51 protein-coding genes, 1 tRNA gene and 1 pseudogene (2 of these 53 cut by a window edge) are annotated in these 57,339 nt (G+C 66.9%); 21 read left to right on the top strand and 32 right to left on the bottom strand.

Annotated elements, in window-relative coordinates; translation table 11 throughout:
* Both E6G92_02105 and E6G92_02100 read right to left on the bottom strand, forming a co-directional pair.
* Positions 1-2,011: the 5' portion of a hypothetical protein gene (locus E6G92_02105; GenBank protein TMJ18657.1), read on the bottom strand. Its footprint begins 1,439 nt before the window's first position; only the first 2,011 of its 3,450 coding nucleotides appear in the window; its start codon is at positions 2,009-2,011; its stop codon lies off the left edge, out of view.
* 128 nt (positions 2,012-2,139) lie between these two features.
* Positions 2,140-2,718 carry a DedA family protein gene (locus E6G92_02100; protein TMJ18656.1) on the bottom strand — a complete coding sequence of 193 codons (579 nt, stop codon included), beginning with the start codon at positions 2,716-2,718 and terminating at the stop codon, positions 2,140-2,142.
* 189 nt (positions 2,719-2,907) lie between these two features.
* Here E6G92_02100 and E6G92_02095 point away from each other — a divergent pair, with 189 nt between their 5' ends.
* The gene (locus E6G92_02095) at positions 2,908-3,975 is read left to right on the top strand and encodes a sensor histidine kinase (protein ID TMJ18655.1); all 1,068 of its coding nucleotides are present in this window, start codon (positions 2,908-2,910) and stop codon (positions 3,973-3,975) included.
* 90 nt (positions 3,976-4,065) lie between these two features.
* Positions 4,066-4,422 carry a glycine zipper 2TM domain-containing protein gene (locus E6G92_02090; GenBank protein TMJ18654.1) on the top strand — a complete coding sequence of 119 codons (357 nt, stop codon included), beginning with the start codon at positions 4,066-4,068 and terminating at the stop codon, positions 4,420-4,422.
* Positions 4,423-4,474: 52 nt separating this feature from the next.
* On the opposite strand, the gene E6G92_02085 is transcribed toward E6G92_02090, so the two are convergent.
* Complete coding sequence (locus E6G92_02085) at positions 4,475-5,011, bottom strand: hypothetical protein (GenBank protein ID TMJ18653.1); 537 nt, start codon at positions 5,009-5,011, stop codon at positions 4,475-4,477.
* Between the two features lie 575 nt (positions 5,012-5,586).
* Here E6G92_02085 and E6G92_02080 point away from each other — a divergent pair.
* From E6G92_02080 to E6G92_02065, 4 genes are read left to right on the top strand one after another with little or no spacing between them, the layout of a single operon-like run.
* A complete protein-coding gene (locus tag E6G92_02080; GenBank protein ID TMJ18652.1) occupies positions 5,587-6,852 on the top strand; it encodes a hypothetical protein in 1,266 nt (421 codons plus the stop codon).
* A gap of 2 nt (positions 6,853-6,854) precedes the next feature.
* The gene (locus E6G92_02075) at positions 6,855-7,868 is read left to right on the top strand and encodes a hypothetical protein (GenBank protein ID TMJ18651.1); all 1,014 of its coding nucleotides are present in this window, start codon (positions 6,855-6,857) and stop codon (positions 7,866-7,868) included.
* Between the two features lie 7 nt (positions 7,869-7,875).
* Positions 7,876-9,885: a hypothetical protein gene (locus tag E6G92_02070; GenBank protein TMJ18650.1), complete on the top strand. Its 2,010-nt coding sequence runs from the start codon at positions 7,876-7,878 to the stop codon at positions 9,883-9,885.
* Positions 9,882-10,820, top strand: coding sequence for a hypothetical protein (locus E6G92_02065; protein ID TMJ18649.1), 939 nt, complete (start codon positions 9,882-9,884; stop codon positions 10,818-10,820). The genes E6G92_02070 and E6G92_02065 overlap by 4 nt, the downstream gene beginning before the upstream one ends.
* Positions 10,821-10,868: 48 nt before the next feature.
* On the opposite strand, the gene E6G92_02060 is transcribed toward E6G92_02065, so the two are convergent.
* Both E6G92_02060 and E6G92_02055 read right to left on the bottom strand, forming a co-directional pair.
* The gene (locus tag E6G92_02060; protein TMJ18648.1) at positions 10,869-11,270 is read right to left on the bottom strand and encodes an aromatic ring-cleaving dioxygenase; all 402 of its coding nucleotides are present in this window, start codon (positions 11,268-11,270) and stop codon (positions 10,869-10,871) included.
* Between the two features lie 175 nt (positions 11,271-11,445).
* Positions 11,446-12,093 (bottom strand): glutathione S-transferase family protein, encoded by a 648-nt coding sequence (locus tag E6G92_02055; protein TMJ18647.1) that lies wholly within the window; start codon positions 12,091-12,093, stop codon positions 11,446-11,448.
* Positions 12,094-12,360: 267 nt separating this feature from the next.
* Here E6G92_02055 and E6G92_02050 point away from each other — a divergent pair, with 267 nt between their 5' ends.
* A complete protein-coding gene (locus tag E6G92_02050; GenBank protein ID TMJ18646.1) occupies positions 12,361-14,499 on the top strand; it encodes a calcium-binding protein in 2,139 nt (712 codons plus the stop codon).
* Positions 14,500-14,644: 145 nt separating this feature from the next.
* Here E6G92_02050 and E6G92_02045 read toward each other — a convergent pair whose 3' ends face one another.
* Positions 14,645-15,121 (bottom strand): hypothetical protein, encoded by a 477-nt coding sequence (locus E6G92_02045; protein TMJ18645.1) that lies wholly within the window; start codon positions 15,119-15,121, stop codon positions 14,645-14,647.
* Positions 15,122-15,221: 100 nt separating this feature from the next.
* Between E6G92_02045 and E6G92_02040 the strand changes: the two genes are divergently transcribed.
* Positions 15,222-15,785 carry a helix-turn-helix transcriptional regulator gene (locus E6G92_02040; GenBank protein ID TMJ18644.1) on the top strand — a complete coding sequence of 188 codons (564 nt, stop codon included), beginning with the start codon at positions 15,222-15,224 and terminating at the stop codon, positions 15,783-15,785.
* Positions 15,786-15,933: 148 nt separating this feature from the next.
* Here E6G92_02040 and E6G92_02035 read toward each other — a convergent pair.
* From E6G92_02035 to E6G92_02000, 8 genes are all read right to left on the bottom strand, one after another.
* Positions 15,934-16,009: transfer RNA gene (locus E6G92_02035), tRNA-Val, on the bottom strand.
* Between the two features lie 41 nt (positions 16,010-16,050).
* Positions 16,051-16,965, bottom strand: a complete 915-nt coding sequence (locus E6G92_02030; protein ID TMJ18643.1) for a MarR family transcriptional regulator — start codon at positions 16,963-16,965, stop codon at positions 16,051-16,053.
* A gap of 275 nt (positions 16,966-17,240) precedes the next feature.
* The gene (locus E6G92_02025) at positions 17,241-18,137 is read right to left on the bottom strand and encodes a hypothetical protein (GenBank protein TMJ18642.1); all 897 of its coding nucleotides are present in this window, start codon (positions 18,135-18,137) and stop codon (positions 17,241-17,243) included.
* Between the two features lie 18 nt (positions 18,138-18,155).
* Entirely contained in the window at positions 18,156-19,616 is a 1,461-nt protein-coding gene (locus E6G92_02020) for an NAD(P)(+) transhydrogenase (Re/Si-specific) subunit beta (GenBank protein ID TMJ18641.1), read from the bottom strand.
* Between the two features lies 1 nt (position 19,617).
* Entirely contained in the window at positions 19,618-19,899 is a 282-nt protein-coding gene (locus tag E6G92_02015; protein TMJ18640.1) for an NAD(P) transhydrogenase subunit alpha, read from the bottom strand.
* A 25-nt stretch (positions 19,900-19,924) separates the two neighbouring features.
* Positions 19,925-20,326: a hypothetical protein gene (locus E6G92_02010; GenBank protein ID TMJ18639.1), complete on the bottom strand. Its 402-nt coding sequence runs from the start codon at positions 20,324-20,326 to the stop codon at positions 19,925-19,927.
* A complete protein-coding gene (locus E6G92_02005) occupies positions 20,323-21,450 on the bottom strand; it encodes a Re/Si-specific NAD(P)(+) transhydrogenase subunit alpha (GenBank protein ID TMJ18638.1) in 1,128 nt (375 codons plus the stop codon). The genes E6G92_02010 and E6G92_02005 overlap by 4 nt, the downstream gene beginning before the upstream one ends.
* 17 nt (positions 21,451-21,467) lie before the next feature.
* Positions 21,468-21,605, bottom strand: coding sequence for an aa3-type cytochrome c oxidase subunit IV (locus E6G92_02000; protein TMJ18637.1), 138 nt, complete (start codon positions 21,603-21,605; stop codon positions 21,468-21,470).
* A 132-nt stretch (positions 21,606-21,737) separates the two neighbouring features.
* On the opposite strand from E6G92_02000, the gene E6G92_01995 reads away from it, so the two are divergent.
* The 4 genes from E6G92_01995 (at position 21,738) to E6G92_01980 (ending at position 26,928) form a co-directional block, all read left to right on the top strand.
* Positions 21,738-23,297, top strand: coding sequence for an amine oxidase (locus E6G92_01995; protein ID TMJ18636.1), 1,560 nt, complete (start codon positions 21,738-21,740; stop codon positions 23,295-23,297).
* A gap of 99 nt (positions 23,298-23,396) precedes the next feature.
* Positions 23,397-24,857 (top strand): sigma-54-dependent Fis family transcriptional regulator, encoded by a 1,461-nt coding sequence (locus E6G92_01990; protein ID TMJ20658.1) that lies wholly within the window; start codon positions 23,397-23,399, stop codon positions 24,855-24,857.
* Positions 24,858-25,054: 197 nt separating this feature from the next.
* Positions 25,055-25,405: a GFA family protein gene (locus E6G92_01985; GenBank protein TMJ18635.1), complete on the top strand. Its 351-nt coding sequence runs from the start codon at positions 25,055-25,057 to the stop codon at positions 25,403-25,405.
* Positions 25,406-25,500: 95 nt separating this feature from the next.
* Entirely contained in the window at positions 25,501-26,928 is a 1,428-nt protein-coding gene (locus E6G92_01980; GenBank protein TMJ18634.1) for a murein L,D-transpeptidase, read from the top strand.
* Here the strand turns inward: E6G92_01980 and folP are convergent.
* The 6 genes from folP to E6G92_01950 form a co-directional block, all read right to left on the bottom strand.
* Positions 26,925-27,986 carry a dihydropteroate synthase gene (gene folP / locus E6G92_01975; GenBank protein TMJ18633.1) on the bottom strand — a complete coding sequence of 354 codons (1,062 nt, stop codon included), beginning with the start codon at positions 27,984-27,986 and terminating at the stop codon, positions 26,925-26,927. The genes E6G92_01980 and folP overlap by 4 nt on opposite strands.
* Positions 27,987-28,089: 103 nt before the next feature.
* On the bottom strand, positions 28,090-29,232 hold the full coding sequence (locus tag E6G92_01970; GenBank protein ID TMJ18632.1) for a site-specific DNA-methyltransferase: 1,143 nt from the start codon (positions 29,230-29,232) through the stop codon (positions 28,090-28,092).
* 330 nt (positions 29,233-29,562) lie between these two features.
* Positions 29,563-30,165 carry a ribonuclease HII gene (locus E6G92_01965; protein TMJ18631.1) on the bottom strand — a complete coding sequence of 201 codons (603 nt, stop codon included), beginning with the start codon at positions 30,163-30,165 and terminating at the stop codon, positions 29,563-29,565.
* 52 nt (positions 30,166-30,217) lie between these two features.
* On the bottom strand, positions 30,218-31,081 hold the full coding sequence (gene thiD / locus E6G92_01960; GenBank protein TMJ18630.1) for a bifunctional hydroxymethylpyrimidine kinase/phosphomethylpyrimidine kinase: 864 nt from the start codon (positions 31,079-31,081) through the stop codon (positions 30,218-30,220).
* A gap of 97 nt (positions 31,082-31,178) precedes the next feature.
* The gene (locus tag E6G92_01955) at positions 31,179-31,403 is read right to left on the bottom strand and encodes a DUF1272 domain-containing protein (protein ID TMJ18629.1); all 225 of its coding nucleotides are present in this window, start codon (positions 31,401-31,403) and stop codon (positions 31,179-31,181) included.
* A 52-nt stretch (positions 31,404-31,455) separates the two neighbouring features.
* Complete coding sequence (locus E6G92_01950) at positions 31,456-32,790, bottom strand: phosphoglucosamine mutase (GenBank protein TMJ18628.1); 1,335 nt, start codon at positions 32,788-32,790, stop codon at positions 31,456-31,458.
* A gap of 91 nt (positions 32,791-32,881) precedes the next feature.
* Here E6G92_01950 and E6G92_01945 point away from each other — a divergent pair, with 91 nt between their 5' ends.
* On the top strand, positions 32,882-34,171 hold the full coding sequence (locus tag E6G92_01945; GenBank protein ID TMJ18627.1) for a dicarboxylate/amino acid:cation symporter: 1,290 nt from the start codon (positions 32,882-32,884) through the stop codon (positions 34,169-34,171).
* On the top strand, positions 34,168-35,151 hold the full coding sequence (locus tag E6G92_01940) for an aldo/keto reductase (protein ID TMJ18626.1): 984 nt from the start codon (positions 34,168-34,170) through the stop codon (positions 35,149-35,151). Before E6G92_01945 ends, E6G92_01940 begins: the two co-directional genes overlap by 4 nt.
* A gap of 117 nt (positions 35,152-35,268) precedes the next feature.
* On the opposite strand, the gene E6G92_01935 is transcribed toward E6G92_01940, so the two are convergent.
* From E6G92_01935 to E6G92_01925, 3 genes are all read right to left on the bottom strand, one after another.
* Positions 35,269-36,627 (bottom strand): amidohydrolase, encoded by a 1,359-nt coding sequence (locus E6G92_01935; GenBank protein ID TMJ18625.1) that lies wholly within the window; start codon positions 36,625-36,627, stop codon positions 35,269-35,271.
* A 131-nt stretch (positions 36,628-36,758) separates the two neighbouring features.
* Complete coding sequence (locus tag E6G92_01930; GenBank protein TMJ18624.1) at positions 36,759-38,177, bottom strand: amidohydrolase; 1,419 nt, start codon at positions 38,175-38,177, stop codon at positions 36,759-36,761.
* Positions 38,164-40,173, bottom strand: coding sequence for a peptide MFS transporter (locus E6G92_01925; protein TMJ18623.1), 2,010 nt, complete (start codon positions 40,171-40,173; stop codon positions 38,164-38,166). Before E6G92_01925 ends, E6G92_01930 begins: the two co-directional genes overlap by 14 nt.
* A gap of 119 nt (positions 40,174-40,292) precedes the next feature.
* On the opposite strand from E6G92_01925, the gene E6G92_01920 reads away from it, so the two are divergent.
* The 3 genes from E6G92_01920 to E6G92_01910 all read left to right on the top strand — a co-directional run bounded on the left by E6G92_01920 (position 40,293) and on the right by E6G92_01910 (position 43,079).
* The gene (locus E6G92_01920) at positions 40,293-40,871 is read left to right on the top strand and encodes a nitroreductase (protein TMJ18622.1); all 579 of its coding nucleotides are present in this window, start codon (positions 40,293-40,295) and stop codon (positions 40,869-40,871) included.
* Between the two features lie 299 nt (positions 40,872-41,170).
* Positions 41,171-41,515 (top strand): GntR family transcriptional regulator, encoded by a 345-nt coding sequence (locus E6G92_01915; protein TMJ18621.1) that lies wholly within the window; start codon positions 41,171-41,173, stop codon positions 41,513-41,515.
* 454 nt (positions 41,516-41,969) lie between these two features.
* A complete protein-coding gene (locus E6G92_01910; GenBank protein ID TMJ18620.1) occupies positions 41,970-43,079 on the top strand; it encodes a hypothetical protein in 1,110 nt (369 codons plus the stop codon).
* Here E6G92_01910 and E6G92_01905 read toward each other — a convergent pair.
* Positions 43,076-44,752, bottom strand: a complete 1,677-nt coding sequence (locus tag E6G92_01905) for an acyl-CoA dehydrogenase (GenBank protein TMJ18619.1) — start codon at positions 44,750-44,752, stop codon at positions 43,076-43,078. The genes E6G92_01910 and E6G92_01905 overlap by 4 nt on opposite strands.
* Positions 44,753-44,804: 52 nt before the next feature.
* On the opposite strand from E6G92_01905, the gene E6G92_01900 reads away from it, so the two are divergent.
* On the top strand, positions 44,805-45,725 hold the full coding sequence (locus E6G92_01900) for a threonylcarbamoyl-AMP synthase (GenBank protein TMJ18618.1): 921 nt from the start codon (positions 44,805-44,807) through the stop codon (positions 45,723-45,725).
* Between the two features lie 234 nt (positions 45,726-45,959).
* Here E6G92_01900 and msrA read toward each other — a convergent pair whose 3' ends face one another.
* The 4 genes and pseudogenes from msrA to E6G92_01880 form a co-directional block, all read right to left on the bottom strand.
* The gene (gene msrA, locus E6G92_01895; GenBank protein TMJ18617.1) at positions 45,960-46,505 is read right to left on the bottom strand and encodes a peptide-methionine (S)-S-oxide reductase MsrA; all 546 of its coding nucleotides are present in this window, start codon (positions 46,503-46,505) and stop codon (positions 45,960-45,962) included.
* 55 nt (positions 46,506-46,560) lie between these two features.
* Entirely contained in the window at positions 46,561-48,495 is a 1,935-nt protein-coding gene (locus E6G92_01890) for a PAS domain S-box protein (GenBank protein TMJ18616.1), read from the bottom strand.
* Positions 48,496-48,507: 12 nt separating this feature from the next.
* Positions 48,508-49,122, bottom strand: a pseudogene (locus tag E6G92_01885) (response regulator transcription factor).
* 98 nt (positions 49,123-49,220) lie between these two features.
* Positions 49,221-50,261: an ATP-dependent DNA ligase gene (locus E6G92_01880; GenBank protein ID TMJ18615.1), complete on the bottom strand. Its 1,041-nt coding sequence runs from the start codon at positions 50,259-50,261 to the stop codon at positions 49,221-49,223.
* 219 nt (positions 50,262-50,480) lie between these two features.
* Between E6G92_01880 and E6G92_01875 the strand changes: the two genes are divergently transcribed.
* Entirely contained in the window at positions 50,481-51,155 is a 675-nt protein-coding gene (locus tag E6G92_01875; GenBank protein ID TMJ18614.1) for a murein L,D-transpeptidase catalytic domain family protein, read from the top strand.
* 176 nt (positions 51,156-51,331) lie between these two features.
* Here E6G92_01875 and E6G92_01870 read toward each other — a convergent pair whose 3' ends face one another.
* The 4 genes from E6G92_01870 to E6G92_01855 all read right to left on the bottom strand — a co-directional run bounded on the left by E6G92_01870 (position 51,332) and on the right by E6G92_01855 (position 56,496).
* The gene (locus E6G92_01870) at positions 51,332-52,843 is read right to left on the bottom strand and encodes an FAD-dependent oxidoreductase (GenBank protein TMJ18613.1); all 1,512 of its coding nucleotides are present in this window, start codon (positions 52,841-52,843) and stop codon (positions 51,332-51,334) included.
* Between the two features lie 290 nt (positions 52,844-53,133).
* The gene (locus tag E6G92_01865) at positions 53,134-54,366 is read right to left on the bottom strand and encodes a L,D-transpeptidase (GenBank protein TMJ18612.1); all 1,233 of its coding nucleotides are present in this window, start codon (positions 54,364-54,366) and stop codon (positions 53,134-53,136) included.
* Between the two features lie 107 nt (positions 54,367-54,473).
* Positions 54,474-54,884, bottom strand: a complete 411-nt coding sequence (locus E6G92_01860; GenBank protein TMJ18611.1) for a DUF4383 domain-containing protein — start codon at positions 54,882-54,884, stop codon at positions 54,474-54,476.
* Between the two features lie 100 nt (positions 54,885-54,984).
* Positions 54,985-56,496, bottom strand: coding sequence for an EAL domain-containing protein (locus E6G92_01855; GenBank protein ID TMJ18610.1), 1,512 nt, complete (start codon positions 56,494-56,496; stop codon positions 54,985-54,987).
* A gap of 340 nt (positions 56,497-56,836) precedes the next feature.
* Between E6G92_01855 and E6G92_01850 the strand changes: the two genes are divergently transcribed.
* Both E6G92_01850 and E6G92_01845 read left to right on the top strand, forming a co-directional pair.
* A complete protein-coding gene (locus E6G92_01850; GenBank protein TMJ18609.1) occupies positions 56,837-57,061 on the top strand; it encodes a hypothetical protein in 225 nt (74 codons plus the stop codon).
* A 41-nt stretch (positions 57,062-57,102) separates the two neighbouring features.
* Positions 57,103-57,339: the start of an RHS repeat-associated core domain-containing protein gene (locus E6G92_01845; protein ID TMJ18608.1), read on the top strand. Its footprint extends 3,729 nt past the window's final position; the window shows 237 of its 3,966 coding nt (coding positions 1-237); its start codon is at positions 57,103-57,105; the stop codon falls past the right edge of the window.

Genomic DNA, 57,339 nt, shown 5'->3' with positions numbered 1-57,339 from the left:
GCCACAGCGCGGCCCACGACCAGATTCTCTCCTCGATCAGCGGGGCCGGCGGCGCCGAGGATTGCGCCGGCCGCGAAGCCCCCCTGCCCTCGGCCCAGACGGCGGCGAAGCAGCCCTTGCGGATCGCCTGGTAGAAGGTCCACCAGGGCGGCGAGCAATGCTCGGCCTGCCAGGCGTTGAACGGCACCACGATCCACGGCCGCCGCGAATCCTCCGGCCATCGGGCGGCGGTGCCGCCTTCCTTGCCGTCGCCCGGCGGGTCGTCGATAAAGATCGTTCCGACGGCCTGCCCCGCCCGCTCATGGAGGAAGTCGGCCGCCCGTTTCGCGCCGCGCGGAAAGGGATTGAGCACCCGATCGAGGAAATTGGCGAAGCTGGTCTTGCCGCCGCCCCATGGCGCGTCGAGGTGAAGCACGAATGACGAACGCTCGTCGCCCCCGGCAACGGCATCCTCGTCGCCCGGCACCTTGATTCCGTTCGACCGGCACCAGATCCGGTGCAATCGCCGCCCGAGCGCGATCGCCAGCGGCCCGCGCCTCAGGTCGTCGCGCTCGACCTCGGGATCGTCGGTGACGAAATGGGTGTTGGGTTCGGCGGCGGACGCACTGATCGAAGCTGCTTTCGGCTTATCGCCCTGGGTCTGTGCGGGAGGCTCGACCCAGCCGCCGTAGCGTTCGAGGAGTTTCGCCGCTTCCGAGCGGCTTCTGACGGCGAGAGTGGCGACAGCGGCCTGAAGATGCCGGTTTACAGTGACCTGCGCGATCCCGAGCCGCGCCGCGATTTCTTGGGTGGAGAGGCCCATTAGGCCGAAGAGGCCCAGGCACTCCCGCTGGCGGGCCGTCAACCAACCGACGCGAGTGGCCATAGGGTCGTGACCGGCCTGGGCGAGCAGTTGGTTCTCAGCCTCGACCCCGGGGCGTGGCTCCCACTCGCCCACTTGCTGGAGATCGGCGTCGGCTCGCTCTTCCGGTTCCGCCGCGTCGGCTCCCGCGTCCGCAGCCGGGCCCCCGTCCAGCATGACCAGCCCGGACTCCGGCGCCTCGGCGGCCGACCTTTCATCCCGAACGACCGCTTCGGGGCCGGCTGTAGTCGAAATCTCCTCGACCGCCTTTCCGGGCGTCGCCTTCGGCTTACGCGCCTTGCGCTGGGGTTTCACCTGCGATGGCGGCGGCGGTGGAGGTTTGGGCAGGAAGTAAAGCTCAAAGTCACCGATATCGTCTCGTTCAAGATGCGGCTTCAAGCCCAGAGGCCTTGTTGTCGCGACCATCCGCTCGACGACCTCACTCATCAGGCTTCGCGCGGTCCATGGCCCGCCGGTGGGCGTTGGGGCGCCAAGCGCACCGAGCAACGACTGCATCAAGAAGCTGGGAACGCCGGACCCTGGTGAATAGGCGCGCTCCCCCGGCGCCTCGGAATCCAGGATGGTACGTAGCGGGTCCGAAGTGAGATCCGGCGAACGCTTCGAAAAGCTCCGCGCCTCCATCCCCTCGAGCGAAGGCGGCAGGCAACGATCCACGATATAGAGCTGGCTGCGGGCCGTGCAGTGGGTCATCGCATCGACGATATTGTAGAAGCTCGCAATTTCATGACCGGGCGGGGCGTTCGGGAAGTCGGGCTGGTCGAGCAGCAAGGCGGTCTTGCGGCCACCGTAGAGTCCGTAGCCGGCGAAATAGAAGACCGCGATGTTGCGGATGTCGGAATTGGCCCGCTCCATCCAGCCGGCCAAAGCCCTTTCCAGAGCGGCGAAGGTGGGCGGCTCAAGGTCGGCAATGCCTCCAGGTCCTCCGAACCAGGCCGGAGGAATCGTGGGGCCGGGGCGCGACATGAGAATGTCGACGCTCGCCAGCGACGTCCCGGGATTGCGATTGTTTTCGGTGGTGAACCATCGGTAGAGCGCGGCGGCGGAGTGGAGCGCCGGCTCGAGAATGCGCTTCCCCGCGGCCGCGCTCCCGCCCCCGGCGCCGACCACCAGCAGGTGCGTGCCCGGGCCCTCGGTCGAAACAATCGCCACGCCCGCTCCCCTCGCCGCCGTTCAGCCCGCTTTTATTAGCCCAGCGGCACGTAAAGCGCGAGCCGTCGGTCGAAATCAGGTGGCATCGGTAAATATAGGGGGCCTCCGCGACGGGGTCATGGCCCCTCCTAGAGCAAGGCCACCAGCGCAAAGCCGCCGACGAGGACAAGAAGGAAGGCCCATCCGACCAGCGTCAGCCTTTTCTCGATGAACGCCTGCATCGGCTCGCCGTAGCGTCTGAGCAGGCCGCTGAGCAGGAAGAAGCGCGCGGCGCGCGTGATCGTCGCGCAGGCCAGGAACAAGGCGAAGTTGAAATGGGCGAAGCCGCTGGCGATGGTCACCAGCTTGAACGGGATCGGGGTCAGCCCTTTCAAGAGGATGATCGCCGCGCCATATTGGTCGAACTTGGCGCGGAAGCCCTCGATCCCCTCGGTCATCCCGTAGAGATGGGCGAGCGGCGCCCCCACCTGCTCCCACAGGAAGAAGCCGATCGCATAGCCGAGCATTCCGCCGAGCACCGACGACACCGTGCAGACGGCCGCGATCGTCCACGCCTGCTCGCGCCGCGCGAGCACCATCGGCACCACCATCACGTCCGGCGGAACCGGAAAGAAGCTGCTCTCGGCGAACGAGATCAAGGCCATGTAGCGGATCGCGTGGCGATGGCCGGCGAGCCGCAAGGTCCAGTCGTAAAGCGCACGAAACATGAAGGTCCCACCCGAAAGACGTCGCGCCGGGCATAGAGCGGTTTGGGCAGCGAGGGAAAGGGCGCGCCCCGGCCCGCCTCATCCCCCTCTCCGGCCGCGCTCCCTCCGGGTTATTACCGAGTGGCGCGCTCTTATTCCCCGGTAGGATGATCGTCGCACAGGCTGGCGCGTACTGCCGAGGGGGAAGTCTTGAGAATCCAGGAAAGCTGGGGTGCGAGGCAGATTCACTCCGGCCCCTTGCCTGTGCTTCAGTCGCTCATCGACGCCATGCTCTCCAACATCGCCGTGCTCGATATCGGCGGGTCGATCATCCTGGTGAACCGGGCGTGGCGCAATTTCGCCAGGCGCAACGGGCTTGCCGCGGCCGATGCCGGCGTCGGGCTCAACTATCTCGAGGTCTGCACAAATGCCGCCCCGCAATGCCCGGAAGCGGAAGAGTGCCGCCTGGGCCTCGGCCAGGTGATCGACGGCACGACGGAGTTGTTCCGCCAGAGATATGAGATGCCGGTCGGCGGCGCGCCGTGTCATTTCGTGATGACCGCGACGAACCTGCCCGTCGAGGGTGAGCGGCGGATCCTGGTGTCGCACGAGGACGTGACCCTTCTCATCCAGGCGCAGCAGGAGGTGCGGGAAGGGGCGATCCGCTTGCTTGAAGGCCAGGAGCGGGAGAGGCGCCACATTGCCCGCGAGATGCACGATAGCCTGTGCCAGGAGCTCAGCGCGATCAAGTTGCTGTGCGCCCAGCTGCGCGGCGCCGGGCCGGATCATCGGGGCGGCATATTGGCCGAGGCCGACGAAGTCACCGACCGGGCGATTCGAATGGTCCGCACCTTCAGCTTCGTGCTTCATTCGGACGATTCGGGGGAAAGCGACACGGTCGCGACGATGGAGCATTTCGCGAAGGGCTTCTCGCGGCGTACGGGCTTGGAGATGAGCTTCACGGCGCGCGTGCGAAGGCCCACTTTGCTTGCTTCGCTTCAGGTCCCCCTGCTCCGCATCCTTCAGGAATCGCTGACGAACGTGCATCGTCACGCCGGAGCAACTGCGGCGAGGGTCGTGTTGCGGGAGATTCGCGGCGCGATCGTCCTTTCGGTCGAGGACGATGGCTGCGGCTTCGATCCTCTCGCCGCGCCGGGGACCGGCTCTGGCGGCGTCGGAATCGCAAGCATGCGGGCGCGGGCGCGCGAGCTCGGCGGCCGCCTGATCTTCGATTCCACGCCGGCCGGCAGCCGTTTGGTCGCGATCCTTCCGCTCTAGCGGATAAGGTTGCGTCTGGCCCCGGCCGCAACCATCCCCCTCCCCGCGCATTGAGCCGCCGTTGCACCAAAAACCCAAGAGGTGAGCCCCATGCGTGCCCTTCTCCCCCTCGCCGCCGCAATCGCCCTCGCGCCGCTGGCCGGTTGCGCGACCTATGCCGGCGCCGGCGATCCCGGCTATCGCGACTATCACGCGCTCTACCATCCCGGCACCTACGAGGCTTATCCCCTCGCCCAGGACAGCCGGATCTACCGCGGCACCGACGGGCGCTATTATTGCGACCGGCGCGACGGCACGGTCGGCCTGGTCGTCGGCGCCGGGGTCGGCGCCTTGCTCGGCAACCTCATCGCCCCGCGCGGCTCGAACACGATCGGGACGCTGATCGGCGCCGCCGGCGGCGCTGCGATCGGCTATGCGATCGAGCGCGGCGAGGTCCGCTGCGAATAGCGCTCGAATCTTTCCGCCCTGTCGCCGGAAGGCGATGGGGAGGAAAGCGTCCTTATTTCTCGTCGTAGGAGACGGAAGCGGCGGCCCTCCGCCGGCCGCCGGCATAGGAGGCAAGGCCCGGGCCCTGCGCGCGCGGCCCGGCATATTGGCTTGAGTCGGTGTCGAAGCAGCGCCGGATGAGCGCCGCGCGCTGCGGCCCCGGCTGGTGCCGCGAATCGCCGCGATTGTCGGCCAGCGCCCATTCGATCAGCACGAAATCCTCCTCGCGCAGCCAGCCCTGGTCGCGTCCGCTGCGCGCCGCCCAGCAATCGGCCTGGCCCTCGCTCGTGCCGTAGAGCTGGTGGGCGCATTCGTGCGCATACCAGAAGAGCTGGAGCGGCCGCGGCAGGCGGAAGATCGCCGGATTGAGGTGGATCATGCCCGGAGTCGAGATGGCGATGTCGGAAATGTCCTCGACCGTGGCCGGCACCCACCCGCAGCTCGGGCGGGAGCCGCCGAGATCGATCTCCCCGGGCGGGTAGATCCGCCCCTCGGCCGGAGCCGCGATCCCCCCCAAGAGGACGCAAGCGATGAGCAGGGCCCGCTTCATGGCGTCGGTTGTCGCGCGCCGCCGCGCCGCCGAACACCGGCGCAAACCCGCAGAAACCGCCGGGGAGAATCCCCTCGCGCTCCGGCGGAGAATCCCTAGGGAGCGCGAAAGGGGCGGTTGCGGACCCCGGCTCAACCCTCCGAAGCGCCCGTTCAACCGCTTGAAGTCATTATGCTATTTCGCCCGAAGGCCTGACGATGTAGAGCCCCCCGGCGACCGAGGGGCAACCTTGCGGCCGCCGGGCCGGGCGGAAACGTCCGGCCCGTTATGTCCCGGCGAGGGCTAAGCGCCTTGTCCGCTCCCGCTTTACCGTGTTTCCGACGCTTGAGGACCCAACTAGACGAGTACTGCTAGATTAAGCCAATCGTACCTGTCATCTAGAAGTCAGGAGGACGAGCCCTTTGGGTCGTCGCGGACCAAGGGGCTGAATCGAAGTGAGTGCAGGAGGATTCTCGCCCGCGCGAAAAGTTGAGAGCTTAGTTCGCACGCCGGGAGCGGGAACGAAAGCTGTTGGGCCCCGCTCCGGCCCTGACAAGGCTTTTCCCGTCGATACGGGTCAAGTCCTCGAGACGCTGATGCGGCGTTACCAGTCCGAGCGTAGCCCAATCGCTGTGTCATTCCGTGATCTAGTTCCGTGGATCAAGATGGGAGAGCGAGCCACTCATCACATCCATACGTATCCCGCCAAACTTCTGCCGCAGATCGCTCACTTCTTCCTCGCCACGACGAAGCTCGTGGCCGCTGACGAAGCCGTGCTCGACCCGTTCGGCGGGACGGGCACGGTCGCCTTGGAAACCATCCTCTCCGGACGGGATGCGCTTCATGCTGACGCGAACCCCCTCGCTAGACTGATCGCAACATGCAAGACGCGACAGATTGAGGCTGAGGCGCTGAGTCAGGCGCTTCAACTCGTGGGGGAACGCTTCGCAAAAACACGGGCGCGCCGTCGGCCCGATGTAGTGAACCTCGAGCGTTGGTTTGATGAGACCACGATCTCCTGTTTGATTCGCCTTAAGGCTGCAATCGAGGACTTCGCAAATAATGAAGTGCGGGAATTCCTGCTGGTCACCTTCTCTGCTGCCTTGCGGAAGGCGAGCCTCGCGGATCCCCGCTTTTCCGTGCCGGTCAGGCGCCGCGATGCAGACGGGCTGGGTTCGTCCCCGGATGTTTGGCGACTTTTTGAGCAGCAGTTCAGGGCCAACCAGTCTCGAATGGCAAATCTCGGCAGATTGAGTTCTCAAGGCGCGCTTGCTCGGCTGTGCGGTGAAGACGCACGCAGGTTGTGCGATGTCGATGGCGAGAGCATGCCCGACGAGACCATCGGTATGGTGCTCACCTCACCACCCTATGCCGGAGCGCAAAAATATGTACGTGCGGCCAGCTTGAGCCTAGGGTGGTTGGGGATCGCCGGTGTGGGGCAATTACGCCCGCTCGAAGACGCGACAATTGGTCGCGAGCATTTTCCGCGCGTCAAGCACGATGATGTTGTCGAGACGGGCATATCCGCCGCGGACGATCTGCTAACAGCTATTCGCAAAGAAAACCCGACAAGAGCGCTGATCGCATCGACCTATCTCGTGGAGATGAAGGACGCGCTTTGCGAGGCGGTGCGCGTGTTGCGTCGAGGTGGACACTTCATCCTGGTCATCGGCGATAATACGGTGTGCGGCCGCCGTTTCGCCACGTCGCAATATCTTGAGACAATGCTGCACGATCTAGGAATGACCACCAGGCTCGCTCTGGTTGACGATATCAAATCGCGCGGGCTCATGACGCGCCGCGCGGCAACAGCTGGCGTGATCGCCAGTGAATATGTGATCGTGCTCCGCAAGGATAACTGACGGTGTCTACCCTCGACGATATCCGGTCAATCCTTCCCGGCGATGGCGAGACGACCCCCGAGGACACATGGGACCTCCTCCGACAGCGGGTGGCAATCCTGTCGCTTCGCGCGTGGGAAGGCCGGAACGAGTGGCCCGCAGTACAGGCTTGGCTGGCCAATTTCGATGGTCGCTCTGGCATCGACATGCGGGTCGAGAAGCTCCATGCGCTCTTTCTCCTATCCCAGTTTTTATACATCGGGAACATCGAGACCCGCGTTCTCCTTCAGGCAATCTATCGGGATCTTTTCATGATCCCATTGATCCAGGAGGTGCGCCAATCGCTCGGCAACACGAGGGACGAGGCGCAGATAGAAGAGGGAGTCCAGCTCGCGCTCTCGAGAACGCGATTTCTTGGCGTCGGCAATCCATCGGAAAGCGGCGTTCATCTACTGTACTATTTTCGACAGGAGAACCAACTGAGGAAGCGTCTGTTTATGGACAGCGCTGCTGTCTTCGTGAACGAGCAATTGCCCGACGGCTCCCACCGTCGAGCGCTTTCCCAGCCCGATATTAACCGCTACGTTTTTGTCGATGACATCTGCGGCTCTGGCAAGACTGCGATCGACTATTCTACGAATATCCTAGCAGACATTCTAGCGCTCAATTCAAACGCCAAGCTTCACTACCTCTCGATGTTTGCGTCGACTGACGGTCTCCAAAATGTCCGTGATCAGACGAAGTTCGGGCAGAATTGCGGTGCCGTTTTCGAATTAGACGACAGCTATCGTTGCTTAACGGAAGGCTCCCGGATCATGCGCGCGGCGCCGGCGCACATTGATGGCGCTGTGTTGCGCGAGATAGCGCTGTGGTATGGGAACCTGCTGCGGCCGCTCCATCCAGGAGGGTACGACAATAGTCAGCTGTTGCTTGGCTTTCATCACAACACCCCCGACAATACCCTTCCGATAATTTGGGCAGAGGGTTCTGAGTCGGAGGCGTGGACGCCGGCATTCCGGCGCTATCCAAAGATTTGAGAGAAACATGCGCGAACCGGGCCTCCACGAAAATCCGTTCGATCTGAACAGGGCGTCCGACTTCTCGGACGCCGAGATTGCGGAACATTGGGTCGACTTTTCGGACGCGCCCGGCGGCCTGCTTGGTATCTTGAAGCCGACGTTGCGGCTGCCGATGCTCCTGCTTGGCGGCAAAGGAAGCGGCAAGACGCATTTAATGCGCTACTGCTCGGCGCCAGTGCAGGCGGCTCGGCGAGACGGCAGCCTGACTCGTGCGGTTGCGCAAGATGGATATCTGGGCATCTACGTTCTTGCCAATGCACTGAATACGGACAAGTTCTCTGGAAAAGGGCTGAGTGCCGAATACTGGAATCCGATTTTCAGCATGTATTTCGAGCTCTGGCTGGCCACAAGCTTGGTGGATATCCTGCGAGATTTCTGCGCTCAGCGTCACGAGCCAATCGACGAAGCGGCGTTTGCCGCCGGAGTGTCCGACCTGTTCGATATCTCGATGAGCGGTGAGTTCAGGGATGTGTCCAGCTTGCTCGCTTATCTGACGCGAACGCGAAAGAGCATCGACTTTGCCGTCAACAACAGTTCGCTTTCGGGCAAGGCCGCTGAGATCACAATAACCTTTTCTCCAGGGCGGCTGGTGTTCGGTATACCTCGCTTGATTGCCGATCTAGTGCCCGAGCTAGCTGAGGTGCTGATCGTTTACCTCATCGACGAAGTGGAAAACTTCACCGAGGATCAACAGCGCTTCCTGAACTCGCTCATCCGCTATCGCTCAGGAAATGCCACGATCAAGCTTGGCGCCAGACTGTATGGGGTCAAGACATACGAGACCCTTGGTTCGGGTGAGCCGATCAAGCGAAATGCCGAATATGAGAGAGTCGAGCTCGACCGTCTCTTGCGCGAACAGCCGCGGGAATATGAAAATCTGGTTCGCAGCTTAGTTCAGAAGCGGCTTCAGGCCTTCGGTTCGCTCGTGGACACTAAGGGCAATCGAGCGCTCGATCAGTGCTTCGAGATTCTCGACAGTTCCAATTACTGGGAGGCCGCGCAGCGCGACCTGATGCCCCATGGCGAGAGCGATCGCCGCCGCTACCTCCACAGCCGACTCAAGGATGATCTCAAGCTAATTCCTGGCATGGCCGACGACGACGTCGAGGCTGTACTCATTGCCCTTGCGGTCCCGGACCATCTGTTTCTTGAAAAGGCGTCCTCTTTTTACTTTCGAAAAAAATGGCCGAAGAGCGTCGCTCAGGCCATCGACTTGGCGCAGTACGCTGGTGATCAAGCGCGAGCGTTGGCAGCCGGCTATCGAAACGAGGGTAAAGCGCTGCACGATTTCATTAGCTACTGGGGATCGGACATTCTGGCGCAACTCTATTATGACTTTCGCCGACGTGTACCCTACACGGGATTCCCGACGCTAGTGACGCTGTCTCAGGGCAGCCCCCGGAATTTACTAACCAATTTGAAGCACATCTATCGACGCGCCCAATTTGCCGGCGAGCACCCATTTGAAGGCGGTGTCATTTCGATCCGGTCGCAGACGGACGGTGTCCGCGATGGAGCATCATGGTTTTGGGAAGACGCACAACCAGGCAGCGACGGCATGCGCGTTCGAGAAGCGGTTGAAGGCATCGCCATCCTTTTCCGAACAGTGCGTTTCGGTCATGCGCCATCTGAGTGCGACCTGTGCATGTTCAGCGTCGCCTTGGACGAACTGACTGACAACAGCCGCAAAGTGCTGAGGATTGCGGAGAACTGGTCGTACCTAATTCGGTTGCCTGAAGGCCGCCGGAACAAGAACAATCGGCGCGTCGACGAGAAATTTCGGCTCGCGCCAATGCTTGCACCGCGATGGGAGGTGTCCGAACATCTCAGAGGATCAATCGAACTAGCCGGCGAATTTGCCAATGCGATCCTCGATCCTGACCTGCGCTCGACGCTCCCGACGATCTTCAAGCGTCGGGTGAACAGAATAGTGAGTCCGCCCGGGGACGGCGCTCAGGAGCTGTTTCAAGCGTGAACATCGAAATCGAGTCGCTCATCGACGCGAAATATCGGCTGCATGCTGGTGAGACCGAGCCTTGGGATCTGTTCGTCTCTGCCTATAACGACAGCGAGCGCGTGCAACGGGTCTTTACAACGGTGCCGGCGAATAAGCGGGCGTGGTGGGTGTTACCCGAATATGCCTACGGGGCCGGTGAGATATCTCACCTCGAAAACGCAGTTCATCTCGAGGCAGGGCATGAAGACGAGGTCGTCACGCGGGGAATGCGGGAGATCGGCTTCGATAGCAGCCAAAGGCTGTGCGTCGACATCACCGGCATGATGCGGCCGCAAATTTTGTTTCTCATGGCTTATTTGAACGACCAGGGGTGTCGTAGCTTCGACCTCCTTTACACGGAGCCCGAACATTATAAGCGCCGTGCCGAAACCCGGTTTTCGATCGGTGAAGACGTCGAGGTGCGATCAGTCGCCGGCTATATCGGTGCGCACGAGAATGACGTAAATGGCGATTTGTTGGTACTCGGGGTCGGCTACGATCATCAGCTGATATCCCATGCGCTTCAGGCGAAGGAGGCCGCCCGGATACTCCAACTCCACTCATTTCCGTCCCTGAGCGCGGACATGTATCACGAAAGTATCCTGCGGTTGCACCGGGTGAGATCCGAGAGGTCGCGGATTGGCGACGAAGTCTATTTCAGCAGCGCCAATGACCCATTCGTTATAGCATCCTCACTCGCCACAGCAGTCGATACTGTTAGCAAGCATAGGCAGATCACCAATATTTATTTGACGCCGCTTGCCACGAAGCCGCAGGCGGTCGGCTTCGGTCTCTATTATTTACGTCATCTGACGAAGCGGCCAGCTAGCATGATCTATCCGAACGCTAGTTTGTACGATCGCGAGACATCGAAGGGGGTGGGGCGATCATGGGTGTACCCGATCAACCTTTAGTCCTGATCACAGCGATCAGAGCGAAGATTCTGTTTAGTTGTTGAGCCTTTACGGATCGAGGCGCGGCTCCGTATTCACCTCGCCAGCCCCCTCCGCCTCGCCCTCCCCGTCCGGCAACACACTCTCGTCCACCGCCAGCGCCGGGCCGAGCCACAAGGCGTCGTCGACATGGTCGCGGCGCTGGTTGGTGGTGTTGGGGTGGACGAGGATCGAGAGGCCGGAGCGGTTGAGCATCAGCCAGGGGACGATCGTTCCGAACAGGCCGGGCGCGAAGGCGATCTGGAACATGGCGCGGGCGTGCGGGCCGACCGGGCGGTCGCGCCAGGCGCCCAGCCGAACCGCGAATCGCTCCGCCACCGCTTCGCGCAGCCGCCGCGCCGCCTCCGCCTCTCCCTCGCCGCCGAAATAGACGTGGGCGTGGAAGGAGGCGATCTCGGCGACGGCGCGCATCGTCAGGCGGCGGTCTTCTCGAGAAACGCCGTCTCCTTCGCGATCCACGGAGCGAAGCTCGGCCGGCCGAGGATCGCCTCGACATAGGCCTTGCGCCCGACGTGACGCGGGGGGCCGGCCTCGCCCACCGAACCGGCATAGGCGTGGAACGAGACGGTCCTGGCGATGGCGCGCATCAGGCCGCGGTCTTCTCAAGGAATGCCGCCTCCTTGGCGATCCACGGCGCGAAGCTCGGCCGGCTGAGGATCGCCTCGACATAGGCCTCGAGGCGCGGGTGCCGGGCCGGGTCGAGCACGACGCCCAAATGCTGGAGGTTGGCGAACGGGCTGGCCACCGAAATGTCCGCGAGGGTCAGCCGGTCCTCGACCAGGAATCCGCTCTCGGGAATGACCCGCTCCAGATAGTCGAGCAGGGGCGGAAGCTCGTCGCACTCCGCCTTGGCCGCGATCTCCTCGTCCCCCGGCTGGCCGAGAAACCGCGGAGCGACGATCCGGTTGAAGAACATCTTCCCCCCGCAAGCAAACAAAATCGTGTCCGAATATTCGTCGAACCAGATCGCCCGCGCCCTCGCTCTGGGCTCCGTCGGGATCAGGTTCGGTTCGGGCTTCACCGAGTCCATGTAAGCGACGATGGCCGAAGAATCGGAAATGGCGAAGTCGCCGTCCCTCAGGCCCGGCATCTTGCCGAACGGGCTGGCCTCGAGGAATTCGGGATCTTTGTTGCCGAGGCCCGAGGGCTTGAGCTCGACCTCGATACCCTTCTCGGCGGCGAAGGCGAGCACCTTGCGCACGAACGGCGACAGCGACGACCCATAGACGATCATGACGCGATTCCTTTTTTGTCCGCTTCGGTATGAAACGACGCTAGGCCGGGCTGGCGCCGAACTCAAGAGCAGCCATTTGTTTCGAATTGAAGCATTTATGGTTAAGGCCCGGAATTGAAGCGCGCAATTCTACCCGTTATTGTCGCTTAACAAGCCGAGTCCCGGGAATCGGGCGCCGCCCGATTTTCCATTCGCTTGCAACCAAGCGCCTCGCCCGCGGCCCTTCCTGCCGCCGCGCCGCCGGCCGCTGACTGGGAGGGCCTGAACATGGCGATAATCAACGGAACCCCGGGCGACGATTTCCTGATCGGGACGCCCGCCGACGACACCATAACCGCCTTCGACGGCAACGATCTGGTCAATGCGGGCGACGGGAACGACACGGTCGACGGCGGCGACGGCCACGACAATCTGCGCGGCGAGGGCGGCAACGACATCCTGCTGGGCGGCAATGGCGACGATTATCTGCGCGGAGGCCCGGGCGACGACCTCATCGACGGCGGCGCCGGATTCGACCGAATCGCCTTCGTCACCGCGACGAGCGGCATCGCCGTCGACCTGCGCATCCAGGGCGTGGCCCAGAACACCCTCGTCGGCATGGATACGCTGGTCGGCATCGAACATGCCTCGGGCACCGAATTCGCCGACCTCATCCAGGGCAATGACGGCGACAATTGGTTGTGGGGCGAGAATGGCGACGACACGATCGAGGCCTTCGGCGGCAACGATCTGGTCGAGGTCGGGCCGGGCAATGTGACCGCCGACGGCGGCACCGGCATCGACAGCTTCTCCGTCTGGGGAAACAACGCGGCCTTCGCCGGGGTCACCGTCTCCCTGCTGCTCCAGGGCGGCGCCCAGGCAACCGGCATTGGCAGCATGACCATTAGCGGGTTCGAAAATCTTTCCGGATCGGCCGGCGACGACAATCTGACCGGCGACGGCGCCAACAACGTCCTCGCCGGCGACGGCGGCAGCGATCTGCTGTCGGGCGGGCTCGGCAACGACACGCTCTACGGCGACGGCCGGATCATCGCCGATACGCACGACACCGGATTGTCCGGGCCGATCGCGACCTATTCCGATGTCGTGCTGATCGATCCGCTGTTCGTCGGCGGCAACGACACGCTCGAGGGTGGCGAAGGCGACGACGCGCTCTACGGCGGCGGCGGCTCGGACACGGCGAGCTACGCCTCGGGCACGGGTCCGGTCTTCATCAACCTCAGCTCCGGCTTCGCCGACGACGGCATGGGCGGCACCGACACGCTGGTGAGCATCGAGAATTTCTTCGGCTCGGCGTTCAACGACTTTGCCCGCGGCGATGCCGGCGCAAACCTCCTCGCCGGCGCCGACGGCCACGATTTCATGCGCGGCATGGACGGCAACGACACGATGAAGGGCGGCAATGACGACGACTATCTCGACGGCGGCCAGGGCGACGACATTCTCGACGGCGGCGCCGGCTGGGATCGCGCCACCTACGCCCCGAGCGCCCTCGCCGGAGTGACCGTCAACCTCAACATCGCCGGAATCGCCCAGGCGACCGGCCAGGGCAACGACACCCTAATCGGCATCGAGCACGTATCCGGCACCCGCTTCAACGACGTCCTAACCGGCGACGGCGGCGACAACTGGGTCTGGGGCGGCTCGGACGGCTCGGGCGTCACCGGAAACGACATACTGAATGGCGGCGGCGGCAACGATCTCGTCCAGGTCGGCACCGGCAACCACAATGTGAATGGCGGCACGGGCACCGACACGCTCTCGCTGCACGGCAACGGCACCGACATCACCGTCGCGGGAGTCACTGTCTCGCTTGCGCTCCAGGGCGGAGCACAGGCGACCGAGCAGGGGGCGATGACCCTGAACGGCTTTGAGAATCTCTCCGGCTCAGCCTTCGACGACTACCTCATCGGGGACGGCAACGATAATCTTCTCGCCGGTTATTCCGGGGCGGACAATTTGAGCGGCGGCGACGGCGGCGACACGCTCTACGGCGACGGGCTGGTCGCCGTCGACACGCACGGCACCGGCGGCTCGGGCCCGATCGTCGCCTATCGCGACGTCGCCGATCTACCGACCCCGGAAGCCGGCGGGAACGACGTGCTCAATGGCGGCAAGGGCAACGACACGCTCTGGGGCGGCGGCGGCGACGACGTGCTGACGGGCGGCAAAGGCAACGACCTGTTCGGCTTCGGCCCCGGCGATGGCGACGACCGCATCACCGACTTCGAGAAGAACAAGGACACGATCTTTCTCGACGGCATCGCCGGCGTCGACGATTTCGGAGACCTCACGCTGACCAAGATCGGCAATGACGTGCTGATCAGTTGGGGAACGGGCGACTCGATCCTGCTGGAGGGCGTGAAGCTCAACCAGATCCACGCCAGCGATTTCAGCTTCGGCTGACCGTGGAGCAAGGCCGCGGACGCGCCGCGGCCCGGCCTTGCGCCCGGAGTCAGCTAAGCCGGCCGGCGGGGCGGCGGACATCGGGTCCGCCGAGCCCGTCCGACGTCGCGGCACAATGGTGCCGCGGCGGCCCCCACCCCGCCCCTCACCTGATCCGGTAATGATCCGCAAGCCGGTCGAGCGCGATGCACAGCACGATTCGGGCGCTGCTTCGTGGCCAGTCCAGCGCGGCCTCGACCTCGCTCATCCCCTCGCCCGCGCAGACCAGCCGCCAGAGCAGGTCGGTGAGCCCGGTCCCGACCGCCTTCATCGCCGAATCGACCCGCCGCCGCGCCGCGGTCTGGCGAACCGTCGGATGCAGCGGCGGAGGCGCTCGCCGCGAAGCCTTGTCGCGCGCCGGCTGGCCCCATTCCATCGTCACCTTGGGTCCGTAGCCCGCCTGCTCCCAGTCCGCCCGCAGCTTCTCTCCCGCATCGAGCTGCCGCGCGCTGATCAGCGAGCGCGCCCGAAGCCAGCCGAGCGGCGACTCGGCGAGGTTGACGGTCACGTTGCGACCCGGCCGTCTCGTGGCTTTTCGCGCCTCCCCCTGCGGCAACACTCTCTCCGCCAGCATCCTGTTCATGTCGGTCTCCATCTTTTTTGCGAATCGGTTGAGGTTTTATCTTGCCATGAACGGATGGTTGTAGGAAAGAGGGTGAACCAGGACGGTTAGGGAGTTTTCGATGATCACCCGCATTCGCGAGGTACGCCGGGCGCGCAAGATGACCCTCCAGGACGTCGCCAACCGCTGCGACCCCCCAACCACGCCGCAGACGATCGGCCGGCTCGAAACGGGCACGCGCACGGTCTCGGTCGGCTGGCTCAACCGAATCGCCAAGGCGCTCGGCGTGGAAGCGTCCGATCTCGTCACCTTGCCGGAGCGCGACGATATCCCGCTGGCGGCGACGCTCGATCACGACGGCGCCCATGCCCCGCGCCGCGAAGGCGTGGTGATCCCGCCTCAGCCTCAGCCGGGCCTCGTCGCGATCACCGTCAACGCCAGCGTCGGCGACTACCGGGCCGGCGACGAGATCTGGCTGGTGCGCCTCGCGCCCGAAGCCTTTGCCGGTGCCCTCAATCGCGACGTCCTCCTCCCTCGCCCCGCGGGCCGCTTCATCTTCGGCCGCCTGATCGGCCGCGAGGGGGACAAGCTGCACATTCTCCCGCTGGGTGCGGGACAGCGACAGACGGTGGTCACCGATCCCCCCTGGGGCGCGGTGGCGGTAAGGCTCATCAGGGGGCTCTAGGCCGCCCGCACGCAGAGCAGCGAGCGCGAAGCGATCGCAAGCTGCGTGCGGAGTCGGGCAGAGCCGACGTGAACCAGCCCGGCGGAGGACGCGGTCGCCTTGCCGCCCCGACAAGGCTGCGCAGTGCGGCGTACTGCGCACCGCGTCATGGTGGGCGCTGACGGGCTCGAACCGCCGACATCTTCCGTGTAAAGGAAGCGCTCTACCAACTGAGCTAAGCGCCCTCGGCGGCTAAGTGGCATCGGCTCCGCCCGCTCGCAAGGCCTCAGATGACCGAGACGCCCAGCCTTTCGACAGCCCGCAGATAGGCGGTCAGCGCGCGCGCCGCTTCGTCCGAGAGCTCGATATACACGCGCCTGCCGTCCTGCGGGTCGGCCGAGCGGATGAACAGGCCGCGGTCGGTGAGCATCTTGATCCAGCGCAGAGCGGTCGTCGCCGGCACCGCGGCGGCGATGCACAGGCTCGAAACGGCGACTCGCTTCCCCTCGATGCGCGCGGCCATCAGGTCGAGCAGCATGTCCCAGGCCGGGTCCGCGAATATCTCGCCGCGGAAGAATTGGTCGCGCATCCGCCGCGCGCGGATGATGGCGCGCACGACGGGCGCCTCGATCGGCGCGCCCTCCTCCGTCCTCGCGCCCGTCCTCGCGCCGGCAAGCGCGACGGCCTCATCCTCCGACAGCGAAGAAAGGAGCGCGGCGATACGGCCGACGTCCTCGGTGAGCTGCTGCAGAATCGCGGGCGCCTCCTCGCGCCTGACATCGTGGAAGCGCTGGCGGGACAACTGGCTGGCGAGGGCGATCGCCGCGACCCGCTCCGCCTCGCCGGCCTCGCACAGCTGGGTCACATGCAAATGCGGCGTCCGCGCCGCGACCAGGTCGAGCAGGGCCGCGGGCGCGGAAATCACCACCCGGCGCGCCCCGCTCGCCGCCTCGTGCTGCGCCCAGTCGAGAAGCGGCAGCGCCGCTTCGTCGCCCAGGACGCCCTCGAGTTCGATCAAGGCCGCCGCGGCCGGCACGCTCTCGAAAAGACCGGAGGAGTCGATCGTCGCGCTGCAGGCGAGGCGGCAACCGGCGGCGCTGGCGGACTGGCGCATCCGACTGAGCGCTTTCTCGCTGTCGGCGAGAATGCAGACGGGCAGCGAGGCGCCGTAGACGACGTCCCCCAGCGCTTTCTGGCCCATCCCCACCTCCGGCGCCGCGCGCCTTTTCTATCCGAAACGGACAATGCCCTGTGCGGGCGACCGTTGAACCGTTTTCGAGTCCGATTCGGATCGACTTTACAGGCCGGCCGCGGTTTGCTGCTGAAAATTTGAGAATATTGGCGATTGGAACCGCCCGCCATAAGAGGGCGATGGAGCGAACGCCGGCTCGCGCACCGGGCCTTGAAGACATTTAGTCTCGGAATCCGGCGATTCCTGTCGCGCGATCCGCTCCGCTTCGGACGAATATGTTCCGCTCAGGCGAATGTTTCGGCCATTCCCTCGCGGTCGGTCGTCAGTTCCTTCGCGGCGGTGGCGACCGCGCCGCCGATCAGCGCCATGCCGAGGCCGCCGACGAGGCCCGACAGCGCGAGGCGCAGGATCGATTGCGGCGTGATCGATGCATATTCGGCCATCTGCGCCTGCATCGCCTGCTGCATGGCGAGCGGATCGCTGCCGATCCGGCTGAGGGCGGCGAGATAGGGGCCCATCGTCGCCGCCATCACGCCGATCCACAGCACCAACAGGATGAGGCCGACGACGAGATAGCCGCCGAACAGGGCCCAGAAGCGGCCTTTCGAAAGCCGCCAGCCCTCGCCGATCGCGATATTGCCGGTCATCAGCGTCAGGGGGAACATCAGCGACACCCGCACCTCGAACCAGATCGCCAGCGCGATCAGCGCGCAAAAGAGGACGATCATCGAGACTCCCATCGCCGCCGGCCCGGCCGCGACCGCGACCACGCCGATTATGATCGCGCCGACGATCCCGACGATCAGCATCCCGACATAGAGGAGGATAAGCAGGACGAACGCCAGCGCGAACATCTTCAATTCGTCCATGCCGACCCGTATGTAGGCGAAGCCGCTCTGCTCGGGCCGCAGCACGGCTCGCTGGGTCGCGGTGAACAGCACGACGAACAGGATCATCATGCCGAACTCGACGAGCAGGAACGTCCCCATCGTGGAGCTCATCTGAGCCATCGCCGCGGCGGGATCCTTGCCGGCCGAAGCCATCGCCCCGAACGTGCGGCCCATGGCGAGGCTCATCACCGCCATCGCGGCCATGTAGCACAGGCACCAGACAAGCACCGCGACCGGCTTGTCCCTCACCAGGCGGAAGCCGCCTCCGACGATTGTTCCAACGGTCAGCATCTTCCCCCTCCTGTCCGCTCAGCCGAGCGCCTTCACAATCTCTTCGACCATCTTCTTGGCGTCGGCGAGCAGCATCATGGTGTTGTCGCGGTAGAACAGCTCGTTGTCGACTCCCGCATAGCCGACGCCGCCCATCGATCGCTTCACGAACAGCACCGTCTTGGCCTTCTCCACGTCGAGCACCGGCATGCCGTAGATCGGCGACGACTTGTCGGTCTTCGCCGCCGGGTTGGTGACGTCGTTCGCGCCGATCACGAAGGCGACGTCGGCGCGGGCGAACTCGGCATTGATGTCCTCGAGCTCGAAAATGTCGTCATAGGGAACGTTCGCCTCGGCCAGCAGCACGTTCATGTGCCCCGGCATCCGCCCCGCCACCGGATGGATCGCGAACTTTACAGCGACGCCCTCTTTCTCCAGCACCTCGGCCATCTCGCGCACCGCATGCTGGGCCTGCGCCACCGCCATGCCGTAGCCCGGCACGACGATCACCAGCTCGGCCTGCTTCATTAGGAACGCCGCATCCTCGGCCGAGCCGCGCTTCCACGGCTTGTCGATCGCGCCGCCGCCGCCCGCGACCGCGTCCTCGCCGCCGAAGCCGCCGGCGATCACGCTGATGAACGAACGATTCATCGCTCGGCACATGATGTAGGAAAGGATCGCGCCCGAGCTTCCGACCAAAGCGCCGGTGATGATCATCGCGCTGTTGTGCAGCGTGAAGCCCATCGCCGCCGCCGCCCAGCCCGAATAGCTATTCAGCATCGAGACGACGACCGGCATGTCCGCGCCGCCGATCGGGACGATCAGCAGGAACCCGATCGCGAAGCTGAGCGCCGCGATCGTCCAGAACACCCACGGGCTCTGGTCGACCGTGAAATAGCCGATCAGCCCGAGGATCGCGGCCAGCGTGCCGAGATTGATGAAGTGCCTGAGCGGAAGGATGATCGGCTTGCCCGACATGTTTCCGTTGAGCTTGAGGAAGGCGATCACGCTGCCCGAGAAGGTGATCGCCCCGATCGCCACGCCGAGCCCCATCTCCACGCGGCTGACCGGCAATATGTTGACGATCGAGGGGCCGAGGATCGGCGTGATCCGCCAGGCGATTCCGAACGCCTCGGGATTGAGATAGGCCGCCGCCCCGACCAGCACCGCCGCCAGGCCGACCAGGCTATGGAACGCCGCGACCAGTTGCGGCATCGCGGTCATCGCGATCCTGCGCGCGGTGACGATGCCGATTACTGCGCCGATGCCGATCGCCCCGAGGATTTCCGCGAGCAGCAGGCTGTCGATCTGCGCGCCGGCGAGCGGCCGGTAGTGAATCAGGGTCGTCCCCACCGCGAGCGCCATGCCGAACATGCCGAAGCGGTTGCCCCGCCGGCTGCTGACGGGACTGGAGAGGCCGCGCAACGCAAGGATGAAGCAGACCCCGGCGACGAGATAGGCGATCAGCACCCAAGCGGGCGTCGCGGCGCCATGCTCCATCTTAGCGCTCCCGCTTCTTGTACATGGCGAGCATCCGCGCGGTGACGGCGAAGCCGCCGAAGATGTTGACGCTGGCCATCGCCACCGCCGCGAGGCCGAGCCATTTCGCGCCCGGCACCCCCGCAGCCGCGCTGGCGATCAGCGCCCCGACGATGATTACCGAGGAGATGGCGTTGGTCACGCTCATCAGCGGCGTGTGCAGCGCCGGGGTCACCGACCAGACGACGAAATAGCCGACGAAGCAGGCAAGGACGAAGATCGACAGGATCGAAATGAAGTCCATCAGGCCCATTCCTCACATTGCACGCTCACGGCCGGTAGCTCCCGATGCCCGCGGCCAGCTCGTCGAGCCGGTCCGAAAAATCCGCCAGCGCGGCGCGGTAGGCAGCCTCGCCCGGCGCGCACGGCGCCCGCGCGTCGTGGCGGCCGACGCCCGCCCAATCGTTGGCGGCGAGCTGGAGCGACTGGAGCGCCCCCTTCTCGTCCGCGAACCGGTTGAGCTCGGCGAGCCGCTCGAGCTGCCGCTGCGTCTCCGGTCTCTCGCCCCCGCCCGGGCAGCCGAGCAGGAATTCCTTCGCCGCGAGGCTTCGGAAGCTCGCCCGGCGCACGGGATCGTCCGCCCCCTGCCCCTTCTGGGGGCTTTCGCCGCAACCGGGCGCGAACAGGATCGCTGCCGAAACCACGCCGGCCGCGGCCGCGGAGCCCCTCACGCCAGCAGCCTCTCGTGGACTATCTTGCCGCCCTCTGTCAGTCGAACCCCCTTCACGATCTCGTCGTCCGCCGGCAGCATCGGCGCCTTCTTCTCGCCGTCCCAGAAGGCGGAGAGGAAGTTGTAGAGATTGCGCGAGAACAAAGCCGAGGTATCCGCGGCAAGCCGGCCCGGCACGTTGCGGTGGCCGACGATCTTCACCCCGTGCTTCACCACGATTTCGCCCGCCACCGCGCCCTCCACGTTGCCGCCCTGCTCCACGGCGAGGTCGACGATCACGCTGCCGGGCTTCATGGACGCGATCTGCGCGTCGCTGATCAGCCGCGGCGCCGGCCGGCCGGGGATCAGGGCGGTGGTGATGACGATGTCCTGCTTGGCGATATGGCTTGAGACCAGCTCCGCCTGGGCCGCCTTGTATTCGTCCGACATCTCGGTCGCGTAGCCGCCCGCGCCCTCGCCCTCGATGCCCTTCACGGCCTCGACGAAGATCGGCTTGGCGCCGAGCGAGAGGATCTGCTCGCGGGTCGCCGAGCGCACGTCGGTCGCCGAGACCTGCGCGCCGAGGCGCCGCCCGGTGGCGATCGCCTGCAGCCCGGCGACGCCCACGCCCATCACGAACAATTTGGCCGCCGAGACGGTGCCCGCGGCGGTCATCATCATCGGAAAGGCGCGGCCATATTCGGCCGCGGCGTCGAGCACCGCCTTGTAGCCGGCGAGATTGGCCTGGCTGGAGAGGATGTCCATCGATTGCGCGCGTGTGATGCGCGGCATCCATTCCATCGCCAGCGCGCCGAGCCCCGCCCCCGCATAGCCCTCGACGCGGTCGCGGCGCGCGAACGGGTTCAGCCCGCCGACGAGCAGCGCCCCGGGCCTGGCGCCCTTCAGCGCATCCGCGTCCGGCCCTTGCACGCACAGGATGATGTCGGCGTCCTTCACCGTCGCGGCGCGCGGGGCGACGCTGGCCCCCGCCGCCTCGTAATCCGCGTCGGCGATCGACGCGCCCTCGCCCGCGCCCGTCTCGACCGACAGGCTGGCGCCGAGCACGATGAATTTCTTGACGGTCTCGGGGGTGGCGGCGACCCGGCGCTCGCCGGCTTCGCTTTCCTTCAGGACCGCGATCTTCAAGCCCCCTGACCCCGGCGTCAGGCGCGGATGATGACGATGACGAGCAGGGCCGCGATCACCGAAAGGATCGCCCCCCATTTCATCAGGCCGATGAAGCCTGCGTAGGTGCCCTCATGGGCCTTGAAGTCCTTACTGGCGTCGCCTTCGGCTGCCATGACGAGCATTCCTCCTGCTTGAAGCGCGTGCAGGCTCTAGCAAGCGCCGGGGGCGGCGGGCAAGCGCCTCTCGCGCCCGCGGCGTCTTCGGGTTAGTCTGAGCCCCGGATTCGACTTGAGGGGGGCGAAACCATGCGGGTAGCGGATGGCGTCTGGCGCGCGCTGGATCGGGCTCGGGCGATGAATTTGGCCGAGCGCGGCGAGCCGGCGGCGATTCCCGGCGGCGATGGCCTCACCCGCCGCCATGTCCTCGCCGCTTTGGCCGGCGGAATCGGCGCCATGACCCTGCCGCGCTGGCCCGCCTTCGCCGCCGAGCGCCCGAGCGTCGCGATCGTCGGCGGCGGCCTCGCCGGCCTTTCGGCGCTCGATACTTTGCGCCGCCGCGGGATCGACGCGACGCTCTACGAGGCGCGCGGCGCGGCCGGCGGCCGCACCCGCTCGGTGCGCGGAGTCTTCGCCGAAAATTACGCGTTCGATGAGGGCGCGCAGCTGGTCAACAGCGATCACCGGGAGATGCTCGCCCTGCTCCGCCGCTATCGAATCCTCCTCGTCGACCGCCAGGCTTTCGGACCCTCGCACGAGTTCCAGATCGGCCGCTCCGGCGGCCTCGTCGGCGAGGCCCGCCTCGCGGCGGCACTGCGCGGGATCGCCGCTCGAATCACCGCCGATGCCGACCGTCTCGATCGCGATCGGCTCGGCTTCGCGCCCCAAATCGACGCGCTCTCCGTCAAGGACTATCTCGATCGCCACCGCCTGCCTCCCGGCGACGCGCGCGACGCGCTCGAGGCGGCGATCCGCACCGAATATGGGGCCGAGCCTCACGAGGCCTCGGCGATCGAGCTCCTCTTCAACCTGCCCACGGTCGACGGCCGCCGTCTCTCGCGAATCCCCAATTCGGATGAGCGCTACGTCGTGTCGGGCGGCTCGGACCAGGTCGCGCGCCATCTCGCGGCGGAGCACGCGGCGGCAATCCGCTTCAACCGGCGCCTCACCGCGCTCGATTTCACCGGTCCCGCCGTCCGGCTGGCCTTCGCCGACGGCGAATCCGTCACCGCCGACCGGGTCATCGTCGCCCTTCCGGCGAACATGATTCGCGAGGTTCGGATCGAAGGACCGCTGCCCCGCCTGTGGCGCGCGCTGATCGATCAGATCCATCTCGGCCGCAACGAGAAGCTCATCGTCGGCTATGACGACATGAGCGCCTGGCGCCGCTCGGTCGGGTTCGGCGGAGCGATCTGGTCGGGCCGCGACTTCGCCGCGATCTGGGACGCCGTCTCGCTCGCGCCCGCCGCCGGTCCCGGCGCGCTCTGCTACTTCCTCGGCGGAGATCAGGTGGACGCCGCGGCGCAGGGCGTCTCGATGGCCGATCTCGCCGACCGCTTCAGCACCGCCGCCCGCCGCGTCGTCCCCGCCCTCCCCAGGCCCAACGGCCGGGTTCGCCGCACCCGCTGGTGCGACGATCCGCTTACGAAGGGCGCCTACATCAACTACCGCCCCGGCCAGCTCAGCCGTTTCGCCACCCTGTTCGCGATCGAGGAGGACGGGTCGGTCCAGGTGCCCCAAGCGGGTCCGTTGCTGTTCGCCGGCGAATGGCTGTCGGACGCATTCCCAGGCTATATGGAGGGCGCGGTGCAGACGGGGCGCATCGCCGCGGAGGCCGCGCTCGCCCCGGCCGAGGCGCTCGCCGCCTGACTGCACGAAACTTAACCTCGGTAAAGAACCCTAGGGCCGTTTTAAGTCCGCCTTTACTCGTTTCGGCTATCCCGGCAGTCCCATTTCGAGAGGGATATGATGCGGGCGGACCCCAATCGTTGCTTGTTGCTGATCGACGACGAGCCCGCCCAGCGCCGGCTGGTCACCGCCATCGGCGCGCGCGCCGGATGGTGGGTGCGCGGCGCCAGCGACTTCGAGACCGCGCGCCAGATGCAGGAGGATCCGCAGGAGCCGAAATATGACGCGATCCTGCTCGATCACTGGCTTCCCGGCGAAGCGGGCAGCGAGCTGATCGCCCAGATCCGCTCCCTGTGGCCCGATCTCCCGCTCCTCATCCTCACCGCCCAGAACGACGTCGCCGTCGCGGTCGACGCCATCCGCGCCGGCGCGAGCGACTTCATCGTCAAGCCGCTGGCGCCCGATCGCCTGCTCGCCGCGCTCAACAGCGCGACCGACCGGCGCAAGCGGGTCGGCGAGCTTCGCCCGCTTTCGGAGAAGATCTCCAAGGCGCTCGGCTTCGAGGAGATCGTCGGCTCGGCGCCCCAGTTCCGCTCGGCCCTCGCCATCGCCGCCAAGGCCGCCCGCGCTCGGGTCTCGGTGCTGATCGAAGGCGAGAGCGGCTCGGGCAAGGAAATCGTCGCCCAGGCGATCCACGCCGCCTCCCCGCGCGCCAAGAAGCAGCTCCACACCGTCAATTGCGGCGCGATCCCCGAAAATCTCGTCGAATCCGTGCTGTTCGGCCACGAAAAGGGCGCCTTCACCGGCGCGTTCGATCGCCATATCGGCCGCTTCGAGGATGCCGACGGATCGACCATCTTCCTCGATGAGGTCGGCGAGCTGCCGCTCGACACCCAGGTCAAGCTGCTGCGCGCGATCGAGACCGGCGAGATCCAGCGCGTCGGCAGCCGCAACACGCTCACTGTCGACGTCCGGATCATCGCCGCGACCAACCGCCGCCTGATCGAGGAGGTCGCCGCCGGCCGCTTCCGCGAGGATCTCTACTACCGGCTCAACGTCGTCCACGTCCCCGTCCCCCCCTTGCGCGACCGCCAGAGCGACATCCCCGCCCTCGCTCGCCACCTTCTCGCGCGCATCGCCGAGCAGCCCGGCATGCGCTACCTTTCGATCACCGACGACGCGCTTGCCATCCTCATGTCCTACGGCTGGCCGGGCAACGTCCGCCAGCTCCAGAACGCCCTGTTCCGGGCCGCCGTCCTGTGCGACGGCGACGCGCTCACCGCCGCCGATTTCCCCCACATCGCGACCGAGGCCGCCCACGGCCGCCGCGCCGACGATCACCACGCCAAGCCGCTCAACGGCGCTTCGCACAGCGCCGCCTTCAACCACGGAGCGGGAATCACCCTGTTCGAGAGCGACGGCAATCTGCGTCCGCTGGAAGCGATCGAGGCCGACGTCATCCGCCTCGCCATCGGCCATTACCGCGGCCGCATGACCGAGGTGGCGAGACGGCTCGGGATCGGGCGCTCCACCCTCTACCGCAAGCTCGGCGAGCTCGGGATCGGCGATGTAGCGGCCTAGCCGAGGCCGTCCCGGGAGTAGCGCCGCGGACACGAAGCGGCCCCGAAGCTAGGCCCGGAGTCGGCCCGGCCGGCCGGGCGGGTCGGCGCCAGCCGAGCCCGATCGACGTCACGGCATAATGGTGCCGTGGCGGTCCGCTCCCGCCTGAGGAACCCCCGCCCTCTCCCGACCGTCTTCTGTCCAGAGGAGGAACGCCGATGACCTTCAAGGGAAGCTGCCATTGCGGCGCGATCCGCTACAGGGTGGATGAGAAGCCGCCGGTCAAGGCGATGCAGTGCAACTGCTCGATCTGCCGCCGCCGCGCCGCGCTTCACCATTTCACCACGCCCGACAAGTTCACACTGGAGACGCCGCGCGCCGAAATCGCCTCCTACGAGTGGAACAAGCGCGTGATCGACTTCCACTTCTGCAAGACCTGCGGCTGCGCGCCCTTCGCGGAAGGAACCGGCCCCAACGGCCCGATGGTCGAGATCAACCTGCGCTGCGCAGAGGATATCGATCTCGAAGCGTTGGAAATCACGCCGTTCGACGGTGCCCACAAGCTCTGACAAGCTTTAGCCGTCGACCTGTGCGGCAGCGGGACATCCGGCGGCTGGAGAGCAAGCGCCATTGAAGACCGGCCGCGAAGGGATAGAATGGCCGCATGCGCGCGCCCCGAGCATTTGCCCTGGCCCTCCTCGCCACCGCCTCGCTGACTCTCGGCCCGGCGCATGAAGCGCCGGCCGCGCCACCGGCGGGGCTCGCGCCTCTCGACGTGGGGCCGGAGATCGCGGCCTTCTATCGCGATCGGGGCTTCGCGCCCTTCTGGGTGACTCGCGAGGGGCTGAAGCCCGAGGCGCGGCGGCTGCTGGGGATGATTGCCCCGAACGCCGCGTTGCAGACCGCAATCGCCGCCGCCGCCGACGGCGATCCGCATCGGCTCACCCGCGTCGATCTTTTGCTCAGCCGCGCCTATGCCGATTTTGCCCGGGATCGGCTGCGGGGGCCGGCCGGCAATGCGATGCGCTATATCGATCCCGAAGTGGCGCCCGGGAGCCCGTCGGATCGCGAGCTGCTGGACGGCGCCGCCGGCGCGGCCTCGCTCGACCGGCAATTGACCGTGCTCGAGCGGGTCAACCCGGCTTTCCAGGGCCTCGTCCGGGGCCTCGCCGCCTACCGCGCCCGCTGGTCGCGCCTGCCGCAGATCTCGCTTCCCCCGCGCGCAAACGAAGCGATGCTGCGCCAGCGGCTCGGCCTCACGCCCACGGCCGCCCTCGCACCCGCCCTGCGCGAATTCCAGCACGTCCACGGCCTCCCACAGACCGGCACTCCCGATCCCGCGACGATCGCCGCGTTGAACCGCGGCGCGCTTCATTACGAGCAGCTCATCCTCGCCAATATCGAGCGCGCCCGCGCCATCCCCGCGCGCACCGGCCGCTCGATCCTGGTCGATACCGCCTCCGCGCGGCTGTGGATGATCGAGGACGGCCGCATCGTCGATGCGATGCGGGTCGTCGTCGGCAAGCGGGCGATGCCGACTCCGCTGATGGCCGGCACCATCCGCTACGCGGTACAAAATCCCTATTGGAACCTGCCGCCCGACCTCATCCGCAAGCGCGCCGGCAACGCCGCGCGGCGCGGACCCGGGGTGATCACCGGCGAGCGGCTGCAGGTTCTTTCCGACTGGAGCCCGGGCGCGCGCGTGCTCGATCCGCGGCGGGTCAACTGGGCGGCGGTGGCCGCCGGCCGCCAGCTCGTCAACGTCCGCCAGCTGCCCGGACCGCACAACATGATGGGCCGGATCAAGTTCATGATGCCCAACGATCTCGGCGTCTATCTGCACGATACGCCGCTCAGGCACCTGCTCGCTCAGGCGGACCGCCACGAAAGCTCCGGCTGCGTCCGGCTTCAGGACGCCCAGCGCCTCGCCCGCTGGCTGTTCAACGGCAACGTCCCGGTCCCGAGCGGCGCGGCCGAGCAGGACGTCGACCTGCCCGAGCCGGTGCCGGTCTATCTCGCTTATTTCACGGCCCTGCCCTCGCGCGACGGAATCGTCTTCCAGCGCGACGTCTACGGCCGCGACCATTCCTAGGACGACCCGCTAAGCGCCGCATCCCTCAGGCCGCGCCACACTCTCAGTGCCTGCACCGTCTCGGGCACGTCGTGGACCCGCAAGAGCTGCGCGCCCTGCTCCGCACCCTTCAGCGCCAACGCGATCGAACCGGCGAGCCGCCGGTCCGCCGGCGCCTCGTTCGAGAGCGCGCCGACCGTGCGCTTGCGGCTGGCGCCGAGCATGATCGGACAGCCGAGCCCGTGGAGCAGCGCCAGGCCGTTCATCAGCGCCAGATTGTGCTGCACGTTCTTGCCGAAGCCGAAGCCGGGATCGACGATAATCCGCTCGCGCGCGATTCCCGAATCGACCGCCGCATCGATCCGCGCCTCCAGCCAGTCGTAGATTTCGAGCAAAACCGGCCGTGCGTAGCGGGGATTGTCCTGCATCGTCTCGGGCGGCCCCTGATGATGCATCAGCACCACCGGGCAGGCCGCGCCCGCCACCACCTCGGCGGCGAGCGGATCGAAGGTCAGCGCGGAGACGTCGTTGATCATCGCCGCGCCGGCCGCCAAGCCCGCCTCCATCACCGAGGCCTTGCGCGTATCGAGCGAGACCGCCGTCCCGGCCGCGGCGAGCGCCCGGATCACCGGCTCCACCCGCTTGGCCTCGTCGCCTTCCCAGACCGGTTGAGCGCCGGGCCGCGTCGATTCCCCGCCGACGTCGATCAACGCCGCGCCGGCGGCGGCCATCTCATGGCCCGCCGCGATCGCCGCCAGCGGATCTTCGAGCAGCCCGCCTTCGGAAAAGCTGTCCGGAGTGACGTTGACGATTCCAGCGACTTGAGGCTGATCGAGCCGGATCACCCGCTCGCCGAGTTTGAGCGGTGCGCGAGGGCCGGTCAGCCGCTCCCACTGGACTCGCTCCTCCTCGCCCAGCCGCGCTTCGATCCCCTCGACGGGAATCAATTCGCCGCCGTCGGCGCCGATCCGCTCGACCAGCGCGAACCACAGCAGCCCCCCCGCCAGCCGCGCGACCTTGCCGTCATGGCCGAACGGCGCATCGACGAACCCGGTAGGCCGAAGATAGGTATTTGTCATCAACACCTCGTCATTCCCGCGGAAGCGGGAATCCAGCTTTTTCTTCGGCACCGAGTCGGAAGGAAGTAAAGGTGGATTCCCGCTTTCGCGGGAATGACGGCGACTAGGAACCTTGCAGTGCGTCGAGATAGTTCTGCCTGAGGGCATCGATCGGCAGCAAAGTTCCCGCCTCCTCAACATGCCAGAATGTCCAGCCGTTGCACGACGGCGCGCCCTGGACGGCGGCGCCGATGCCGTGGATCGAGCCCTGCCGGCCCCCGTGCTCCACCGATCCGTCGGCCAGCACCCGCGCCTGCCAGCGCCGCCTGGCGTCGGTCAGCATCGTTCCGGGAACGACCGCGCCGCACTCGACCAAAGTCCCGAACGGCACCTTCGGCCGGTCGCCGCGCGAGGCCATCACCTTCATCGCGCTCTCGTCGAGCTCGAGGGTCGAATCGATCCGCGCCCGGGCGACGGCGACATAGCGCTTCTCGCGCTCGATCCCGATCCAGTTGCGCCCCAGGCGCCGCGCCACCGCGCCGGTCGTGCCGGTGCCGAAGAAAGGATCGAGCACCACGTCGCCCTTGTGGGTGCAGGCGAGCAGCACGCGGTAGAGCAAGGCCTCGGGCTTTTGCGTCGGGTGCGCCTTGGCGCCGCCCTCCTTGACCCGCTCGCCCCCCGAACAGATCGGGATGGTCCAGTCGGAGCGCATCTGCAGCTCGTCGTTGAGCGCCTTCATCGCCCGGTAATTGAACGTGTAGCGGCTGTCCTCGGACCGCGACGCCCAGATCAGGGTCTCGTGCGCGTTGGTGAAGCGCGTGCCGCGAAAGTTCGGCATCGGGTTGGTCTTGCGCCAGATGATGTCGTTGAGGATCCAGTAGCCCGCGTCCTGGAGCGCCGCCCCGACCCGGAAGATGTTGTGGTAGGAGCCGATCACCCACAGCGTCCCGTTCGGCTTCAATATCCGCCGCGCCTCCTTGAGCCATGCGCGGGTAAAGGTGTCGTAGGTCGCGAACGTATCGAACTTGTCCCATTCGTCGTCGACCGCGTCCACCCGGCCGCCCTCGGGCCGGAACAGGTCGCCGCCAAGCTGGAGGTTGTAGGGCGGATCGGCGAAGACCATGTCGATGCAACCGTCGGGCAAGGCCGCCATCGCCGCGACGCAATCCTGGCGCAGGATCTGATTGAGCGGGAGCTCCGGCGCAGGCGCTGCGGCCACGCTCTTTTTCGGCCTCACAGCCGTTGCCACCCGCCCCATCACGCTCATCGATCCGCCCCCGGTTCACAAAGGACAGCCATGCTGAGTCACGCGGACTCCGCGGTCAAGATCAGACACTTGCCGGATATGGTTAATATCTCGTTGAGCGTAGCGGGAACGAAACGAGTCTGGCCCCACATCTTGTGGCACCCGGCCGTGCTGAGACTCAATCTGAAGTGGTGTGGCGGGAAAGACTCAAACGAGTGCCAATCCCCGAGTGATCCCGGCGAAAGCCGGGACCCATGAACCGAAGCCTTGGAAAAGGAGGCGGAGCCACCGTTGGCCACAACTCTAAGGACGGTGTTCATGGGTTCCGGCTTCCGCCGGAATGACTCCGTTCTACAATTGCAAGGCCAGCTGGCGGACCGGCGCGAAGCTCCGGCGGTGAAGCGGCGTCGGCCCCAGTTCCTTGAGCGCCCGCTGGTGGAACGGCGTCGGATAGCCCTGGTTGGTCTCCCAGCCATAGCCGGGCCACTGCCGCGCATAGTCGGCCATGATCCCGTCGCGAGTCACCTTGGCGATGATCGAGGCGGCGGCGATCGAACGGCATTTCGCGTCGCCCGCGACGATCGCCACCGACGGCCGCTCCCACTTCGGGCAGCGATTGCCGTCGACCAGGACCATCGCCGGGTCGATCCCGAGCGCGTCGACCGCCCGGCTCATCGCCAGCATCCGCGCCCAATAGATGTTGAGCGTGTCGATCTCCTCGACGCTGGCGATTCCGACGCCGATCACCGCCACCTTGTAGAGCCGGGCGCAGATCGCCTGCCGCGCCGCCGCCGGAAGCGCCTTCGAATCGTCGATCCCGCGCGGGAATTTGCTGCGGTCGAGGATCACCGCCGCGGCCACCACCGGCCCCGCGAGCGGCGCGCAACCCGCCTCGTCGACCCCGGCCACGGGATCGGGATGCACCTTCTCGAGCTTGAAGCAGGGCCGCGCCATTTGGGCAGAGCCTATGAATCCCGCCCCCGTCATTCCAGCGAAAGCTGGAATCTCACTTCTCTTTCCTGTGGATAAGCTCGAACGGGCGAATCCCCAGGCCATGCCCCATCGGCCCTGTCCCCTCGCCGAAACCGGGCGCTTGCTCGATCGCGTTCCAGACATAGTGGAGCGCCTTCTCGGCAGCCTCTTCGATGTCCATGCCGGCGCCGAGCCCGAGCGCGAGCGCGCTCGCCAGCGTGCAACCCGTTCCGTGCGTGGCGAAGCTGTCGAGCCGGAGCATCTGCCACCGGGTGATCCTGCCGTCCGAGCGCGCCAGGACATTGGTGATCAGGCTTTCCTCCGGGTCGCCCGCCGACTCGATGTGGCCGCCCTTGCCGATCACCGCGCTGCCCGTGCGGCGGGCGAGCTTGACCGACTCCTCGATGAGCGAATCCTCGGTCTCGATCGGTGGCGACCCCGTCAGCACGGCGAGTTCGATGCTGTTCGGCGTGATCACCGTGGCGAGCCGCATCAGCCGCTCGAAGGCGGCGATCGTGGCCTGGTCGGCCAGCTCGGCGCCGCTGGTCGCCACCATGACCGGGTCGAACACGATCGGCAGCGGACGGGAGCGGTCGCCGGTGACGGCCAACCCGACCAGCGTCTCGGCGACGGCATCGGCGATCTCGGGCGATCCGATCATGCCGATCTTGATCGCATCGACGCCGATGTCGCGGGCGACCGAGTCGATCTGGGCGACGACCATGTTCGGCGGCACGATCATCACCCGGTCGACACCGAGCGTGTTCTGCGCGGTGATCGCGGTGATCGCAGTCATCGCGAAGCCGCCGAGCATGGTCACCGTCTTGATGTCCGCCTGGATGCCCGCCCCGCCGCCGCTGTCGGAGCCGGCGATGATCAGGATACGCGGGACGCTCATGGTCCGTCATTGCGAGAAGCGAAGCGACGAAGCAATCCAGCGGGCCCCGGAATCAGCACTGGATTGCTTCGCTACGCTCGCAATGACGACAAGGGGGTCACTTTGGCCCCTTGCGCTCCGTCGAGGCCGGATGCCGCTCCAGCGCGGCCCCGGCGCGCATCGGCCGTTCGAGCAGGTCGCCGCCGCAATTGGGGCAAATCTCCTCGAGCAGGTCGGTGCAGGCGGCGCAGAAGGTGCATTCGAACGAGCAGATGAAGGCGCCGTGCCGGTCCGCCGGGAGATCGCGGCCGCACCGCTCGCAATCGGGACGCATCTCCAGCATCAAACTTCCTTCTCTTGGGGTCCCCAAAAAGTGTCACTTTTTGGGGTTTTTATCAGGCGGCCTTCACTGCTGCGCAAATCGTGTCGACCACCTCGGCGACGAGGCCCTCGTCCTCGCCTTCGGCCATTACCCGGATGACCGGCTCGGTGCCCGACTTGCGGATCAAGAGGCGGCCACTGCCTTCGAGGCGGGCCTCCCCGTCGGCAATTGCTGTTTTGACGCTGGCGGCATCGAGCGGCGCGCCGCCCTCGAAGCGAACGTTCTTGAGCAGCTGTGGCAGCGGATCGAACAGGTTGAGCAACTCGCTCGCCGGCTTGCCCGCGTCGACCAGCTCGGCAAGCACCTGCAGAGCCGCCACAAGCCCATCGCCCGTCCGCCCGTAATCGGTGAGGATGATATGCCCCGATTGCTCGCCGCCGACATTATAGCCCTTGGCGCGCATCGCCTCGAGCACGTAGCGGTCGCCGACCTGCGTGCGCTCGAGCGTCAGTCCCTGCCCGGCCAGGAAACGCTCGAGGCCCAGGTTGGACATCACCGTGGCGACGATTCCGCCGCCTGCGAGGGCGCCGCGGCGATGCCAGGAGGAGCCGATCAGCCCCATCAGCTGGTCGCCGTCGATCACATTGCCCTTCTCGTCGACGACCATCAGCCGGTCGGCATCGCCGTCGAGCGCCAGCCCGATATCCGCCCCCGTCTGGACCACGGTCTGCCGAAGCAGATTCGTGTCGGTCGATCCGCACGCCTCGTTGATGTTGGTCCCGTTGGGGCTGGTTCCGATGGCGACGACCTCGGCGCCCAGCTCCCACAAGGCGGAAGGGGCGACCTGATAGGCGGCGCCGTTCGCGCAATCGATCACCACCTTGATCCCGTCGAGCCGCAGGCGCGAGGGAAAGGTCAGTTTGGCGGCATGGATGTAGCGCCCGCGCGCGTCCTCGATCCTCTTGGCGCGGCCGATCGCTTCGGAGGCGACCAGCCGGGGCTCCTGCTCGAGCAGCTTCTCGATCGCCAGCTCGTCCTTGTCGGAGAGCTTGTAGCCGTCGGGACCGAACAATTTGATGCCGTTGTCGATATACTTGTTGTGGCTGGCGGAGATCATCACGCCCAGATCCGCGCGCATCGACTGGGTCAGCATCGCCACCGCCGGAGTCGGCACCGGCCCGACCATCACCACGTCCATGCCGACGCTGGTGAAACCCGCGACGAGCGCGGTTTCCATCATGTAGCCGGAAAGGCGGGTGTCCTTGCCGATCACCACCCGGTGGCGATGAGCCCCGCGCAGGAAGTGCGCGCCCGCGGCCTGGCCGATCCTGAGCGCCATCGCCGCGGTCATCGGCATCTCGTTGGTGCGGCCCCTGATCCCGTCGGTGCCGAAGAACCTGCGCGTCATTTCGTGAATATGCCCCGCAAAACATTTTCCTTGCCGTCACCCGGACGGCTGCCGACAAGAGGCGTGATAGCGCCAAAGACATGGAAGGGCGATAATTTTGAAACTCTCGCAGCCGACCCGGATCTTCCTCGCCCTGTTGATCGGTCTCGCCGCCGGAATCGCCGCCGCGTGGAGCGGCGCCTCGTGGGTCGAGAGAAGCGCGGCGATTGCCGAGCCGATCGGAGGCATGTGGCTGAACGCGCTGCAGATGACGATCGTGCCACTCGTCATCTCGCTGATCGTCACCGGCATCGCCGGCGCGGCGGAGGCTGCGCGGGCCAGCCGCCTCGCCGCCCGCTCGCTGATCCTGTTCGCCGCCTTGCTGCTCGCCTCCTCGATCGCCGCTGCGCTGCTGACTCCGCTGCTGCTCAACCTGTTCCCGCTTCCGCTCGAATCCGCGGCGAGCCTTCGCGACGCTCTGACCGGCACCGACGCCCCGGGTGCCGCTCCCAGCTTCGCCGATTTCCTGCGCTCGATCGTCCCCACCAACCCGATCGCCGCGGCGTCGAACACCGCGGTTCTGCCCCTGATCGTCTTCGTCCTGGTCTTCGCCTTCGCGATGACCAGGCTGCCGGAGGCGCCCCGCGCCACCCTGGTGGGCTTCTTCCAGGCGATCGCCGACACGATGCTGATCGTCATCAACTGGGTGTTGTGGATCGGCCCGGTCGGGGTCCTCGCCTTGGCCTATGTGGTCGGCGCCCGCGCCGGCGGGCCGGCCTTCCACGCGCTGGCCCATTACGTACTGATCGTCACCGCGGTCGGCACCGTCATCTGGCTCGCCGCGTGGCCGCTCGCCCTCTTCGGCGCCCGCATCGGGCCGATGCGCTTCACCCGCGCCGTCACGTCCAGCCAGGCGCTCGCTTTCTCGACCCAGTCCTCGCTCGCCTGCCTTCCGGCGATGCTTCGCGCCTCGGGCAAGCTCGGCGTCCCGGTCGGCGCTTCGGGCATCGTCCTGCCGATGGCGGTCGCCGTGTTCCGCGCCACCGGCCCGGCGATGAACCTCGCGGTCGCCATCTACATCGCCTACTGGTTCGGCTTCACCCTGACGCCGATGCAGCTGACGCTCGGCGTGCTCGCCGCGGCGACCACCACGATCGGCGCTGCCGGAATTCCCGGCCAGGCGACCTTCTTCGCCTCGATCGCTCCGATCTGCATCGCCATGGGCCTGCCGATCGAGCCGCTCGCCCTGCTCATCGCGGTCGAGACCCTGCCCGATCTGATGCGAACGCTCGGCAATGTCAGCATGGACGTCGCCGCCACCGCCACGATCGCCCACCGCAGCGGCTTCGACTCCGTCGATGCCGATACCGAGGAAGACGTTCTGCTGAAGGAAGGCGCATGAAGTACCGCACGCTCGGGCAGGGCCTGAAGGTTTCGGCGATCGGCGTCGGCTGCATGCCGATGGTCCGCGCCGGAAACATCACCTACGGCGAGGCCAGCGACGACGAATCGATCGCCACCATCCACCGTGCGATCGATCTCGGAATCACCTTCTTCGACACCGCCGAAATGTACGGCCCCTTCGCCAACGAGGAGCTGCTCGGCGAGGCGATCAGGGGGAAGCGCGAGGGCCTCGTCATCGCCACCAAGTTCGCTCTGCGCTGGCAGGGCACCCAGCCCCTGGGCTTCGACGGCAGCCCGGAAAACGCCCGCCGCGCCTGCGAAGGCTCGCTGAAGCGGCTGGGCATCGACACGATCGACCTGTTCTACCAGCACCGGGTCGATCCGAACGTGCCGATCGAGGAGACCGTCGGCGGAATGGCCGAGCTGGTCAGGGAGGGGAAGGTTCGCCACCTCGGCCTTTCCGAAGCCGGCCCGGAGACGATCCGCCGGGCGACCGCGGTCCACCCGATCGCCGCGCTCCAATCCGAATATTCACTGTGGGAGCGCGACGTTGAGGACGACATCCTGCCGGTCTGCCGCGAGCTCGGCATCGGCTTCGTCCCCTACAGCCCGCTCGGGCGGGGCTTCCTCACCGGTCAGTTCAAGCGCCTGGAAGACCTTCCCGCCGACGATTGGCGCCGCAACGACCCGCGCTGGTCGGAGGAGAATTTCGGCGCCAACCTCAAGCTCGTCGACGCGATCCGCGCCGTCGCCGACCGCCACGGAGTCAGCCTCGCCCAGGTCGCCATCGCTTGGCTGCTGGCCCAGGGCGAGGACATCGTCCCCATCCCCGGCTTCAAGCGCCGCCCGACGCTCGAGGACAGCGCCGCGAGCGTCGACGTCGCGCTGACTCCCGCCGATCTCGCCGACCTCGAAGCCGCCCGCGCCGTCTCCGGCGCGCGCTACAACGAGGCCGGAATGGCCCGGGTCAGGCTTTAGCCCTGCCCCCTCTCCCATAGGGAGAGGGATGGGGTGAGGGGTTCGGGCGTCAGAGAATAGCCTCAAACTCCGTACACCCCCACCCTACCCTCCCCCTCAGGGGGAGGGTTTTGAAGCCTACCGCGGATCGTAGGCGTGCGGGAGCTGGCCTTCCTGCGGCTGGCGGTAGCGGTCGCGTAGCTCGGTCTGGCGGTTGCTGAGCGACTGGCGGACGCCGTCGATCCAAACGGCGTCGACTCCGGTCGATAGCTCGAGCGGATCGCCGTCCCAGACGACCACGTCGGCGCGGCGCCCGGGCCTCAGCGAGCCGATCTCGTCGCCCATGCCGACCGCCTCGGCGGCCGAGGACGAAATCGCCTGGAACGCCTGGCTCCAGGTCAGCCCCGTATGGCCCGGTACCCGGCCGATGCCGACGAGGTTGCCGGCATATTGGGTCTCGAGCCTTACCTGCCGGGCCTCGTCGTCGTTGATCATCCCGATCGCGACCGTCACGCCCGCGGCGCGCATCCGCCCGATGTTCGATTGAGTCGCCGAAATCTGCTCGAAGCTCGCCGGAAGGTCGACCAAAGCGTTGGCGATCACCGGCACGCGCGCGGCGGCGATTTCCCGCGCCACCCGCCAGCCCTCGGTCGCTCCGACGAGCACGATCCGAAGGTTCGCGAACTCGCGCTTCAGCGCCAGCACCTGGAGGATGTCGCTCGCCCGCTCGACATGGACGAACAGCAGCTGCCGCCCCTGAAGCACCGGCACCAAAGCGGCGGCGTCGAACCGGGTCAGCAGAACGTCGTCTGAGCGCTGGGCGCCGGACGTCAGGTAGGGATTTTCGGGCATATCCTCGGGCGTCTGCGCCGAAGGCCCGCGGCCCGTCCCTCGCGCCCCGACCGGAAGCCGAAGGTCGCGCGCCTCGCGCAGCGCGTTGCGCAGCAGGACGTGCGCCGAGGCGCGGCTGCCGCCCGCGTCGCGCGCGCCCTCCTCGCCCAATTCGATATACTGGAAGGCGCGGGCGCGGGTGATCGGCTGCATGTCGCCGCCGAGGTCGATCACCGCCCCTTGCCCGGCGAAGATGCTTCGCGCGGTCGAGGGCGACACCACCGCCCGGGTCACGCCCGCGGCGCGGCTGACGGCGATCGAGGTCGCCTCGGGATTGATCGCCGGAGCGACGTCGATCGCCGCGCTGAACGGCGAATTGTTCGCCTGCGTGTCGTTGGTCGCGTCGACCGCATCGACCTCGACGAGCCCGATCTGGGAGAAGCCGGCGACGACCCCCGGAGTGACCCATTTGCCGCGCGCATCGACGACGGTCGCGCCCGCCGGAACGGCGACGCCCGCTCCCGCGGCCACGACCCGGCCGTCGCGGATGACGACGGTGCCGCCGTCGATCGGCTCGGAGCCGTCGCCGATCACCACGCGCCCGCCGGTGAAGGCGATGGTTTGGGCGGGTGCGGGGACGGCAAGGAGCAGCGCCAGGCCCGCCAATCCTCCCCGGAACGGGGAGGGGGACCGCGCGCGCAGCGCGTGGTGGAGGGGTCGGGGCGGCCCAATCGGCCCCTCCACCAGCCTGCGGCTGGTCCCCCTCCCCGTTCCGGGGAGGATTTTGCGAAGGCTCCTCAATGCACGTCTCCTTCGCCGGGCTGGCCGAGCTCGAAGTCGGTCACGGGGCGCCGGCGCGGATCGTTCATGTCGTACATCAGCGCCCCGTCGATCCAGACCTCCTGCGGCCGCGTGTAGACGCTGAACGGATTGCCGTTCCACAGCACGACGTCGGCGCGCTTGCCGGCGCGCAGGGAGCCGGTCTCGTTCTCGATTCCGAGCGCGTGCGCCGGATTGATCGCCAGCCAGCGCCACGCGACCTCGTCGGCGATCTGGATTCCCATCCTTCGCCCGTCGGCCAGCGCCTTGGCCGCCTCCTGGTTCAGCCGCTGGATTCCGTTGGGGTCGTCGGAATGGACGATCGCGCAGGCCCCGGCATTGTGGACCATCGGCAGATTCTCGTTGACCGCGTCATAGGCCTCCATCTTGAAGCCCCACCAATCGGCCCACATCGCCGCGCAGGTATCGGCGCCGCGAAGCAGGTCGGCGATCTTGTAGGCTTCGACCGCGTGGTGGAAGCTCGAGATGTGGAAGCCGAACTCGCGCGCCATGTCGAGCATGATCGCCATCTCGTCGGCGCGGTAGCAATGGTTGTGGACCAGCATCCGGCCGTCGAGCACCTCGACGAGGGTGTCGAGCTGAAAATCGCGCGCGGTGTTCGGGTCGCGGGCCCGCCGCTCGCGATACTCGATCGCGCGCTGCCAGGTCCCGCGCATCACCGCGACATTCCCCATCCGGGTGGAGGGCATCTGGTTGCGGCTTCCGTAGACTCGCTTGGGATTTTCGCCGCAGGCCATCTTGAGCCCGCGCGGAGCGCCGGGGAAGCGCATCGACTGGACTGTGCGCCCGGGAACGTTGCGCAAGGTGACGCCGCGCCCGCCGAACAGATTGGCTGAGCCGGGCAGGATCTGCAGCGTGGTGATTCCGCCGTTTGCGAGCGCCCGGCCGAAGCCCGGATCCTGCGGCCAGACGCTGTGCTCGGCCCACACTTCGGAGCGGACCGGTCCGGTCGCCTCGTTGCCGTCGCTGTGCGCTTCGACTCCGGGGCTCGGATAGTCGCCGAGATGGGAATGGACGTCGATCACGCCCGGCGTGACCCACAGGCCGCGCCCGTCGATCCGGGCCGCGCCTTCCGGGATCGGCGTGTCCGCGCCGCCGACCGCCTGGATCCGGCCGTCGGCCATGACGATCGTCCCGTTCTCGATCCGCCCGCCCTCGCCGTCGTAGATCGTCGCGCCGGTGATGGCGGTCGGCGTCGAGGGGTAGGGATGGTAGGTCGAGGGGTAGGGATCGTCGGGCGGCACGTAGCGCGCCGGCGACGCCTTCTGGGCGGGCGCCGAGGCCGTCTGCGCGCCCCCCTGAGTTCCGGCGCAGGCGGCGAGCGCCGCCGCCACCGCAAAGCCGGTCAGGACCCCCCGCACCCTATTTGACACCATGCATCCACCATTTCAGGATCGGCGATAGCGCCAGCAGGAAGGCGCCGATCCCGACCGAGATCAGGCCGATGTTCCAGAATACCCCGACATAGGTTTCGAGGCTGACCTGGAGGTTGGTCACCTGCCCGCCGACAGTCTCCACGCTGGCGATCTGGGCGACCGCTCCCGCCACATATTGGGCGACCGAGATCGACAGGAACCAGACGCCCATCATCAGCCCGACGATCCGGGCGATGGACAATTTGGTGATCATCGAAAGGCCGACGGGCGAGATGCACAATTCGGCCACCGAATGGATGAAATAGAGGCCGGCGAGCCAGGCGAGACCGACCTGGAAGCCGCTGCTCGCGAAGCCCGCTCCCCAGACGAGGAACAGGAAGCCCGCGCCGACGCCCATCAATGCGAGCCCGAACTTGACCGGGATCGGCGGCTCCATTCCGCGCGCCGAGAGCATGTTCCAGATCAGGCTGAAGATCGGCGCCAGGATGACGATGAAGAGGGCATTGAATATCTGCGTCTGGCCGGCGGGCATCACGTAGACCGGCTCGCTTCCGAACCCCTTAAGCCGCGCAATATGCATTCCGATCATCACCACGGCGAAGATCGCGGCCCAGGCGATCGCCATGATCCGGCGAGTCCGGCTATCCTCGCCCCAGGCGAAGAACCACCAGGCCAGCCAGGCGACTCCGCCGGTCAACGCCCCGAAGAACAGATAATAAGTGATCGGCGCCGAGCGGAAGGCGGCGAACAAGGGCGCCGTCCAGCCGATCTCGAGAACCGTGTTGCGCTCGGCGAACAGGGTCAGCGACGATCCGGCCTGCTCGAACAAAGTCCAGAAGACGACGTTGAAGACGATCAGCACCATCGCCGAGACCATCATCTGGAATTCGGTCCTCGTCCCCTTCATCCACGACCAGATCAGGATCGCGGGAACGCTGATGAGGAACGTGCCGAAGAGGATCTTGCCCATGATCGGAAGCGACTTGATGTAGCCCCAGATGCCGGATCCGGCCTCGGGCGGCACGTAGTTCATCAGGTTCCAGAACAGGAAGATGACGACGGGGATCGCGACCAGCGCTCCGGCGTAGATGAAGAGGTCGCGGTTGGCCGGCGCGTTCTCCGGGCGCTCGCCATAGCCGTTCAGCCGTCCGCCATCGAACTGGAACAGCATCCATGAGCAGGCCATGCCGATCGCCGCGAGCCCGAAGCCCGCCCACCAGCCGACCGAAGCGGCGAGTAGCGGACAGAAGAACTGGGAGATGAGCGAGCCCAGGTTGATGCCCATGTAGAAGATGGTGAAGCCCGCGTCCCGCCGGCGGTCGCCCTCCTCGTAGAGCGAGCCGACGATGGTCGAGATGTTGGGCTTGAAGAAGCCGTTGCCGATCGTCACCAGCGACAGGCCCATCAGCAGGATGAACACGAACACGGGCGAACGGTCGGCGTCCGAAACCATGCTTCCGGGCGCGAGGTGACGCGCCTCCGATCCGTCGGCCGCGAGCAGGGAGACCGAACGGTCGTCGTTGCCGCGGATCAGCAGCCGCTGGTCGCCGGCGGCGATGAAGCGCTGCTGCGAATCGCCCGTGCCCTGGACGCTGACCTCGTAGCGCTGGCCCTCGATGGTCGCATAAGGGCGCGCCGCCTCGCCGCCGAAGCACAAGGTGAGGTAGCCAAGGCTCATCATGATCGCGCCGAACTTCACCGAGCGCTTCGAGCCCAGATACTGGTCCGCGATCAGCCCGCCGATCAGCGGCGTGAGATAGACGAGAGCCGTGAAGCCGCCATAGATGCCGGTCGAGGTGCTGTCGCTGAACAGGAAGTGGTTGACGAGGTAGAGCGTCAGGATCGCCCGCATCCCGTAATAGCCGAAGCGCTCCCACATCTCGGTGGTGAACAGCCGCTTCAGCTGCCGGGGGTGGCCGAACCAGGTGCCATGGTCGCTTCGGCTGACGTCGGCGCTCAGGCCCTCCGTCGTGGAATCGGGCGCGACGTTGACCATTGGCAATTCCCCTTCGATCCGGGCCGCTTTTCGCGGCTCCAAGGCCCGGCACCCTAACGCGCCAGACGCGCTTGTGAAGCGGGATTGTGAGCCAAGGCGCCGCCTGTTAGCGCTCGTCGATGCTCAACGATCGTTCCACGACGATGTCGCTGCTTCGAACGCGCCGCTCCGGCCGGCCGCGCGATCTCGTCGCTCCCGGACCGGACTCGGAGCAGCTGCGCCAGATCCTCGAGATCGCTCTCCGCACGCCCGATCACGGCAAGCTCCACCCCTGGCGCTTCGTCCACGTCCCTCGCGAGCGCCGCGCCGATTTCGCCGCCCTCCTCCAGCGCGCCTACCGTATCGAGAGGCCCGAGCCCGGCCGGCTGGAGATCGAAGCCAACGAGCGCTTTGCCCACCAGGCACCGGAGCTGGTCGTCGCCCTTTCCAGCCCGACTCCGGAACACAAGATTCCGCTCTGGGAGCAGCAACTCTCGTGCGGCGCGGCCTGCATGAACCTGCTGCTCGCCATCCACGCCATGGGCTTCGCCGGCGGCTGGGTCACCGGCTGGGCCGCCTATTCCGCCGAAGTCCTCGCCGCCCTCGGCCGCGAAGGCGAGCGGATCGCGGGCTTCCTCTTCCTCGGCACGCCGGGCGCGGAGCTCGAGGAGCGCGTGCGCCCGACCTATGGCGAGATCGTCTCGGAATGGGCACCATAGGTGAAGTCACCGGCTCTTGCGGAAGCTGGATCTCTCCTACTCGTGGAGCCCGCCCAAGTGGAATGTGGACTCGTTTTGCTTGAGGGGTGTAATCCCGGAACGGGAGCGGAAACGAGGGAGGAACGAATGGGCGGTTTTTCGCAATGGCACTGGCTGATCGCTGCCCTGGTTGCCATGTTTTTCGCGGGCGGGATCGGGCTGATCATCCACCTCGTCCGCAGGTAGGCACCTCTTTCGTGCCGAGGGGGATCAATGGGAAAACCCTTGACCTCCCCACTGTATTAGCACACTATGACGGCATGAACGAAGACCGCCCCGTCTATCTGCGCCTGCGCGATAGCATCGCCGCGATGATCCTCGATGGCCGAGTCCGCGACGGCGACGCCTTGCCTTCGGTGCGCAGCCTCGCCGCCGATTACGGCGCCAATCCGCTGACCGTCGCCAAGGCCTATCAGACCTTCCAGGAGGAAGGGCTGGTGCTGGTCAAGCGCGGAGTCGGCATGTTCGTCGCCCCGCAGGCGGCCGAGCGGCTTCGCGAGACGGAGCGCAAGGACTTCCTCGAGCATCGCTGGCCGGGGATCGCCTCCCACATCCGCCGCATCGGCCTGGACGTGGAAGACCTTGTCGAAAGAACTCTTGCGTGAGCACAAAGCCGGCCCGCGCCTTCCTTCTGTCCTTCGCCGGAGGATTGGCGCTGTTTTTCGGTGGCCATGCGGCGCTCTCGGGCCTGATGGCTCCGGCGCCGGACGTCCAGGTCGGGCCGCTTCCCTCCGCCTGACCGGGCGGCCGGGCCCGGCCGGGCCGATACGTGTTGGACGATGAGAAAGAGCCGGCGCCGGCTGGAACATATACGCAACGTGACATCCGTTGCAAGCGCACGAAACGCGCATTTCCAACAACTTAGAAGCTAAGTCTTTGCCCTTGCTGGCGAACAAAAATCTTTTGTAGGATCGCCCGGCGCTGTGGCCGATATGCCGCATCGGGCGCGCCGTTCAGCGGCAGGACAGTGCCGCGCCATTACATTTTTCCCCGTTGCGTCCTATCTGGGCGCGGGTTCGGCGCTCGCAGCGGGTGGGGCCGCGTTTTATGAAGATTTCGATGAAAGCATTTCTGGCCGGAGCGCTCCTCGCCGCCGCCGCCGCTTCGGCCGCGGGCGCCCAGGACACCAACACGATCGGCAATCCGCAGCTGCGCGACTTCCGGCTGACTCCGAGCGGGCCTCAGCCCGAGCGGGTCCAGCCGGCCCCGCCGCCGGTCGTCGCCGCGCCCCCGCCCGCCACCTCCAACCAGGCCCAGACCGCGCCCACGCGCCGCACGGAGCGTCCTGCGGCCGCCACGCCGGCGCGCCCGGCCGCCGAAAGGCCGGCACAGCCGCAAGAGCGGGCTCCGTCCCAGCCGCAGGCCCAGCCGCCGGCCGCCCTGCCCGCGCCCGACGCTCAGGCGCCGACGCTTCCCGAGACGACGCTTCCCGAGGCCGCTCCGCCCGCTCCGGCCCCGGAGGTTGCGCCGCCGGCGGAATCGACCGGCGGCTTTCCCTGGCTCTATGCGATCCCAGCAGCTGCGGCGCTGCTGCTCGCCCTCGCCTTCCTTCTCCGCCGCCGCCGGCGCGGCGCGCTGATCGCCGAAGCCGCCGGGCAGGCCGCGCCGCCCGCGCCTCGCCCGGCCGCGCCGGTCCCCGCACCGCCCCCGCCCGAGCCGGTGGCGCGCCCCTGGCTCGAGCTGAGGCTGAAGGCCGAGAAGGCGGCGGCGACGCTCGACGAGACCGTGGTCCATTTCGAGCTCGAGATCGAGAACAGCGGCGAGAGCGCGGCGCGCAACCTTCGAATCGACGTGAAGATGTTCAACGCCGGCCAGCAGCAGGATCAGGAGATCGGCGCCTTCTTCCGCACGGCGGGACGCGAATCCACCAAGCTCAACCTGCCGGGCATCGCCGCCGGCCAGATCGGCGCCATCCGCGGCGAGGTCGCAATGCCGCGCGACGAGATGCGCGCCGTGGTGCTCGAGAACAAATATCTGTTCATCCCGATGCTCGCGGTCAACGCGCTCTACGATTGGGGCGATGGGCAGACCGGCCAGACCTCCAAGTCGTACGTCGTCGGCCGCGAGCTGGAGCAGAACGAGAAAATGGGCGCCTTCCGGGTCGATCTCGGCCCGCGCGTCTGGAAGACGGTCGGCCAGCGCCCGCACACGCTGGCGCAGCGGATCTAGGCCGCGAATTCCTCCTCGCCGATCCCGTAGAGCGCCGCCGCTGGCGCGCTCGCAGCCGCGGCGAGGCCCGCCGCCTCGGGCACGATCTGGTCGAGATAGAAGCGGATCGAGGCGAGCTTCATCGCCTTGAAAGGAGACTCGCTTTCCTCCGCGAGCGCCGCCTCCTGCCGCGCCAGCAGCCAGCCGCAAACCGCGACCGAAAGCATCGTCAGGAAGGGGTAGGAAGCGGCCAGCCGGTCGTCCGGCCCGGAATCCAGCAGCCGCTGCGCGACCTCCTCGCACGAATCGACCAGCGCCAGCAGCGCCGCCTCTCCCGCCACCTCGGCCCGGATATCGGCGAGCAATCGAGCAAGAACCTCGCCGCCCTCCATGCCCAGCTTGCGGCCGACCAGATCCGCCGCCTGGATTCCGTTGGTGCCCTCGTAGATCGGCGAGATTCGCGCATCGCGGTAATGCTGGGCGGCGCCGGTCTCCTCGATATAGCCCATGCCCCCGTGGATCTGGACTCCGAGGCTTGCGACCTCGACGCCGACATCGGTGCCATAGGCCTTGACCAGCGGAGTCAGCAGGTCCGCCCGCGCCCGCGCGGCGTCGTCGCCGCGCTCGGCGCGGTCGGTCTGCCCGGCGCAGCAATAAGCGAGCGCGCGCGCTGCCTGGGTCAGCGCTTTCATCCTCAGCATCATGCGCCGCACGTCGGGAAACTCGATGATCCTGGCCGGCCGGCCCTCGCGGCTTCCCTGCATCCGTTCCCGCGCATAGGCGACCGCCTGCTGGGTCGCCCGTTCGGCTATCGACACGCCCTGAAGGCCGACGTTGAGGCGGGCGTTGTTCATCATCGTGAACATCGCCGCCATGCCCTTATTCTCCTCGCCGACGAGCCATCCGGTCGCGCCGCCCTCGTCGCCATAGGCCATGACGCAGGTCGGCGAGGCGTGAATCCCGAGCTTGTGCTCGATCGACACGCAGCGAAGGTCGTTGCGGCTCCCGTCGGGCAGGATCTTGGGCACCAGGAACAGCGAGATGCCCCTGGTGCCTTGCGGCGCGCCCGGCAGCCGGGCGAGAACGAGGTGGACGATATTGTCGGCCAAATCGTGCTCGCCATAGGTGATGAAGATCTTCTGCCCCGTGATCCGGTAGGTGCCGTCCCCCGCGGGCTCGGCGCGGGTCTTGAGCGCGCCGACGTCGGAGCCCGCCTGCGGCTCGGTCAGGTTCATCGTCCCGGTCCATTCGCCGCTGATCAGCTTGGGCATCCAGGCTTCCCGAAGAGCGCTCGTGCCGTGATGCTTGAGCGCCTCGACCGTTCCGGGCGTCAGCATCATGCACAGCGAGAAGCCCATATTGGCCGAGCCGAGATCCTCGAGAACCACCGTCGCCAAAGTCAGCGGCAGCCCCTGGCCGCCATGTGCCTCCGGTCCCGCGAGCGAGCCCCAGCCGCCCTCGACATAGGCGCGGTAGGCGCGGGCGAATCCCTCCGGCATGGTCACGCCCTCGGGCGTCCATTTCGCCCCGACCTCGTCGCCTATTCGATTGAGCGGCGCGAACGTGCCTGCGGCGAACGCGCCGGCCCCCTCGACGATCGCGGCGGCGAGATCGCGGTCCTCGATCAGGTCGCCGATCCCGGCGGCGGTGTCGAGCACGAGCATCTGCTCGGCGATCGGAGGAACGTAGCTCATGGCGGGCTTTCGTAATGTTGCGTCGGCGGAACGGGCGCTATAGCCCCGCCCGGTGAGCGCGCAACAGACACGCGTCCTGCCTTACGGACCCGAGGCAATCGCCGAGGCCGCGGCCTTGATCGCCACCGGCCAAATCGTGGCGATGCCGACCGAGACGGTCTACGGCCTCGCCGCCGACGCGACCCATGGCGAAGCCGTGGCGCGAATCTACGAGGCCAAGGGAAGGCCGAGCTTCAACCCGCTCATCGTTCACGTCCCCGGCCTGGACGAGGCGCGGAAGATCGGCCGCCTCGACGCGCAGGCCGAGGCGCTCGCCGAACGCCACTGGCCAGGCCCGCTGACCTTGGTGGTTCCTCTCCGCGAGAATGCGCGCATCGCCTCCCTCGTCACCGCCGGCTTGCCGACGATCGCTCTGCGTGCGCCGGCCCACCCGGCGATGCGCGACCTGCTGGCGAGGACTGGAAGGCCCTTGGCCGCGCCTTCCGCCAACGCCAGCGGACGAATCAGCCCGACCCGCGCGCCCCACGTCCTCGCCAGCCTCGGCGGCCGGATTCCCCTCATCGTCGACGGCGGCGCCACCGCGCACGGCCTGGAATCCACAATCGTCGCCGCGACGGGCGGCGCCCTGCGCCTGCTCCGCCCCGGCCCGATCGACCTCGGTCTCGACCTCCGGGCTGGCGGCGGCGTCGAGGCCCCCGGCCAGCTCGCCAGCCACTATGCGCCGTCGAAGCCGCTGCGCCTCAACGCGGAAGAGGCGGGGGCGGACGAATGGCTGATCGGCTTTGGCGACGTTTCCGGCGACTCCACCCTGAGCGCGAACGGCAACCTCGTCGAGGCGGCCGCTAACCTGTTCGAAAGGCTCCACGAGGCCGAGGCGTCCGCCGCCGCCCGGATCGCCGTCGCTCCACTTCCCGAAGAAGGCCTCGGCGCCGCGATCAACGACCGCCTGCGCCGCGCCGCGGCCCCGCGCTAGGGGGTACGACTCAATCGGCTATGGCTTCGCCGCCGCCTGCCAAAAGGAGTCATCCCGGCGAAGGCCGGGATCCATGAACTCGGACTGCGAGAGGTGGACTCGTTGGCGTCGCCTCTCATGGACGATCGGTTCTCATGGACGATCGGTGTTCATGGGTCCCGGCCTTCGCCGGGATGACTCTGAAATTGCGAGCAAATTCGCTCAAAATGGAAACTAGCCAATTGAGTACGGACCCTAGCCGGCCGGCGCCTGCTTCAGCCGCTCCGCGAAACCCTTCCGCAGTTTCTGCAGCTTGGGCGGGATCACGGCCAGGCAATAGGGATTGCGCTGGCCTTCGCCTTCCCAATAATCCTGGTGATAATCCTCCGCCGGCCACCATCGGCCCGGTTGCTCGATCGTGGTGACGATCGGCGCCGGCCAGCTTTCCGCCGCGCGCTCGATGCCGCGTCGCGCCGCTTCTTCCTGAGCCGGCGAAAGCGGGAAGATGGCCGAGCGATATTGCGTTCCGACATCGTTGCCCTGGCGGTTGAGCTGGGTCGGATCGTGAGTCGCGAAATGGACGTCGAGGAGGTCGTCGTAGGAGATGCGCTCGGGATCGAAGGTCACGCGGATCGCCTCAGCATGGCCGGTATCGCCGCCGCAGACCTGCTTGTAGGTCGGCGAGTCGAGATGCCCGCCGACATAGCCGCTCTCCACCCCCGACACGCCGATGAGGTCCTTGAACACCGCCTCGGTGCACCAGAAGCATCCGCCGGCAAGAATCGCCTGTTCAACGGCCATGAGCAATCTCCTTCACGGGTGGAGATAGTGACGCTCGGGCGCCTTTGAAATGGCCTCAGCCGGCGACCGGCTCGCGTTCGCGCGGAATGGTGAAGGAGAAGCTCGCCCCTCCGCCCGGGCGATTGGCCGCCCAGATCTTGCCGCCATGCGCCTCGACGATCGTCCGGCTGATCGGCAGGCCGAGCCCCATGCCCTCGGGCTTGGTGGTCATGAACTCCGAGAACAGCCGGTCGATTTGCTCGGCGGGAATGCCGCCGCCGGTGTCCGCCACCTCGACGGCGATCATCTTCCCCTCGACCCGGGTCGATATGACGATCTCCCCGCCTCGACCTTCCATCGCCTCGATCGCGTTGCGGACCAGATTGATCAGCACCTGCTGGATCTGGATACGGTCGGCGCGGACCCATTGGGCGTCGGCGTCGAGATCGAGCCAGTGGGCGATGTTCAGCGCGTCGGTCTCGATGAACGCGAGCTCGCACGCTTCCTCGATCAGGTGCGGCAGATGCTCGACCTTCGCCTCGACCTCACCGCGAGCGACCAGCTCGCGCACCCGGCGCAGGATCTGGCCGGCGCGGTGCGCGGCCTGCTCGGCGCCGTCCAGCGCGTCGACCAGAACGCCGCGCGGGATCCGCGGATTCTCCGCGAGGCGCTTCGAGCCGGTGACGTAATTGGCGAGCGCGGCGAGCGGCTGGTTGAGCTCGTGGGCGAGGGTCGAGGCGAGCGCCCCCATCGCCCGCTGGCGCGAAACCTGGATCAGCTCCGCCTGCATCCGGCGGATCTCCGCCTCGGCGCGGTGCCGTTCGGTGAGGTCCGCCATCGCTCCGACGGCCCGCACGGCGCGGCCGTCGGCATCGCGGATGATGAAGCCGCGATCGAGGACGTCGGCATAGCTGCCGTCGTCGCGGCGGAAACGATAGGTCCCCGACCAGCGCCGCGCATTCCCCCTCACCGCCTCGGAAAGGCTGTGCAGCAGGCTCAATTTCTCGTCCGGATGGATCCGCTCGTCCCACCAGGACGAAGGAGTCCGGCCCAGCCGCTGCTTCTTGATTCCGAGAATCTCCGCCGCATTGTCGCTCCAGTCGATGGTCTTGGCGACGAAATCATGGTCCCAGACCGCGTCGTTGGTCGCCTGGGCGGCGAGGCGGAAGCGTTCCTCGACATCCTTGCGGGCGAAATCGGCCTCGTGCTGGAGGTGGACGTCCTCGAGCGTTCCGTACCATCGGACGATCCGGCCGCTCGAATCCCGGCGTGGCGCGGCGCGCGCCTGCATGTGGCGATAGCTCCCGTCCGCCATGCGCAGCCGGTATTTGACCCGATAGGGCTCTCCGCTCGCGGATGATTGTGCCCACAAGGCCAGAACCATGGGGCGATCCTCCGGGTGGATCGCCTGGTCGAGCGGCGTGTCCTCGTCGAGCCCGCTGAGCTCCCGGAAGCGGGGGCTGATCGTGAGCAGGCGGCCGTGCTCGTCGACCGTCCAGACGATCTGCTTGCTGAGCTCGAGCGTGAAGCGATGCAGCTCCTCGCTCTCGCGAAGCCTCTCCTCCGCCGCTCGCCGCGCCACCGCCGCCGCCGACTCTTCCTCGACGTCCTGGGTGGTGCCGGACCAGCCTATTACGCGATCGCCGTCTCTTATGGGCACCGCACGCGAGCGCATGATCCGATAGCCGTCGCGGGTGCGCGCCCGAAATTCGGCATTGAACGTCGCCCCGTTTTCGACCGCCTCGCGCCAGGCCCCCCTTACGCGGGCCTTCTCACGCGGGTGGACGATGTCGAGCCACCCCTCGCCGAGCGCCTCGTTCGTCCCAAGGCCCGTCACGACCGAAAAAGGTTCGCGCATCACCGTCAGCGCGCCCTTCTCGTCCGCCGCCCATACCATTCGGCCGCTCAACTCGACGGCCGTTCGGTACATCTTCTCGCTCTCCCGAAGGCGGGCGAGCTCCTCCTCCAACGCCGCGATACGATCGTCGGCGCCGGAGAAAGCGGGCTTCACGCGGCGGGTGTCCTAAGCGGCCTTGCTCTGGACCGGCCCGATCCCCGCTTCGAGGGCGATCGTCAAAGCCTCGGCGAGGCTGGACGCCTGGAGCCGGTCCATCATGTTGCCGCGGTGCATCTCGACGGTGCGCAGCGAGATGCCGAGCGACTGGGCGATTTCCTTGTTGGAAAGGCCGGCGAGCAAATTCTGAAGCACCTCGCGCTCGCGCCCGGTCAGCAAAGCGGCTCGTCCGTGAGCCTTGCGCTGGCGGCGGCTCGCCTCCTCGCGCTCCTTGAGGATCGCGAAGGCCTGGGTAAAGCAGGCCAGCAGAGACTGCTCGGAAAAGGGCTTCTCGACGAAATCGACAGCGCCGAGCTTCATTGCCCGGACCGCGATCGGAACCTCGCCATGGCCGGTCATGACGATCACCGGCCAGTCGATCTTGCGCTCGGCGAGCGCCTCCATCACGGCGAAGCCGTCCATTTGCGGCATCCTGAGGTCGAGCAATATGCAGCCCGGCTCGAGGTCGCCAAGCGCCTCGAGGAAGTCGAGGCCGCTGCCAAAGGGGTGGGAATGGATCTCGGCGGCGCTGAGCATGAAGCTCAGGGAGCGGCGCACGTCCCGGTCGTCGTCGATTACATAAACGCTATGCGGTTTCAGCGGACTGTCCTTGGTTGAATTGGGGAAGTTTCACTCCTGCGCCCCTCATGGGTCCATCGATGGAAAAGCGCAATAACCCTGATCTAGGTCAGTCCGGAGGCCGGGCCGAGGCCGTCCGGAGCGGCCTCCGGCTGGAGCTGGTCCATGCGGCATTGCTCGGGCGCCTTGTCCGGCCTCCAGCGCAGGAACTTCGTGCCGTGGCGGAAGCGGTCGCCGGTGACATGGTCGTAGCGCACCTCGACGACCAGCTCGGGCCGCAAAGGTTCCCATTCTCCGCTCCGCTCGGTGCTCCAGCGGCTCGGCCCGCCCGGCGCGTTGCCCGTAAAGCCGGGCCGAGCGACCAGCCTTTCCAGCCGCCGGGTCAGCGCAGGCTTGTCTTCCGCCGGAATCGAAGAGGTGAAGCCGACATGGTTGAGCGCGCCCTTCTCGTCATAGAGGCCGAGCAGCAGCGATCCCACCTCGCCGCCTTTCGCCGCATAGCGGAAGCCGCCGACGACGCAGTCCGCCGTCCTCATCTGCTTGACCTTGAGCATCGCCCGCTCGCCCGGCCTGTAAGGCTCGTCGCGGCGCTTGGCGATGACGCCGTCCAGGGCTCCGCCCGCCAGGTCCAGCCAGGAATGCGCAAGGGCATGATCGAGCGTGCAGGGAGAAAGCAGCAGCCGGGCCTCTCTCGCGCGCTCGTAAAACTCCTCCAGCGCCCGGCGCCGCTCCGCCAGCGGCCGATCGATCATGGAGTCGCGGTGCTCCAGGCAGTCGAACAGCATGATCCGCGCCGGAGTCGCGGCGGCGAGCTTGCGGACCCGGCTTTCCGCCGGGTGAAGCCGCATCTGGAGCGCCTCGAACGACAGCGCGCCGCCCATGGCGATGGTCAGCTCGCCGTCGAGCACGAAACGGTCGAACGGCAGAGAGGCGACGAGATCGACGACCTCGGGAAAATAGCGGCCGAGCGGCCTGCCGGCCTTGGATTGCAATTCGATCTCGGCGCCGTCGCGAAAGACGAGGCAGCGAAAGCCGTCCCACTTCGGCTCGAACTGCCAGCCATCGCCCTGGGGCAGGCTGTCCACCAATTTCGCCTCCATCGGCGCCAGCGGCGGGAGGACCTTCAGGTGACGAAAAGCGGTCATGGCGCGCTCGTCATCCCCGTGCTCACCTTCCGGGTGCCGTTCGCCGCAGTTCCGGAACGCTTCGTCGAGGCCCGAAAATCCCGGTTAACGATTGTTCCCGCATGTTGCGGCGAACGACGCCTAAGCCGCGACGAGTCGACCCGGAACATCGGATCAGGTCGTTGAGGCGAAACGGGAAAGTCCATACGTTCCTGATCGGAGCGGGAGGGTAGTTTCCAGATGCAGTTTTCACGCCGGCAATTCATCGAGGCCGGAGCCGCCGCCGGCGCGCTCGCCGCCATGTCCTCGCCAATTCTCGCCGCGGTTTCGTCGCCGGAGGAGGCGAGAGGCCCCCGGCCTATTTCGGCCGCACCGGCCCAGCCGCGCCTGAGCGTTGACCCGATCATCGACTCCTCTCTCGTCGCCCGCGCCCGGGCCTCGTTCGATCGCCACCGTTCGTCGGTGCGCCATGTGGAAACCGTCGGCATCGTCGATTTCTCCAAGGCCTCGTCGGAGCATCGCTTCTTCCTGCTCGACACCAATACGGGCCGCGTCAGCCGCCACTTCGTCTGCCACGGCCGCGGCTCCGATCCCGCGCACACCGGCTTCCTGCAGCGTTTCTCCAACCAGTTCGGCTCCGAGGCGAGCTCCAACGGCGCCTATGTCACCGGCGATTTCTATCCCGGCAAATATGGCCGCTCGATGCGGGTCCGCGGGCTCGACTACAGCAACAGCAATGCCGAAGAGCGGGCGATCGTGGTCCACTCGGCCTGGTATGCCGAGCCGGAAGTGCTGGCCCAGACCGGGCGCCTGGGGCGCAGCGAGGGATGCTTCGCCATGTCCCATGCCAGCCTCCAGGAAGTTCTCGCCCGCCTCGGCCCCGGCCACTTCCTCTACGCCGACCGGCTGGCCTAGGGTCCGTACAATTTCAGCGTCATCCCGGCGAAAGCCGGGACCTATGAACGCAGGTCATCGAGGAGACGCTCAGACTCGAGCCGGGCATTTGCCCGTCGAGTTCATGGATCCCGGCTTACGCCGGGATGACTCCCGAGATCAGACCACCGCATCTCGATTTTAATTGAGTCCGGGCCCTAAACCTCCGCTTTTTCCTCCACCGCGACCGGCTCCAGCGGCTTCACCGCGGGCCCGTGGATGACACTGCCGTCGCACGCGAAGCGCGAGCCGTGGCAGGGGCAGTCCCAGCTCCGGTCGGTTTCGTTCCACCCGACCAGGCAGCCCATGTGCGTGCAGACCGCTGAAACGGCCTGAACCCGCCCGCCCTCGTCGCGCGAGGCCGCGACATTGTGCCCGTCGATCTTCAGCACCTTGCCCTCGCCCGGCCCGACGGCATCGAATTCGTGCGGCTTGCGCGACAGATAGCCGCCGACGAGATGGGCCGCGACCTCGGCATTGCCCTTCACGAATTCGGCGCCCCCGGCGATCGGCTTGATCCGCGTCGAATCGTAGAGCTTCAGCCAGGGATTGTCCTTGCCGGCGACGATGTCGGCGAGGAGGATCGCGGCTGCCGTTCCGTTCGTGATCCCCCAGGCGTTGAAGCCTGTCGCGACCAGATAGCCCGGCCGGACCGCGGACGACCAGCCGATGAAGGGAACCTGGTCGATCGGTCCGTAATCCTCGTTGGTCCAGAGATATTCGGCCTCGACCCCGAACGAGCGCCGGGCGAAATCGGCAAGGGCGGCCATATTGTCGCGGCCCGCCTTCGTGTCGCCGGGTTTGTGGGCCATTCCGGTGAAGATCATCCACAATTCGCCGCGATCGTCGCGATGCGTTCGGAACGAGCGGTGCGGGCTCTCTGCGGTGATGAACATGCCCTCCGGCGCGCGCGCGGGATCGATCCGCCCCATCAGCACGCAATCCATGTACGGATGCGCCTCGGCGTAGAACATCCCGATCTGGCCGAGCGGCAAATGGGTCGCCATGACGACATGGCCCGCCCGGACCGCTCCGCCGGCGGTCTCGATCCGATCCGGATCCCAATCCATGACCCGCGAATTCTCGAACACCTCGCAGCCGTCGCCGGCGAGCGTCGCGGCGAGGCCCTTCACATATTTGACCGGATGGAACTTGGCCTGATCGTCCCAGCGCATCGCGGCGCGCACCTCGAAGGGCAGGCCCGTATCGCGAGTCAGCGACGCCGGCAGCCCCAGCGTCCTGGCCAGATCGGCCTCCTCCTCGATCGCCTGGACCTGATCCTCGTCCTGGGTGAACACGAAGGCCGGAGCGGCCTCGAGATTGCATTCGATTCCGTGGCTCGAGGCAAGGGCGCGAATGGTTCGAAGCCCCTCCTCGTTGGCCTCTCCATAGATGCGCGCGCCGTCCTCGCCGAACTTCCGCTTGATCGTCGTGTAGGCGATATTGTGCTGCGAGGTGATCTTGGCGGTGGACTTGCCGGTCACCTCCTCGCCGATCCGCCGCGCCTCGACCAGCGCCACCTTGAGGCCCCGATCCTTCAGCATCCGGGCGGTCGTCACGCCGACGATGCCGCCGCCGACGATCGCGACGTCCACCTCGATCTCGCCGGACAGCGCCGGATAGGACGAAGCCGGCGCCGTCGCATTCCAGTAGGATTGGTGGATGGCCATTGGCGAGCTCCGGCTGAAAGGATCAGCCGGACAACCCGCATGGAGGGCGCCGCGTTCCCGAAAACAGCTAAGGCTGTATCGACATCCCCTTTAACCCCTCCCCCTGAGGGGGAGGATGAGCAGGTCGCCATGTCCCCCGGACATGGCTAAGCAGTGCGGGGCACTGCTTACCCTGCTCATGGTGGGGGTTTACGGAGTTCGCGGTTTTCCGCGGACACCGGAACCCCTCACCCCAGCCCTCTCCCCATGGGAGAGGGGGTTTGCAGCACCGTTCCGAGTGAGGATACGACCTAGTTGCTGGCCTGTTGGACCGGCGCCGCGCCGCCGTTCAGTGCCTGGCGCACCGGGCGATCGCGCCCGTAGACGTCGTTATAGGTCACGATATCCCCGTCGCTCGTCGCGGCGGCGGTGAAATAGGCGATGTAGACCGGGATCGGGGCGGCGAGGGGGACCGACTGGTTGCGGCCCGTCTCCACCGCGGAGTCGATCTGGGCGCGATCCCAGGATCCCGTCGGCTGAAGCAGCAAGGCGGCGAAGTCGCGCACGTTCTGGGTCCGGATGCAGCCGTGGCTGAAGGCGCGCACCGGGCGGCCGAACAGCGCCTGCGACGGCGTGTCGTGGAGATAGATGGCGAGATCGTTCGGCATCTCGATCTTGACCCGGCCGAGCGCGTTGCGCGGCCCGGGCGGCTGGCGGACGCTGATCCCTCCGCCGGTGCGGGTCACCTGGTAGCCGGGGCCGAAGCGGCCGCCCTGCGAGGCGATGATGCTTTGCGGCACGTTCCACCAGGGATTGATCGTCACCGCGGTGATCGTCGCGTTGAGCTGTGGCGTGGGCGTGCGGACGGCGCCGACCACGGCGCGGTGCCGGGCGGTGACCCGCCCGTCGTCGACCAAAGCGGCGGTGAAGGCGGGAACGTTGACCAGCACGTGGCGGGCGCCGAGCGTGCGCGGCATCCAGCGCCAGCGCTCCATGTTGGTCCGGATGAGGTCGCGCCGCGCCGTGTCGGCCTCGGGCGTATTCGCCAGCGCGCGCTTGAGTCCGGCATATTGGGGATGGATCGGCAGCAGCGCATCGAGCGCCGCGCCCACGCCGCCGCCGCGGGTGACCTGCGCCAGCAAGCGCTGCTGGCCCATCGTGTCGAGCGTCTGGTCGTCCATGTGCCAATCGACCCGGCTTCGGCCGCGGACGGACCCGCCGCTCAGATCCTGGGCGAGCTTGAGGAAGATCGGCGTGGCGACTTGGGTCAGCGCCGAGTCGTCGCTGCCGGAAAGCGCTGCCCGAAGTCTCTCCAGGCCATAATCCGCCGGATCGAGGCCTTCCTGGCCGATCTGCTCGACATAGGTCAGCAGCTCCTGCGCGGTCTCCCGCCGCCAGACGATCGCCGGGGCGACCGGCGCCGCAACGGCAGGCGCCTGCGTCTGGACCTGGGACTGGGCGAGTGCCGCGGTCTGGATCGCGCCCGGCATGGTGGGCGAAGCGAGGGCGACGGCGAAGGCGGAAAGGCGGAGGGCGCGAGTCATGCCCCCTCTTTACCGGTAGAGGGAGTGCTGCGCTAGACTGTTTATTTTATGCGACGAACCGAGGCGGCGGAGCGACGAAACGTCGCGCGCCGCCCCGTGCCGCCGGATCAGGTGGTGACCGGGCTGCGATTGACCCAGCCGAAATAGGCGGCGACGATCGCCAGCCCGCCGTGCAGCCAGATGTCGTTGCCGTAGAGCGGAACCATTCCGAGCAGGTTCTCGGTCGCCGGAATCAGGCCCAGCACGGTGAGCAGCGCGTAGATGATCGCGACTCCCCGGGCATAAGTCAGCGCGCCGCTCGCCGATCGCGAGGCGGCGAGGCCCCACAGGCCGAACAGGATATGGACCGCATTGTGGTACAGGTTGACCGGGAACATGCCGAGCAGCATGCCCATGTCCTGGCCGCCCATGTTCATGCTGCCGCCTTCGGCGGGCTGAACGAGCTGCGGAACGAAGCCGGCAATGCCGACGGCGAGAAATACGATGCCGAAAATCAGCGCGAAGGATCGCGTGCTCATCCTCTTCTCTCCCCTCTTTCCCTTGCTTCTGAAGCAACCGCTGGAAGCCACGGGAATTTAGTCGAGGGCGCAAAGAGGCGCCAGACAATTCGTTTCGCCCCTAGGCGGCGTCGGGAACCCTGGCGCCCTCGTCCATCGAGGCGAGGAAGCCGGCGAGCTCGCCTACCGGCATTGCGGGGGCGTAGAGATGGCCCTGCAGCCCGTCGCAGCCGGCTTCCAGCGCGATCTGCTCTTCCTCCGGGGTCGAGATGCCTTCGGCGATCACCTCGAGGTCCATGGCGTGGCCCAAGGTCACCGCCGCCCGGATGATGGCGATGCTCTGGTCGCGCGCGGCGACGTCGATGAACGAGCGGTCGAGCTTGATCTTGTCGACCGGGAATCGGCGCAGGAAGGAGAGCGAGGAATAGCCGGTGCCGAAATCGTCGAGGACGATCCGGAAGCCGTCGCGGCGAAGGTCCTGGATCGTCTGCCCGCACAAGGTGCCGTGCTCGATGAAGAGGCCCTCGGTGATCTCGAGCTCGATCTGCGAGGGCTGGATTCCCTCCTCCTCGACGATCGCCCGCAGCACCGCAGGAAAGCGCGGCGTCCGGAACTGGAGCGGCGAAAGGTTCACGGCGATGCTGAGGCTGGGCCAGAGCCGCGCGGTCTTGCAGGCGTTGCGGAACGCCTGCTGGCCGAGCTCGTCGATGACTCCGCATTCCTCGGCGATCGGAATGAGCTCGCCCGGAGCGATCGTGCCGAGCGTCGGATGCTCCCAGCGCACCAGGCCCTCGAGGGCCGTCACCTTGCCGCGGCTGCCGATGATCGGCTGGAAATGGAGATCCAGCCCGTCGCCGTCGCGCAGCTGGGTGCGAAGCGAGGATTCGATCTGGTCGCGGCGCTGGACGTCGGCGTCCATCGCCTCGGTGAAGATTCGGAAGCAGTCGCGGCCCGCCGCCTTGGCTCGGTACATGGTGATGTCGGCCTTGCGCATCAGCTCGCTGGCTTCGGCGACCTCCTTGCTGGCGAAGACCGCGCCGATGCTCACGCCGACCCGGGCCTCGCGCTCGCCGATGACGAAGGGCTGGCGGATCACCGAGATGATCCGCTCGCACAGGCGGCGGACGTCCGCCTCGCCTTTCGGGCTGACCTGGACGATGGCGAATTCGTCGCCGCCGATCCGGGCGACGGTGTCGGTCTCGCGGACCAGCGAGCGCAGCCGCTCGCCGACCTCGGCGACCAGCTTGTCGCCGGCATTGTGCCCGAGCGTGTCGTTGACCTGCTTGAAGCGGTCGAGATCGAGCATCAGCAAGGCGACCTGCTCGCCCGAGCGGCGGTAGCGGGTCAGCGCCTGCGATAGCCGGTCCTCCAGCAACGCCCGGTTGGCGAGGCCGGTCAGCTGGTCGTGCAGGGCCTGGTGCTGGGCGGTGGCCTCGCGCGCCTCGAGCTCGTCGACCAGATCGACGAGCGAGCGGTAGAGGAACGACATGACCAGGATCACCGCCACCGCGGAGGTAAGCGCGATCGGCCAGACCGAGCCGAACAGCTCGATCCGTTCCGGAGCGGCATTGTCCTTCACGATGCTGACGAGGGCGAAGTTCGTTAGAACGAGCGTCGCGACCGCTGCAGACACGATCGGGGGGCCGACTTTGCGCGAGTATCTCAAACCAATATCTCCGAGCCCCAAAGGAATTACACGTCGCCGGTTAATAAAATGCGCAGTGTGCGGGCGGGGCAGAAAGTTAACCCTAAAGCCCCTGCCCTTCCGGCCCGCGGGGCCGCGCGCGGCGGCGCGGCGGGGGCCAGGGACATGTTCGCAAGGCGCTTAATGCTGTCCATGAAATCAACAAGATGATGGAGATTTCTGCGTTCCTGCAAGAACTTACCGTGCGAATACCGTAACGAATTCCACTATTCAGCGCTTGCGGTTCCTGTCTATTCTGGCCGCGACTCGACGAATTAAGGGGGCATCAATGAAAGGCAGGGAGAAAATCCTGCTCGGCCTGGCGGCCGCGGCAATAGCCGCGACGGCGATGGCATCGGAGACGATCAGCTACAGCTACGACGCGCGCGGCCGGCTGGTGAAGGTCCAGCGCAGCGGCACCGTCAACAACAACGTGTCGGCGACCTACAGCTACGACAAGGCGGACAACCGCACCAACGTCAACGTCGTCTCGCCCAATTCGCCGCCGCCCTAAGCGGCGCGCACACGCTCGAACGAATCCAATAGGGGAACAAGATGCCGATCACCCACCTTCGGGGGGGCGCCCTTTCCTGCGTCCTTCTGGCGACCACCTGCCTGACCGCCCCGGCGTTCGCGCAGAGCGAGCCCGCCCACCGCGCGATCGACGCCAATGGCGTCGACCTGATCAGCGGCACCTATCCCTTCCAGCTCAACGAGGGCACGATCGGATCGGGCCCGGGCACGATGACGGTCGAGCGCCACGGCACCGATCCGGGCGGAATCGGCAACTGG

It is taken from the genome of Alphaproteobacteria bacterium, from assembly GCA_005883305.1.
GTDB lineage: Bacteria > Pseudomonadota > Alphaproteobacteria > Sphingomonadales > Sphingomonadaceae > Allosphingosinicella.
The sequence above is the reverse complement of the archived record's forward strand: the minus strand, read 5'-3'. Positions and strand labels throughout refer to the sequence as shown.

Bases quoted from the DNA above. Each gene is read 5' to 3' on its own strand.
- E6G92_02100 (TMJ18656.1), bottom strand. From the start codon at position 2,718: ATGTTTCGTGCGCTTTACGACTGGACCTTGCGGCTCGCCGGCCATCGC.
- E6G92_02090 (TMJ18654.1), top strand. From the start codon at position 4,066: ATGCGTGCCCTTCTCCCCCTCGCCGCCGCAATCGCCCTCGCGCCGCTG.
- E6G92_02085 (TMJ18653.1), bottom strand. From the start codon at position 5,011: ATGAAGCGGGCCCTGCTCATCGCTTGCGTCCTCTTGGGGGGGATCGCG.
- E6G92_02080 (TMJ18652.1), top strand. From the start codon at position 5,587: ATGCGGCGTTACCAGTCCGAGCGTAGCCCAATCGCTGTGTCATTCCGT.
- E6G92_02070 (TMJ18650.1), top strand. From the start codon at position 7,876: ATGCGCGAACCGGGCCTCCACGAAAATCCGTTCGATCTGAACAGGGCG.
- E6G92_02060 (TMJ18648.1), bottom strand. From the start codon at position 11,270: ATGCGCGCCGTCGCCGAGATCGCCTCCTTCCACGCCCACGTCTATTTC.
- E6G92_02055 (TMJ18647.1), bottom strand. From the start codon at position 12,093: ATGATCGTCTATGGGTCGTCGCTGTCGCCGTTCGTGCGCAAGGTGCTC.
- E6G92_02050 (TMJ18646.1), top strand. From the start codon at position 12,361: ATGGCGATAATCAACGGAACCCCGGGCGACGATTTCCTGATCGGGACG.
- E6G92_02045 (TMJ18645.1), bottom strand. From the start codon at position 15,121: ATGAACAGGATGCTGGCGGAGAGAGTGTTGCCGCAGGGGGAGGCGCGA.
- E6G92_02040 (TMJ18644.1), top strand. From the start codon at position 15,222: ATGATCACCCGCATTCGCGAGGTACGCCGGGCGCGCAAGATGACCCTC.
- E6G92_02030 (TMJ18643.1), bottom strand. From the start codon at position 16,965: ATGGGCCAGAAAGCGCTGGGGGACGTCGTCTACGGCGCCTCGCTGCCC.
- E6G92_02025 (TMJ18642.1), bottom strand. From the start codon at position 18,137: ATGCTGACCGTTGGAACAATCGTCGGAGGCGGCTTCCGCCTGGTGAGG.
- E6G92_02020 (TMJ18641.1), bottom strand. From the start codon at position 19,616: ATGGAGCATGGCGCCGCGACGCCCGCTTGGGTGCTGATCGCCTATCTC.
- E6G92_02015 (TMJ18640.1), bottom strand. From the start codon at position 19,899: ATGGACTTCATTTCGATCCTGTCGATCTTCGTCCTTGCCTGCTTCGTC.
- E6G92_02000 (TMJ18637.1), bottom strand. From the start codon at position 21,605: ATGGCAGCCGAAGGCGACGCCAGTAAGGACTTCAAGGCCCATGAGGGC.
- E6G92_01995 (TMJ18636.1), top strand. From the start codon at position 21,738: ATGCGGGTAGCGGATGGCGTCTGGCGCGCGCTGGATCGGGCTCGGGCG.
- E6G92_01990 (TMJ20658.1), top strand. From the start codon at position 23,397: ATGCGGGCGGACCCCAATCGTTGCTTGTTGCTGATCGACGACGAGCCC.
- E6G92_01985 (TMJ18635.1), top strand. From the start codon at position 25,055: ATGACCTTCAAGGGAAGCTGCCATTGCGGCGCGATCCGCTACAGGGTG.
- E6G92_01980 (TMJ18634.1), top strand. From the start codon at position 25,501: ATGCGCGCGCCCCGAGCATTTGCCCTGGCCCTCCTCGCCACCGCCTCG.
- folP (TMJ18633.1), bottom strand. From the start codon at position 27,986: ATGACAAATACCTATCTTCGGCCTACCGGGTTCGTCGATGCGCCGTTC.
- E6G92_01970 (TMJ18632.1), bottom strand. From the start codon at position 29,232: ATGAGCGTGATGGGGCGGGTGGCAACGGCTGTGAGGCCGAAAAAGAGC.
- E6G92_01965 (TMJ18631.1), bottom strand. From the start codon at position 30,165: ATGGCGCGGCCCTGCTTCAAGCTCGAGAAGGTGCATCCCGATCCCGTG.
- thiD (TMJ18630.1), bottom strand. From the start codon at position 31,081: ATGAGCGTCCCGCGTATCCTGATCATCGCCGGCTCCGACAGCGGCGGC.
- E6G92_01955 (TMJ18629.1), bottom strand. From the start codon at position 31,403: ATGCTGGAGATGCGTCCCGATTGCGAGCGGTGCGGCCGCGATCTCCCG.
- E6G92_01950 (TMJ18628.1), bottom strand. From the start codon at position 32,790: ATGACGCGCAGGTTCTTCGGCACCGACGGGATCAGGGGCCGCACCAAC.
- E6G92_01940 (TMJ18626.1), top strand. From the start codon at position 34,168: ATGAAGTACCGCACGCTCGGGCAGGGCCTGAAGGTTTCGGCGATCGGC.
- E6G92_01930 (TMJ18624.1), bottom strand. From the start codon at position 38,177: ATGGTGTCAAATAGGGTGCGGGGGGTCCTGACCGGCTTTGCGGTGGCG.
- E6G92_01925 (TMJ18623.1), bottom strand. From the start codon at position 40,173: ATGGTCAACGTCGCGCCCGATTCCACGACGGAGGGCCTGAGCGCCGAC.
- E6G92_01920 (TMJ18622.1), top strand. From the start codon at position 40,293: ATGCTCAACGATCGTTCCACGACGATGTCGCTGCTTCGAACGCGCCGC.
- E6G92_01915 (TMJ18621.1), top strand. From the start codon at position 41,171: ATGAACGAAGACCGCCCCGTCTATCTGCGCCTGCGCGATAGCATCGCC.
- E6G92_01910 (TMJ18620.1), top strand. From the start codon at position 41,970: ATGAAAGCATTTCTGGCCGGAGCGCTCCTCGCCGCCGCCGCCGCTTCG.
- E6G92_01905 (TMJ18619.1), bottom strand. From the start codon at position 44,752: ATGAGCTACGTTCCTCCGATCGCCGAGCAGATGCTCGTGCTCGACACC.
- msrA (TMJ18617.1), bottom strand. From the start codon at position 46,505: ATGGCCGTTGAACAGGCGATTCTTGCCGGCGGATGCTTCTGGTGCACC.
- E6G92_01880 (TMJ18615.1), bottom strand. From the start codon at position 50,261: ATGACCGCTTTTCGTCACCTGAAGGTCCTCCCGCCGCTGGCGCCGATG.
- E6G92_01875 (TMJ18614.1), top strand. From the start codon at position 50,481: ATGCAGTTTTCACGCCGGCAATTCATCGAGGCCGGAGCCGCCGCCGGC.
- E6G92_01870 (TMJ18613.1), bottom strand. From the start codon at position 52,843: ATGGCCATCCACCAATCCTACTGGAATGCGACGGCGCCGGCTTCGTCC.
- E6G92_01865 (TMJ18612.1), bottom strand. From the start codon at position 54,366: ATGACTCGCGCCCTCCGCCTTTCCGCCTTCGCCGTCGCCCTCGCTTCG.
- E6G92_01860 (TMJ18611.1), bottom strand. From the start codon at position 54,884: ATGAGCACGCGATCCTTCGCGCTGATTTTCGGCATCGTATTTCTCGCC.
- E6G92_01850 (TMJ18609.1), top strand. From the start codon at position 56,837: ATGAAAGGCAGGGAGAAAATCCTGCTCGGCCTGGCGGCCGCGGCAATA.